This is a genomic window from Acetobacter cibinongensis (genome assembly GCF_000963925.1).
Taxonomy (GTDB): Bacteria; Pseudomonadota; Alphaproteobacteria; order Acetobacterales; family Acetobacteraceae; genus Acetobacter; species Acetobacter cibinongensis.
In genome coordinates, this window is record NZ_BAMV01000008.1 from 55,969 (window position 1) to 113,639 (window position 57,671).

Sequence of the window (57,671 nt, forward strand, 5' to 3'; positions counted from 1 at the left end):
TACGGGTTTGCAGCATGTAGAGCTTGTTGCTCTGCACGGTGAACTCAATATCCTGCATGTCCTTGTAGTGGCGTTCCAGCAGCTCACGGACACGCAGCAGTTCCTGATAGGCGCCGGGAAGGGTCTTTTCCATCGGGTTCTGGTCAGGGGTCGCACGGTCGGCGGACATAGGCTGCGGGGTACGGATACCCGCCACAACGTCTTCACCCTGCGCGTTAATCAGGTATTCACCGTAGAAAATGTTTTCGCCGGTTGATGGGTCACGGGTGAAGCAGACGCCGGTTGCACAGTCCGTACCCATGTTGCCGAACACCATGGACTGCACGTTAACGGCAGTGCCCCAGCTTGCAGGAATATCATGCAGTTTGCGGTACGTGTTGGCGCGTGGGTTCATCCAGGACCCGAACACGGCCCCAATAGCGCCCCAAAGCTGGTCTTTAGGTTCTTCAGGGAATGGCTTGCCGGTTTCGTTCTGAACAATGCTTTTGTAGTCTTTTACAACAAGCTGCCAGTCTTCGGCGGTCAGAGCTGTATCGTCTTCCTTGTCCAGTTCGCGCTTGGCCTGTTCCAGAATATCTTCAAAGCGGTGGTGCGGTACGTTCAGCACCACGGAGCCGTACATCTGGATGAAACGGCGGTAGCTGTCCCATGCAAACCGTGAGTCACCGGAGGACTTGACCAGCCCTTCCACAGTAACATCGTTCAGACCCAAGTTCAGGACGGTGTCCATCATGCCCGGCATGGAGACGCGCGCACCAGAGCGGACAGAGACAAGAAGGGGGGCGTTGGCATCGCCAAAACGCAGACCCATGGCGGACTCAACCTGTGCCATGGCAGCTTCAAGCTGCTCGGACAGGTCCTGAGGGTAAGCCCGGCCATTGTCATAAAAAGCGGAACAGACTTCCGTGGTAATGGTAAATCCGGGAGGCACAGGCAGGCCGATATTGGCCATTTCCGCCAGGTTGGCGCCTTTGCCACCGAGGAGATTGCGCATTCCGGCGTTGCCTTCGTTATGGCCTGCGCCGAAACTGTAGATCCACTTGGTCATGTTGCCGTTCACTTCATTAATGCGAACGCAGAATCCGGCCCCTACCCCGCGCGAGGGGATGGAAGAAGGACGGAGTAACGGGCCGATCTGCGAACGGATTTTATTTTTATTTTGAGACGACTAAATCCACCCCTTCGAGATAAACGAGAATGACGCGTTTTGGCTCCCTCGGCAATCACTCTTTTTAGAGCGTTAGCTATTCTGTTCAGGCAATACTCCGCCACTTGCACAAAATGCGGCCCAACCGGATTCATCGAGCGTTGGAATACCAAGCTCCACCGCTTTTTTGGCTTTTGAGCCAGCCTTCTCTCCCAAAACAACCAGATCCGTTTTCTTGGAAACCGAGTCTGAGACTTTAGCGCCCAGCCTTTCGGCCATGGCGCGGGCCTCCTGCCGGGTTAGGGTGGTCAGGCTACCGGTAAACACAACGGTCTTGCCGGTCAGGCTGCCGCCAGCACTTTGCTTTTCTTCCGTAATTGTCAGGAGCTGGTGCAGGTCCTGCAAGGTGGCGCGGTTATGGTCTTCACGCATGAAGGCCACGAGATCATCCGCAATCACGCTGCCGATACCCGTGATGGAGCCAAGCTCCAGCCGTTCATCAGACCCAACAACGGCGGCTTTGCGAAGCTGGTCCACCCAGTTGTCGTAAGTGCCATAGTGGCGGGCCAGCAGACGGGCATTGCTGATTCCTATGCGGCGGATGCCCAACGCAAATATAAACCGCGAGAGGCTGATCGTGCGGCGTGCGTCAATGGCGTGCAGCAGGTTGCTGACGGATTGCTTACCCCAACCCTCCCGTTTGGTGATGTGTTCTGCATGCTGTGCCAGCCTGAAAATATCTGCCGGAGTGCGGATCAGGCCTTCATCGTAAAATTCACGAATGGAGCGGTCGCCCAGTCCTTCAATGTCAAAGGCATTGCGTGACACAAAGTGGATGAGGCGCTCCACAATCTGCGCGGGGCAGGTGAGGCCACCCGTGCAGCGGCGCACGGCCTCGCCTTCATCCCGCACGGCCAAAGCCCCACAGGCCGGGCAGTGGTCCGGGAAATGAAATGGCTCAGACCGGGGTGGCGCATCTGGCGCAGGGGGGAAGACAGCCAGAATTTGCGGAATGACATCTCCCGCACGCTGGATCTGCACTTTGTCGCCTACGCGTATGTCCTTGCGGCAAATTTCGTCTTCATTATGCAGCGTGGCGCGCGCGACCAGCACACCACCGACATTAATTGGCTCCAGATGGGCCACAGGGGTTAGTGCGCCAGTACGACCCACCTGAATTTCAATGGCCTTAAGAGTAGTGATGGCCTGTTCTGCCGGGAATTTCCATGCCACTGCCCAACGGGGCGCACGGCCAGCAAAACCCAAGCGTTCCTGCAAGACGAGATTGTCTATTTTATAGACGACACCATCAATATCATAACTCAGTCCGGCGCGTTCACGCGCGACCTCTTCAAAAAAGGCTTCGGCACTGCTGGCGGCTTCCAGCTTGCGGGACAGAGGGTTAACGGGGAATCCCCACGCTTTAAGCTGCTCCAGGTAATCCCAGTGGCTTGAGGACGGTGGGGCAGAACTAAAGCCCATGGCGTAGGCAAAAAGAGAAAGCGGCCTGCGTGCGGTAACGCGGGCATCCAGTTGGCGTAGGGACCCGGCAGCAGCATTGCGGGGGTTGGCAAAAGGCTTGCGGCCCAGCGCTTCCTGAGACGCGTTGAGTGCCAGAAAATGCTCTTTGGAGAGAAAGACCTCGCCGCGAATTTCAATGATCTCAGGGGCGGAGCCACGCAGGGTCTTGGGAAGGTCCTTAAGGGTTAGCAGGTTGGCTGTAACATCTTCCCCTTCCAGGCTGTCACCGCGTGTTGTGCCCCGTACGAACCGGCCATTTTCATATGTCAGGCTGATGGAAAGGCCATCAATCTTGGGTTCAGCCACAAAAACCAGTTTGCGTGCGTCCTCGTCACTCAGGCCCAGAAAGCGGACGGCGCGTGTGATAAAGCTTTCAAATTCCTCTTGGTCAAACACGTTGTCGAGCGACAGCATGGGGACAAGGTGGCGATGTTTGCCAAAAGCTGTATCGGGTGCAGCACCTACGGCTTTGGCGGCACTTTCTGCCGGTTCGGCGTCCGGGTAGAGGGCCAGTATGGTGTCGTACCGCTTACGCAAGGCGTCATAAACAGCATCGTCTACCTCGGGGGCGTCCTGCGTGTAATAGGCGCTATTGTAGCGGCCTATCAGGTCGGCCAGTCGTGTCAGTTCCGTTTTGGCCTGTGCGGCGTCTAGCTCTTGCGGGGCGGTGTGTTCAGTCATTCTTCTGTCCAAGCAGGCTGGCAGCAGCAGCGCGGGCGGCATCAGTTATGGTGTCTCCGGCCAGCATACGCGCTATTTCTTCCTGTCGTTCCTCTGCGCTCAGGGGCGCGGCGTGGGTTGCTGTATTGCCGTTGCGAACAATTTTGCCAATACGCAGATGAGCATCTGCGCTAGCGGCAACCTGTGGGCTGTGGGTAACCGCCAGAACCTGTACGGACCGCGCCGCCAACCTGTGAAGGCGCTCACCAATGGCAGCGGCAGTAGCGCCGCCCACACCAGCATCAATCTCATCAAACACAATGGTGCCAATGGCGGATTGCTCGGCCAGAACCAGCTTGAGAGCCAGCATCAGGCGGGAGAGTTCACCGCCCGAGGCGACTTTAGCCAATGGGCCGGGGGGCTGGCCGGGGTTGGCGGCAATCAGGAAGGTAAGCTGCTCCATGCCCTGTGCGCTCCACTGTTCTGGTGGCAGGGGGGCAATATCAACAAGGAAACGCGCCCGTTCCAGCTTGATGGGTTTCAGTTCCTTCGTGACGGCCTGTTCCAGCTTGCGTGCGGCTTTTTCTCTGGCTGTGGACAAGCGTGCGCCAGCATCTTCATACGCAGTGCGGGCTTCCTGCACGGCATTTTGCAGGGCCTCCAGATGTGTGGCGCCGCTCTCCAGTGCCGTGAGGCGCGATGAGAGTTGCTCCAGTAGGCCGGGAAGATCATCCACGGTCACATCATGTTTACGGGCTGCGGCCCGCAGGGTGAAAAGTCGTTCCTCTGCGTCTTCCAGCAGGCGGGGGTTAGCCTCAGACTCATCTGCCAGGCGGGAGAGGAGGGTTTCTGCTTCTGCCAGAGCATTTTCGGCACTTTCCAGAGCCGCAAGGGCTTCTGTTGTGCGGGCCTCCAGCGGGTCTGGGCCACTGTCTGGTGAGGTAGGGGCCGGGAGCAGACGTTGCAGGGCGCGACTGGCGCCACGGAGGGCCGCGGCAGGCCCGCTATTGCGTCTGTCACGCGGGTTGAGTTCGGACAACGCTGCGGAAATAGCTTCTCCGCGCCGTTCTGCCTGCTGCAAGGCGTGGCGTTGCTGCGCCAGAAGGTCTTCTTCCCCCGGTTGCGGAGCAAGTGTGGTCAGTTCCGCCACGGTATGACGTAGCCAGTCTTCTTCTCGTGCCGCTTCCTGCAGGGCTTTGCGTGCAGCACTCAGTTCCGCGCTCAGTTTATGCCAGTTGGCGTAAGCGCGCGTTACGGCGGTGAGCAGTGAGGGAGAGACACCGTAAGCATCCAGCAGGCCACGATGCGTGCTGGAGTCTGCAAGGCCCATTTGTTCATGCTGGCCCTGAATTTCCACAAGGGTCACGGCAATGCGGCGCATTAATGTAATACCCACAGCCTGATCATTTATCCAGGCGCGGGATCGGCCTTCTTTGGAGATGATACGCCGCAGCATCAGGGGTTCACCGGGTTCGGTGGCTATGCCCTGTTCCGCAAGGAGTGGGTACGCTGGGTGCGCAAGGGGAACATCAAAACTGGCTGTAACGCGGGCTTCATCTGCGCCGGAGCGGACCAGCCCCGCACTGGCACGCTCGCCGAGTGCCAGCCCCAGACTATCCAGCAGGATGGATTTACCAGCCCCTGTTTCCCCAGTCAGGGCGGTAAAGCCTGTATGGAGGGAAAGGTCGAGTGCCTCAATCAGCACGACATCTCTAATGGAAAGGTTTGTCAGCATGATGGGTCCAGCCTGAAACTCTGGCGAAGGAAATGGGTCACCCTATCGCCCCCGGAGGGGAAAAGGCGTAGGTGTTTATAAAAAAGAAGGTAGAACGGAACAAGAACAAAAAAACCGCAGGCAACAAATAGCTGCACTGCGGTTTAAAAAAGAGAAGAGATATTTCTGGCCGCAAAACGACCAGAAACATTATTTGGACGGCGTGGCAGGCTTCTGACCTGCCGGAGCGGGCGGTACAGCCTGTGTTTGAACCGGCTGTACGGGTGCTGCTTTAATGTCCATAGGCTGATTAAGCGCTGCGGGAGCCGGGCCTGCACCTGCTGCTGTTGGCGGCGGCGCAGCAGCGGACTGCGGCTGAGGTGTGACAGCTTTGCCCGGCAGCGGGAAATTCTTGTTCAGCAGTTTGTAGCGCTTCAGGTTGCTGTAGGCGAAGCGGTACCATTTGCTGCCTGGGTAGTTATACCCCAGCACAATACCGGATTTGCGGGCCTGATCCGTCAAGCCAAGATCAAGATAGACTTCAACCATACGTTCCAGTGCTTCAGGAACATGGTTGGTCGTCTGGAAATCCTGCACAACGCGCTGGTAACGGTTAATGGCGGCTTCATAGTTCCGCTCACGCTGGTAGTAGCGACCAACCAGCATTTCCTTGCCAGCCAGATGGTCACGGCACAGGTCGATTTTCAGCTGGGCATCTCGTGCGTACTTAGACTGCGGGAAGCGGGTAATCACTTCTTCCAGTGCGTCCATGGACTCAACCGTGCCCTGTTGGTCTCGCTGCACGTCAGCAATCTGTTCATAGAAGCAGAGCGCGCGCAGGTAATAGGCATAGGCTGAATCGGCACTGGTCGGGTGCAGACCAATAAAGCGGTTAAGCTGCTGTACGGCCTCCGGGTACTTGCCCTTCAGGTAGTACGCATAGCCTTCCATAAGCTGTGCGTTGGCAATGTAGCCGGAATAGGGGTAATTCTGCTGCAAAACCTCAAATTCTGCGGCTGCCAGCGTATAACGGCGCGTGCGCAGTGCATCAATGCCGTTATTATAAAGCGTTTCTGCCGAAGCAAGCTTTGGGGGTGCCTGCTCCTTGTTGTGACCAAACAGGGCACAGCCCGAGAGGCCCAGAAGCAAACCAGCCGATGCCAGATGGCGAATACGGCAGCGAACGGAAAGGGTATTAATAACGCTCACAGGCATCCCGGTTCTTCAATGTGAAGCAAGCTTTATAACACGCATAGCCGCCAAGAAAAGGGAAGGAAAGGGACTGCGTGCGCTTTCTGGTATCTTGGGTCAGGCTGCTGAGCGTGCGGCCAAGGCTTTTGGCGGGACAAACCGCCATGCAGTGCGGTCAGCAAACAGGGCACGAAGCAATTGATTATTCAGGCCATGGCCTGAGCGGTGACCATAAAACCGAGCCCGAAGAGGAGCGCCAGCCAGATAAAGGTCTCCAACCGCGTCCATCATTTTGTGTCGAATGAATTCGTCAGGTGAGCGGAGGCCAGCAGGGTTGAGAATCTGGTCATCATCAACCACGATAGCGTTTTCAAGCGAGCCACCACGTGCCAGCCCAGCTTTGTGCAGGGCTTCAATTTCCTGACGTAGAGTAAAAGTGCGGCTGCGTGCCAGTTCATGGCGGAAGGTCTGGGGAGTGAGTTCCAGCGCAAAGTCCTGCTTGCCGATGGCTTTGGCAGAAAACTCAATACCCAGAGACAGTTGCAGGTGAGGGATGGGGGCGGGGCGGAGTTCGACAAAGGCCCCGTTCTGTTCAACCCGGACAGGGCGCAGAACTTCCACAAACTGGCGTGGTGCGTCCTGCGTCTTGCGGCCTGCACAATCTATCAGAAAAACGAAGTCCGCTGCAGAACCGTCAAACACCGGAATTTCCGGCCCATCGACCAGAATAAGGGCATTGTCTATGCCGCAACCGTGGAGAGCAGCCATAAGATGTTCGACAGTGGCAATGCGGTTCTGCGGGTTGCTGGCGTCGCCCAGAACCGTGCTCAAGCGCGTATCAACCACAGAGTCGAAACGGGCTGGAAGGGCTGGAGCACTTAAGTCCGTCCGTTGAAAAACAATGCCGTGATGAACAGGTGCAGGCATAAGTGTAAGCTGTATTTGCGCACCGGTATGCAAACCAACGCCCACGCCTGTTATGGATTTCCCGAGCGTGTGCTGGAAAGAAGAAGCCGCCTTTGGCCTCAGCGTGGCTGGAACGGACACCGCTTCCGGTAATGCGGAAAGAGCGAGAGGTTCCATCAGCAAACTGTCCATGGTTCAGGCGGTATCCTGCAAAAATGAGAAACTGTGCAGCATAACGCTAACGGCCGGAGGATGTTCTGGCGAGTCAATGATTATTGCCGTCTGTTACATAAAAAACGCGCTGCCAGAAGGCAGCGCGCAGATGTGCCGTGCTAAAAATATTAGCGGCGCAGGAAGGTTGGAATTTCCAGCCCTGCATCATCAGAGTCAGCCGGACGGATGCTCATGCTGCCATCAGACTGTTGGCCGGAAGAGCGAGCCTGCACAGCAGGTTCGGTCCGTTCGTCTGGAGCCGTGCTGCGGCGGAAAGCGCCGGTTACACGTCCGAACAGAGTGCGTGAGCCTGTCTGGGCGTTTTCTGGCAGGTAGGGGGAGCGCGGTGTTTCAGTGAACAGGCCAGCACGTGGCGATGCAGTGGGCTGTGGTGCTGGCTGCTGTGGCTGGTAAGCGGCAGAATGCGGTTGGCCGGGCGTGCTCTGTGCAGACGGGGGTACAGCATAGCCGCTCTGCTGGGGAGCAGAGGCATAAGCGGGCTGAACCGGCTGCGCAGGGCGAGGCTGTGCAGGCTGCTGCGCCGGGTTTTCAGTACGCTGTACGTGGGGTGCTGTAGCCTGCTGTGCCACGGTGTTTTCTGCGGCTTTAGGCGTTGCCGGTTTTTCAGAACCTGCATCGCTTTCCACAGACATCAGATGCAGACGGTCGCCTTTGGGGGGAGCGTTGGACGTATCAATACCGGTCGCCACAACAGAGACGCGTATCTTACCGTTCATGTTCTCATCAATGATGGAACCCCACTTCATATTGGCGTCAGCCGCAACTTCACGCTGAATGCGTTTTGCAGCTTCTTCAAATTCAAACAGGGTTATGTCTTCACCACCGGTAATATTCACCAGCAAGCCCTGTGCGCCAGACATGGATGAATCTTCAAGCAGCGGGTTTGATATTGCAGCTTCGGCGGCTTCAATGGCGCGGTTTTCGCCTTCAGCTTCCCCGGTACCCATCATGGCTTTGCCCATCTCAGCCATAACGCTGCGGATGTCAGCAAAGTCCAGATTGATGTAGCCAGGGGCCATCATAAGGTCGGTAACCCCGCGTACACCCATATACAGCACATGGTCAGCCAGTTTGTAGGCTTCCCGCAGAGTGGTGCGCTCGCTGGCAACACGGAACAAATTCTGGTTAGGAATGACAATCAGCGTATCAACATACTGCTGAAGTTCTTTGATGCCCTCATTGGCAAGACTGATGCGGCGCTTGCCTTCAAAGTCAAAAGGCTTGCTGACCACACCGACCGTCAGAATACCCCGTTCGCGGGCCAGACGGGCAATGACGGGCGCAGCCCCTGTACCTGTGCCGCCGCCCATGCCTGTGGTGATGAACACCATATGGGACCCATCAAGGTGCCGCGCTAATTCATCCGCTGCTTCTTCTGCTGCTCCGCGCCCTACTTCCGGCTTTGCGCCTGCACCCAGCCCGTGGGTGAGGTGTGGGCCAAGCTGCACGCGCCGGTCAGCGCGGCTTTTTGCCAGGCTTTGTGTGTCGGTGTTGGCAACAACAAACTCGACCCCCTGCAAGTTGGACGCAATCATGTTGTCGACTGCGTTGGTACCGCCGCCGCCAACACCAATCACCGTAATGCGGGGTGAAAAATCAGCGTGGGTCTGGGGTGGGACGGTCAGGTTGAGGGTCATTTAAAGTCTCCCGAAGAGCGGCAGCAGGCTTGCGTTGTTTTTCTTGATGGATACAAAGCAGACTATATTAGCAGTTGAGCAAGTGTATCAAACTTTTTCACGAATAAAAGCAACGAGTTTTTGTAAAAAACCAGAAGGTGGCGCTTCCCTAAACTCTACATCGCCAAAAGGTCGTTCAGCACTGGCCGCCCAGGAGAGCAGGCCTGCGGCGGTTGCAAACCCTGCGGCTGCGGCAGTTTTTTCCGGCAGGCCAATAATATGTTTGGGACGCCCAAGCCGGACCGTGCGTGTAAAGGAGGGGCCATGCCGCCCTTTTGTAGCCGGTGAGCCAAGAATACGCTCTGCCAGAGGGCGCATGCCATCAAGGAGAGAGGCCCCGCCGGTCAGCACAATGCGGCCACTTGCGGCATTACCCAAGCCTGCGCCATCCAGTTTTTCCCGCACCAGTTCAAGCGTTTCCTCCATGCGGGGGCGGATGATACGGCCTAGCTGCGCACGGGAGATCTGCTCAAAATGCGGTACATCGTTACCAAGCAGTTCCACGGTCAGCAGTTCATCTTCAACATCAGAAGAAAGATCAGCGCTGCCATAAACGGTTTTCAGGCGCTCGGCATTTTCAAGCGACGTGCTGAGACCGCGTGCGATATCACGCGTCACATGCAGGCCCCCCACGCCAATCTGTGCAGTATGCAGGATCTGGCCTTCTCCAAAAACCGCCAGAGAGGTTGTGCCACCGCCCATTTCAATCACCGTGGTGCCGAGCTCTCGCTCATCCGCATCCAGCACGGACAGGCCGGAGGCCATGGGGGAGGAGACCAGGGCTTCCAGTTTCAGTTCGGCCCGGCTCAGAACGGTCTGGAGGTTGAGGAGCGCTGTGGAAGCGGCATCAATAATATGCAGGCGGGCCTTCAGGGTTTCGCAGAGATGGCCGCGTGGGTCAGCAACGTTCTCCGTATCATCCACCGTGAAATCAATGGGCAGCGTGTGCACAACATCGCGGCCTTCCACGGTGGCCTGCACGCGGCCTTCCGTTACAACGCGGCGAATATCGGCTTCCGTCACCACGCGACCGCCAACGGGCCAGCGCACATTGAACAGACGGCTGGCCGGATGACCACAGGAGAGGTTCACCACAACCCGATCTATGGTACGCTCGGCCATCATCTCGGCCTGCCCCACGGTGGCACGAATGGCGGCTTCAGCCTTGTGCAGGTCAGTTATGGCGCCGTTCCGAATACCATCGGACCGCCGCCATCCACAGCCGACAACGCGCAGCATACCATTAGGCTCGCCCTTGCCGATCAGACAGGTAATCTTGGTCGACCCGATATCGAGCACCGCCGCATAACCGTTCCGCCATGTGCGCTGACGTTTGTTGGCTTCAGAGGGCGGGAGCGGGAGTGAGCCATCCCCACCACTCATCAGCAAACCCGAAGAGTTGGTGGTCTGGGGTGTTTTTTTTGCGGACCGACCCCCGAGAGAAAAAGTGGGAGAGGCAGAGCGTGTGCGGTCGGTCATTGTGGGCGTCCCGGTATGGGCGGTGAGGGGTGGCTGGGTTTGGTAGGGGCTGCTGCGTCTACGCCCGGTTTGGCCTGTGCGGCTTCTTCCGGGGTGACCTCAGGTGGTTTTTCACGAATGGTCAGGCGGTCTGGCAGGCGCATGTCAATCAGCACAACGGGTCTATCCAGAAGCTGGTCGCTGGCTTGGTAGCGTGCCAACCGGTGAATGGCAGGCACTTCCTCGCCCTCTGGTAAAAGCACGGTGGCACCCGCCTTGAGCGTCAGGTCCCACCGGCGGTTGCTCACCCGCACTGCGGCTGTAACGCGGTTCCGCACCTCTGGCTCTTGGGAGAGGGCATCAATAAGGGCGGATGCTGGCTCGTTCGCACCGTCTCCCACCACAAGGGGGAGTTTGGTGAAGGCTTCTGCATCCTTACCTGTCATGCCCTGATCCGGCACACGGTTACCCTGCCGATCTATCAGAACAAAATGGCCCTGATGCTGCCAAACGGCAAAAGGGGGACGCTCAGTAATATGAACATCAATTTCACCCGACAAATGCCGCTCAACCACCACATGGTCCACAAAAGGCAGGGCATTCAGGCGGTCACGGGCTTCTGCAACACTGAAATTCAGGACCGGGTCCCCAATGGAGACGCCGAGCGCTTTGTGAATGGCGTCATCACTCGTCAGTTGTACGCCATCCACCTTGATAGCCGTGATGCGTAACGGCATTTTGCCGACAATCTGTGCCCATAAGGGGGCCAGCCGTTCCTGTGTGCCGGGTTTTTGCAGGTAAACATAAGCGCCACCTCCCACAGCTGCCAGCACCAGCAGCCCGATGAACGGGCGCAGCAGGCGCTTCTGCCTACGGGCAAAAAGCCCGATGGATGACGGACGGTCTGGTGGGGTTGGGGTGGGTCTCATTCGCGGCAGGTTGCCTGATCAACCAGCCAGCCGCACAAGTCCGGATAGCTGATGCCACAATAGGCAGCCTGTTCTGGCAGCAGAGAGGTTGCTGTCATACCGGGCTGGGTGTTGACCTCAAGCAGAATAAGGCGGGCCGGGCCGGGGCCAGTATCATCCAACCGGAAGTCAGAGCGTGAGGCACCCGAGCAGCCCAGCGCCTGATGCGCCGCAACAGAAATGGCGCAGGCCTGTTCCGCAATCTCCGGGTCAATCTGGGCTGGCAGAACATGGGCAGACCCGCCTGCCGTGTATTTGGCGGCGTAGTCATAAAAATCATGCCCAGCGCCGGGCGTGGGCGTGATGTCTGTGACCGTCAGGGCGCGGTCTCCCATAACGCCAACAGTTATTTCGCGGCCCGGTATAAACTCCTCAACCAGCGCGTGTGGCCCATAATGCCAGTTCTCAACAATGCTGTGACGGGCGTTAGAGCCTTCACGCACAATGGATACGCCAACGGAAGAGCCCTCGCTAAGAGGTTTTACCACGTAAGGCATAGGCAGAGGGTCGGCTTTGGTCAGGTCTTCTATGCGAATAACCTTGCCCTCTGCTACCGGCAGCTTGGCGGCAAGGAAAACGGCGCGAGCCGCAGCTTTATCCATAGCGGTAGCGGAGGCCCGTACGCCGGAGTGCGTGTAAGGCAGGCCCATCCAGTCCAGAATGCCCTGAATACACCCGTCTTCCCCAAACTGACCGTGTAATGCGTTAAACACAACGTCCGGTTTCTGCTCTTTAAGCTGCGCCACAAGCACACCAAGGTCTGCCCCGGCGTCCAGAGCGGTCACGGTGTGGCCGAGGGAGCTAAGGGCTTCCACCACATTCCTGCCAGAAGAAAGACTGACCTCCCGCTCGGATGAAATGCCACCCATCAGGACAGTAACCCGTTTGCCGGTGCTCATGCGCTTACTCCGGTTTTGCCAATCCGCTTTATTTCCCAGTGCAACGTGACGCCGGAATGCTGGGCTACGCGCTTACGCACGTCTTCTCCCAAGGCTTCCAGATCAGCAGCTGTTGCCGTGCCGGTGTTAATGAGGAAGTTGCAGTGTTTTTCACTCACCTGTGCGCCGCCTAGGGTCAGGCCACGGCATCCTGCATCATCAATCAACTGCCAGGCCTTGCGTTGTGAGTCCTCGGGAGCAGGATTGCGGAAGGTGGAGCCGCCTGTTCTGGCCCGGACCGGCTGGGATTGCTCACGCGCGGCACGGACCTCGGCAATGCGGGCGGCCACATCGGAAGGCTGAGCCGGTGTGCCGCGCAGGCGTGCGCGTGTTACCAAGGCCCCTTCCGGCAGATTGGAGCGGCGATAGCCAAATTTCAGGGCGCTGGAGTCCAGTGTCATAATGCTGCCATCACGGGTCACAATTTCGGCCCAGTCCAGCACGGCAGCCATGTCGGACCCATAAGCTCCGGCATTCATGCGCACCGCCCCGCCAATGGAGCCGGGAATACCAGCCAGAAATTCCAGCCCTGCCAAACCGGCCTGCGCAGCATGTTCTGCTACCGTGGCATCAAGGCAGGCGGCGCCTACAACCAAACCATCGGCTTCCACTACAACATCAGCAAAACCACGCGCCAAGCGCACAACAATACCGTCTATGCCGCCGTCACGGACAATCACGTTGGAGCAGGCACCCAGTGCCATGACGGGCAGTTCTGGTGACAGTTTCTGCATGACCTCAGCAAGGTCCTGCGTATCTGCTGGCTGGAACAACCATTCCGCCGCCCCGCCAACACGGAACCATGTGCGCGGGCCAAGTGGTGCGTTGGCAGTTACACGCCCCCGTGTGCCAGCAAAGGCCTTTTCAACCAGAGCGCTCAGGTCTGGTGCTGTCATGCTGCGTGTCCGCCTTTGTTCTGGGCCTGCAGGGCAGCAAGCTGTTCCGGCAGGGCCTGCGCCCAATTGGTAATGGTGCCAGCCCCAAGGCACACAACATAATCACCCGGTTTGGCAATGGCATTCACCATTTCTGCCAGGTGGTCAGGGCTGGAGAGCGGCACAACGGACCGGTGGCCACGTTCACGCAGGCCCTCAATCAGCTTGTCACGGCTGATACCCTCAATGGGGTCTTCGCCCGCAGCATAAACATCAGACACAATGACCGTGTCTGCATCGTTCATGCAGGTGCAGAAGTCGTTAAACAGCATTTGCAGGCGGGAATAGCGGTGGGGCTGCATAACGGCAATGACGTTTCTGGCACCGGCCTGCCGGGCAGCTTTAAGCACAGCAGCAATTTCGACCGGGTGGTGGCCGTAATCGTCAATAACAGTAATGCCCCCGGTCTCACCCGTGCGGGTAAAGCGGCGTTTGACACCCCGGAAGGCTGCCAGCCCCGAGCGGATTACATCATCACTGATATCCATCTCCGTTGCCACGGCAATGGCGGCAAGCGCGTTCTGTACGTTGTGAGAACCCAGCATAGGCAGGCGGAACGGCCCAGCCTTACGGGTGCGGCGGGTGACGCGGTCTGTCAGCGTGACTTCAAACGTTGCCCCCATTTTATCCGTAATCAGCTTTTCTGCCCGTACATCCGCCTGCGGGGAGAACCCATAGGTAACAATGCGGTGGTCAGACAGGCGCGGGATCATCTGCTGCACGGCAGGGTGATCAATACACAGCACGGCAAAGCCATAGAACGGCACGTTGGAGACAAACTGATCATAGGCTGCTTCCATAGCCTCGGCAGTGCCCCAGTGGTCCAGATGTTCCGGGTCCATGTTGGTCACAACTGAGATGACCGCTGGCAGGCGCAGGAACGAGCCATCGCTCTCATCTGCCTCGGCAACCATCCAGTCCCCTTTGCCCATGCGCGTATTGGTGCCGTAGGCCTCAATAATACCGCCATTAATTACGGTCGGGTCGAGTTGTGCGGCTTCCAGCACAGCAGCAACAAGGCTGGTGGTTGTGGTTTTGCCATGTGTGCCGCCAATGGCTACGGACCAGCGCAGGCGCATAAGCTCGGCCAGCATTTCTGCGCGGCGTACAACCGGAATCAGGCGGCTGCGGGCGGCAACAACTTCCGGGTTGTTACGGCTGACAGCGGTGGAGATAACCACCACCTGTGCGTTGCCAAGGTTTTCTGCATCGTGACCGATAAAGATAGGAATACCAGCGGCCCGTAGGCGTTTGACGTTCGCGTTTTCAGCAATATCGGACCCCTGTACGGAATAGCCCAGCATGCACAGCACCTCAGCAATGCCAGACATGCCAATGCCCCCAATGCCCACAAAGTGAATGGTGCCAATGGAAAGGGGCAGGGCTCTCATGTTCTGGACTCCGTGTGGCTGGCTTGAGGTGTTGGGGCGGCGGGCGAGGGGGAAAGATGCAAACATTCTTCTACACAGTCGGCCAGACGGGTGGCGGCGTCAGGTTTGGCAAGGGCAGCGGCTGCTGCCGCAGCACGGGCCAGCTCGTCTGGCGAGGTGAACAGCTCTGTCAGGCGGCTGGCCAGAGCTGTAGGGGTAAAGTCGGGCTGGCGTATCATCCAGCCTGCACCGGCAGTGGTGATGGCGCGGGCGTTTTCGGTCTGCTCATCACTCGCGGCAATGGGAAGCGGCACCATGATGGACGGACGGCCAGCAGCGGTTAGCTCTGCCACGGAAGACCCTCCAGCACGGCCAATGACCAGATGGGCGGTGCGGAGCAGATCCGGCACATCGTTCAGGAATGGTTCAATACGGGCCTGAATGCCCATTTTGGCATAAGCGGCCCGTACTTCATCCAGATCTGCCTTGCGGGCCTGCTGCGTTACCCGAAGCCGGGTGCGTATGGCTTCCGGCAGGCGGCCCAAAGCGTCTGGCACAACCTGAGCAAACACCGTAGCCCCGAGAGACCCGCCCCATACCAACAGAGAAATGGTCTCAGCCGGAGGGGTGAAGCCTTCTCCGGCCAGAGCGGCAATGGGGGGGCGTACAGGCATACCGGTGAAAACGGTTTTGGCCCCGATCGGCAGCTTGGCAACCGATGCGTAGGACGTGGCAATAACATTGGCAAAGCGTGACAGCACAGCGTTGGCCTTGCCCAGTACAGCATTGCCTTCATGAATAATCAGGACCGGATGGTTCTGGCCCAGAAGCCGCGCACCCAGCAGGGGCGGAACAGACGGGTAGCCACCAAAACCAATGACCGCATCTGGCTTGAGTGTTGCCAGAATGGACCTGGCTTTCCAGGCACTTGCAAGCAGGGTAAGCCCAGCCTTAAGTGCACGCACCGGGCCACGCCCCGCAACACCTGCCCCGCGCAGTACATATTGCGGGCCGTTGGCAAATACGCCTTCTGTACGTGTGCCTGCGCGCTCATCGGTCATGAGAACGAGTGTGTGGCCGCGGGCAGCCAGTGCCTCAGCCAGAGCTTGTGCCGGAAAAAAATGTCCGCCCGTGCCGCCAGCGGCAATCACAATGGTCCGTGGGTTGCTCATGCTGCACGCCTTTTTGTGATGGTGGTCATGAAGCCGTTTCCAATCTGAGTGCGGCCGCCAGGCTGGTTGCGGGTAAGCGCCAGCACCATGCCAACCGCCAGAGCGACAGACATGGCGGAAGAGCCACCGTAAGAGATGAATGGCAGCGTCATGCCCTTGGTTGGAATAAGATGCAAGGTGGAAGCCATGTTCACAAAAGCCTGCAACCCGAAGCCAGTCACCAGCCCGGTGACGGAAATGACTACGAACGGATCATCCTCCCGGATCAGGCGCAGCAGGGTCCGCACCACAATAACCCCGAACACGGCGATGATGAGCATACAGACAATCATGCCGTATTCTTCACCCGCCACGGCAAAAACAAAGTCTGCGTGAGCATCTGGCAGCAGGTCTTTTACGCGGCCTTCGCCGGGGCCACGGCCTGTCAGGCCGCCATTACCAAAGGCACGCAAAGCGGTGTCAATCTGGTAATGGTCACCCACGCCGGGGTGCATGAACCGCTCAACGCGGGAGCGCACATGGGGGAACAGGAAGAAAGCAGAAACGCCCGCCCCGATCATGAGCGCGACGCCCACACCCACCAGCATAAGGCTGAGGCCGTCCACAAAAAGCTGCGTCATGAACACGGTGGTAATAACGGTGAGCATCCCAATGTCCGGCTGGGACTTCAGGAGCATTAAAATAACGCCAAACAGGGCCAGCGCCAGCAGCATGCCGGGGAAGTAACGGGACACTTTGCGCTGGGTCAGCAGCCAACCAGTGACAACGGCAAAGCAGGGTTTAAGGAACTCAGATGGCTGAAGAGACATAAGCGGCAATGCAATCCAGCGCCGTGCACCTTTAATTTCAATGCCATGCACAAGCGTAAGAGCCGTTGCCCCCAGCATGAGCACACCGCCAATCTGGGCCATGCGCAGCACAGCTTTGCGGGACATCATGGAAACTACTGTGACGATACCGCCCGCAATGGTCAGGAACATGACCTGTTTGAAAATGAACATGTTGCGGGAGGCGCCAATGCGCACAGCCACCGCAGGACTGGCCGCAAGCATAAGGATATAGCCAAACCCGATGAGGATGAACGCGCAGATAAGCGTGGTGCGGTCAACATTGCGCCACCAGCGCCCGAATACGGAATCATTACTTCGGGAATAAGCAGACATCAGCCGTTCTTTCCTGTCTGGGCGGCGTGTGGGTCTGCAAGGTCTGCGGCCAGCGCCTGAAAACGCTGCCCGCGAGCTTCAAACCCTGTAAACTGGTCAAAACTGGCGCAGGCGGGGGAGAGCAACACGACTGGCGTTGCGCTGGCTACAGCCTGGGCAAAGGCTGCGGGCACGGCGCGATCCAAAGTTTCCACAATAGTGTACGGCACACTGTGGGCGCTTAATGTTTCAGCCAGTTGCGGTGCATCCCGCCCTATCAGGAAGCTATGCTCAATGCGGGGGAAATAGGGCACCAGAGAGGCAATTCCACCTTCTTTGGCCATACCGCCAGCAATCCAGATAACTTTTTCGTAGCACCCAAGAGCGCGGGATGCTGCGTCGGCATTGGTGGCTTTGCTGTCATCCACAAAGGCAACGCCATTCTGTGTGGCAACAATTTTCTGCCTGTGTGGCAAGCCGGGGAAAGAGGCCAGACCCGATGCTATGGCTGCGGCCGGAACACCAAGAAACTCCGCCATGGCAAAAGCCGCGCCTGCATTTTGTGCGTTGTGGCTGCCGGGCAGGGCGGGGCCAATATCTGCCAGCTTCTGTCCGTGACGCCATAGGCTGCCATCCTGACCATACAGGTCTGCCGGTGGGTGTGTTGGCGCTCCGGCAATGGTTATGCAAGGGGTAACGGTGGTGCGGAGTGTGGAGGCAATGGCGCGGCAAAAATCGTCTTCCACACCAATCACAGCAAGGTCATCTGCCGTTTGGTGGGCAAATACCCGCAATTTGGCTTTGGCATAGCCCGCCATGCCAGCGTGCCGGTCGAGGTGATCTGGGGTCAGGTTAAGCAGGCATGCGGCCGTAAAATGCAGTGTGTCCAACCGCTCCAGCATGTAGGACGACATTTCCAGCACATATACGCCATTATCCGGCAGGAGCGGCAGAGCCAGCGCTGCGGGGCCAAGATTGCCCCCGGCAGCAACCGGCAGTCCGGCTTGCGCCAGAATATGGGCCAGCAGTGTGGTTGTGGTGCTTTTACCGTTTGTGCCGGTAATGCCCGCAAAACGGGCTTTGCTACCTGCGCGGCGTACAGCCTGAAACAGGAGTTCAGCATCAGACAGAACTGGCACACCAGCGTGTTGTGCCAACAATGCCACTGGGTGAGGCTTGGGTAAAACGTGCGGAATACCGGGTGAGAGGATCAGCCCGTCAAACCCGGTTAAGGTGTTGAAAGGGGCACAGTTGATACGGCGCTGAACCGCAGCAGGCAGGGCAGCCACCTGCTGGGCCAGAGTCGCCCGGGCAGCCTCTCCATCGTCCCACGCCTGTACGGTGGCACCCATCTGCGCCAGTGCCAGAACAGCAGGCAAGCCGTTGCGGCCAAGGCCCAGAACGGCATAACGTTGGCCGGCAAAAAGCGTGGGAGGAAAGGTGGTCATCGTAGTTTCAGTGTGGCGAGACCACACAGCCCCAGAATAACGGAGACAATCCAGAAGCGGATGACGATCTTGGGTTCGGCCCAGCCTTTTTTCTCAAAATGATGGTGGATGGGGGCCATGAGAAATACCCGCCGTCCTGTGCGTTTGTACCAGAAGACCTGAATAACAACGGACAGGGTTTCCACCACAAACAGGCCACCGACAATGCACAGCACCAGCTCGTGCTTGATGGCCACGGCAAGAGACCCAAGGGCACCCCCCAGAGAGAGGGAGCCTGTATCCCCCATGAACACACTGGCGGGAGGGGCATTGAACCAGAGAAAACCGAGGCCAGCCCCCACAAGAGCTGCACAGAAAACCGCAAGTTCCCCCGTGCCCGGTACGGCATGCACCTGAAGGTAGTCAGCAAAGACATGGTTGCCCACAATGTAGGACAGAATACCAAACACCATGGCGGCAATGACCACAGGCACAATGGCCAGACCGTCCAGCCCATCCGTAAAGTTCACGGCATTCCCGAACCCTGTGATGGTGACCATGGCAAAGATGGGGAAAGCATAACCCAAAGGCAGCAGCAGGTCTTTGACAAACGGGAAAGCAACCTGATTGGCTAGTTCTGGCGGTGTAATGTGCTGCAACCACCAGCCGCAGGCCAGAGACGCCGCAAATTCACACCCCAGACGGGCACGCTTTGACACACCATCCGTGTTGCGGCGGGAGAGCTTGAGGTAGTCATCTGCAAAGCCCACGCCGCCAAAGGCCAGCGTGGTCAGCAACACGGCCCAGACAAACCCGTTTTGCAGGTCTCCCCAGAGCAGCACGGACACAACAAGTGCCACCAGAATAAGCACACCACCCATGGTCGGGGTGCCGGTTTTTTCCAGCAGGTGCCGTTCTGGCCCCAAAGCGCGGATAGGCTGTCCGCCCCGCTGAATACGGCGCAGCAGCGCAATCAGGGGTTTGCCCAGCAGTAGTGCGATAACCAGCGCGGTTAAACAGGCACACCCTGCGCGGAACGTGATGTAACGCAGCAGGTTGAACAGCGGCATGTGTGTGTCATGCAGGTCGTAATTGGAGAGCAGGTACAGCATGGGTCAGGCAGGCTCCGCAGCAGTCAGGCCGTTCAGAGCCTCGATAATGATACGCATGCGGCTTCCCAGACTGCCCTTGACCAACACCGCATCTCCACGCCGCAACGCGGAGCAGACTAGAGGGGAGAGGGCGGCAGAGGTTTCTGCCCACGCACCCTGTCTGGCGGGGGGGAGGGCATCAAAAAGGGATTTCATATGGGGTCCGCAGCAAAAAACAAGGTCAGCACAGGCGGCAGCGGCAGGGGCCAGCGCCGTATGTTCGGAAACTGAGAATGCACCTAGCTCCCGAATATCACCCAATACGGCAATATGGCGGGTGGCTGGCACAAGGCGCAGCACATCCAGCGTAGCGCGGATGGAGGCTGCTGAGGCATTATAGCTCTCATCAAGCAAAGTGATGGTGCCATCTGCAATGGATGTCAGCGCACCCCGGCCCTTGCCGGGCTGGAATGTGCGTAACGCAGCGGCAGCGCGGGCAAGGTCTCCACCAATGGCAGCAACAGCCGCCAGCACAGTCACCGCGTTGCGGGCCAGATGCGCACCGGGTGCTGTCAGGTTGACGGGTACAGCAGTCTGCCCAATATGGACTGTGAACTGTGAGCCATCCGGCCCCATATGCAAATTGTCCAGCCGCGCGGTACTGTCTGCTTTGGTGCCACTATGCCAGAGCACGGCCTGCGCCTGCTGTGCAGCGGCAGTAAAAAAGCGCTGGCCTTCTGCATCATCCGGCACAATGGCAATGCCGCCTGCGGGCAAGGCGGTGATGAGCGTTGCTTTTTCCTGAGCAATAGCATCCAGACTGCCCATATGCCCCAGATGAGCAGACGCTATGGTGCTGATAAGGGCTACATCAGGCTTGACCATGTTCGCCAAAGGCAGGATTTCACCGGGGTGGTTCATGCCAATTTCGCTAACACAGAAAGCAGCGTCCTGCGGCAAGCGCGCTAGTGTGAGCGGCACACCCCAATGATTGTTGTAGGAGGCTTCAGCTGCGTGGGTTGGGCCAAGGGCACCCAAGGCAACGCGCAGCATCTCTTTGGTCGTGGTTTTGCCCACACTGCCGGTAACGGCAACCACCTTTCCACCAAAGCGGGCGCGAGCCGCATTGGCCAGAGCGTCAAGGCCAGCCAAGGTGTCTTTCACAACCAGCAGGCGGGGGTCCGTATTGCCGGTTGTGTCATGCACCAGCACAGCAGCAGCCCCTTTTTCCAGTGCAAGGCCAATATGGGCATGGCCATCACTGTTATCGCCCTTCAGGGCAATAAACAGGTCACCGGGAATAAGGGTGCGGGTATCTATGGAAATGCCGGTAACAGTTGGCGTGCATGCCCCCTGAAACTGGCCCCCGGTTGCGGCCTCCAGTTCTGCACGGGTCCAGAGGGCGCTCATGCCACACCTGCCAGATCACGCAGAACAGCCGCATCATCAAACGGGTGAACCTCTGTACCGATAATCTGGCCGAGTTCATGTCCTTTGCCCGCGACCACCAGAACATCCTGCGGGCCAAGCATGGCCAGACTTTCGGCAATGGCGGTCCGGCGGTCACCAATTTCCAGCGCATCCGGTGCGCCTGCCCGAACATCCGCCCGAATAGATGCGGCATTTTCCGTGCGGGGGTTATCATCAGTAATAATCACACAGTCCGCACCTTGCGCGGCGGCTTGTGCCATAAGCGGGCGTTTTCCGGTGTCACGGTCGCCGCCCGCACCAAACACCACAACCAGACGGCCCGCTGCATGAGGGCGGAGGGACGCCAGCAGGCGGATCAGGGCATCAGGGGTATGGGCATAATCTACGTACGCGCTTGCGCCGTTGGGGAGCACAACAGCCCGTTCCATCCGGCCTCTGACCCCTTGCAAAAGCGGCAGCAAGGCAAGGATATCCGGGAGGGCAGCGTCATGTTCGGTCGCAAGGGCTGCGGCAAGCAGGGCGTTATCCACCTGATAGCGACCGGGGAGCGCGAGTGTTATGACGTGCTGTGTCCCGCCCACATCCAGTGTGAGTTCTTGCCCGGCAGGCAGAGGCCGGTGGTGAAGGAGGCGAATATACGCGCCGCTTTCGCCAACCGTTCTGAGAGTGAAACCTCGTTTTTGGGCAAGGTTGTGCAGCACACGGAGGGTTTCAGCGTCCATATCTGCGTTGGCGGCGGCTATTTTTCCTGCTGGTAGCAGGTCTGCAAACAGGCGGCACTTAGCCTCACGGTAGGCATCGAGCGTGCCGTGATAATCCAGATGGTCGCGCGTCAGGTTGGTAAAACCGGCGGCAGAAAAATGGAGTCCGTCCAGCCGGTGTTGCGCCAGCCCGTGGGATGAGGCCTCAAGTGCGACATGCTGCACACCGGCCTTGGCCAGCCCTGCCAAGCCATTGGCAAGAGCCACCGGGTCAGGTGTGGTCAGGGCAGGAAGTGTAATGGCGGGCAGGTCAACGCCTGTCAGGCCTAGTGTGCCGACAGCAGCAGCTTTCTGGCCCTGTAGTGACCAGAGTTGCCGCAAGAAATCAGCCGTGCTGGTTTTACCATTGGTACCGGTAATTGCGACCAGACGCTCAGGCTGAGGCCCGGCCAGACAGGCGGCCATCAGGGCCAGTGTGTGACGGGGTTCATCACTGGTGACAAGAGGGCAGGCTGGTACCCCCACGGGCCATTGCGTGCCGGTAGGTGCCAGTATGGCCGCCGCCCCATGGGCAACCGCGTTGGCGATGAACTGGCGTCCGTCGTTACGAGTGCCGGGCAGGGCTGCAAACAGTGTGCCGGGCGCAACGGCCCGACTATCAGCCGTAATGGCGGAAATGGCAGGGTCTGTGCCCGCACTGGCGGCGGAGGCAGGCGCAGTTACACCAGCGGCATGGCATAATGAGGAAAGAAGAAGGCTCATTCGTCCATGACCTCTTTTGCGTGTTTTTTCATATCAGCCAGCATTTTTTTCTCGGCGTCTTTTTGTGCCTTGCGGGCTGCCTCGGCTTTGCGCGGGTCACCGGGGTCATTTCCTGGGCCAAGTGGCCTTACGCCACGGGGCACTGCCGGATGCATGGGCAGCGCCAGACTGGCGTCAATCTGCTGTGCATGGGCTACATCGGGAAAAATCTGCAACATGGGGCCAATGCGCGAGATCACTTTGGACACTGTGGGGGCGGCGTTCCACCCTGCCGTTGTCCAGCCGTGGGTCTGGGGAGTGGCTTTCGGGCTATCCAGCATGACATAGACGGCGTAGCGCGGCGCGTTCATGGGGAATACGCTGGTAAAAGCCGAGATATTGACATGTTTGAGGTAGCCGCCATGCGGACCAATTTTTTCAGCCGTGCCGGTTTTGCCCCCGACAAAATAACCGGGAGATTCAGCAGTTTTCCCGGTGCCGGCCGTCACGTCCAACCGCAGCAGCCGGCGCAGCAGGTCTGATACTTTTTCAGACATAACGCGGGTGCCTTGCGGGGTGGGTAAAGGCTCCTCTCCATTCAGGTCAGGGAGCGGTTTAGTGGCCGGGAGCGCATCAGCCTGCGCAGCAGCCTGCTCGAATGCTGTTTTTTGAACGTCCTGCTCAAGGTTTTCTGCGCCAGCCGGGCCGGTGTTGCCTGCAATGGCAGACGCAGCATCTTCCCGCTCAAGCAGAGTGGGTTTGATCAGGATGCCACCGTTCACAGTTGCGGCTGTGCCGCGCACAATAGCCAGCGGAGGCTCTGCAACACCGTGTCCAAAGCCGACAGTCATGGTTGTGGCAATGCTCCACTGGTGCGGGACCAGCGGGCGTGCGGCTTCAGGGAGTTCAACAGGAACAGGGGCAAAGAAGCCCATATTCTTGAGCCATTCAGCCTGTTTTTTTGCACCCACATCCAGCGCGATATGGGCCGCGGCAGGGTTGGAAGAGTGCGCCATAACTTCTGGCAGGGACAACCATTCGCTAAAATGGTCGCTTTTCATATCAGAGATCTTGAACCGGCCCACATGAATCGGCACGGATGAAAAGCGGTCCCAGATGTTGATGGTACCAGTGGCCAGACCCATGGCTGCGGTTTGCAGCTTAAAGGTTGAGCCGGGTTCGTACAGCCCCGTGACAGCACGGTTAAACCGGGAGTCATTGGTTGCGTGGGCAAATTCGTTCGCATCATAGTCAGGCAGGCTGACCATGGCGATAATTTCACCCGTCCGCACATCCATCACAATGGCGCAGGCCCCAATGGCCTGAAAGGTGCTCATGGCAGTTGCCAACTCGTCCCGCACAACTGATTGCACGCGCACGTCCAAAGACAAGCGGAGCGGCCTGCGGTCAGACATTAGACGTTTGTCAAAATACCGCTCAACACCTGCTACGCCGTGGTCATCAATATCCACGGTACCCATGATCTGAGCGGCCATGTGACCTAATGGATAATGGCGGCGTTCCCCGGGTTCAAAATACACGCCGGGAATACCAAGATTGTTGATGGCCAGTTCCTGCTGGGGCGTAATGTTACGCGCCACATACACAAACTGTTTGGGCAGAGAGAGGCGGCGGGCCGTTTCGGCCTCGTCCAGATCTTTCAGAACGCCCTTCAGTTTTTGAGCAACCTCTTTGGGGTCAATCAATTCCTGCGGGTTGGCATAAACCTGAGCTACCGGCAGAGACAGGGCAAGCGTCTGGCCGTTACGGTCCACAATAGATGCACGATGCACCTGCGGCAGGGAGAAATCTCCCGCCAGGCTGGCTTTCGGGTCAATTTTGGGAATTTGTGGAACCTGCGGCGCAATCTGCCGCTTTTCCGGTTCCATCGGGTTAAAGACCGTCGCGACGGAAAGTTTGACGGCTACAACACCAAACAGGGCACAGAACCCTGCTGCAACGGCCAGAAGCCTGACATGCATTGTATCCCGATGGGCCCGAGCCCGAAGATCATCCCCCGTAACGCGTACCGTGCGCCCCGGCGGAAGGAGAGGGTCATGATCTTGCGGCGGTAGGGCCATTGCGGGGAGTGAACACTTTCAATCTGGAGCACAAAGTTAGTTGGTCATGGGAACAGGGGGAGGAAGTGCGTCGTCCCCTCGGCCAAGAAGCGAGCCCCCCGAATAGGAGGAATTCGCTCGGGCTTCAACATACCCTGCATTCGTGGCAGGAGTATGCCGTGCGCGGGTTGCATGCCAACTTGCCACACTCACGGGTAACGGATGGCGGACCTGCTGTTCCCCTTCGCTCTCAGCGGACGCGGCGGGACGGGGTGTTACGGCAGCTACGCGTGTTACAGCGGGGGTGCGGTGAACGGGTGCCGGGGTTGCCGCAGCCAGAAAGGCAGGGACCGGACGTGGTGCCGCCTGTTTTACCGTATCAGCAGCTACCTGTACGGGGCGGCGGAGCGGGGCTGTGTGCGCAACGGGTGTTACGTCCGTGTCAGCCTCAGCCACAGCGGTCGGGGCAGCATCATGGTGCATAATGACAGCGCGCACGGCAGGGCGTGGTGCGGCAGGCTTTGCTGGAATGTTTTCTGCCACCAGTGCAGGCTGGGCAGGGGCCGCTTCTTCCGTACGAACATGCGCAGGAGCCGGAACGGCTGGGCGCGCAGGGCGTGTATCAGCAACAGCAGCAAGTGCGGGATGCGCAGGTGCGGGGGTTGCCGCATCCGCCATAACCGCAAGACTTGGCCGCGGGTTAACATCCGCGCCATGCGCCAGAGCCGGAAGGTGCTTTTCAAGGTCTGCCATGCGCACGAACTGGGTGGGTTCCATCGGGTGCAGACCGGTCAGGTGCTGTTCTGCCAGATGGGTCAGGCGTTCTGGCTGGTTTTCCAGCGCCCACTCGGTACGCAGCATAGCGGTTTGCGCCCGCACACGCTGGGTATCAGACACGATCTTGGAGATCTGCTGATCAAGCAACGTGGTCTGGTGCTTCTTTGTGTACAGAAAGAATCCAGATGCAATGGCCAGAACAGCACAGCAGCAGGTAAAGGGCCGAGGGATCATGGATTCAATCCTTTGTCGCAGGAAGAAGCGTCTGGGTTACGTTTGGCTATGGCGCGCAGGCGGGCACTCCGGGCGCGTGGATTGGTCAGGCATTCAGCCTCACCAGGACGGACAGGCTTGTGCGTCAGGGTCACAAAAGGGCTTTCATCGCCACGGGACATTGCGGCGCGCGGGTCGTATCGTGAAAAACTTTGTGTTGTCTTGCCTGTTGCGGCACCAAAGACGCGCTTGGCAATTCGGTCTTCCAGAGAATGGAAAGACACCACAACCAACCGCCCACCGGGTGCAAGAAGGTCAAGGGCCTGCTCAAGCCCCCGTTCAATTTCACCCAACTCATCATTCACAGCGATGCGCAGACCCTGAAAAGAGCGGGTTGCTGAATCAATGCCGGAGCGGTCAGCGCGCACAACGCGGCGGATCAGGCCCGCCAGTTGCAGGGTGCTGGTAAAGGGTGTTTCCACACGGTCAGCCACAATGGCGCGGGCAACACGGCGTGCCTGACGTTCTTCCCCATAGAAATGGAAAATATCAGCCAGTTCTGCTTCCGGCGCTTTATTTACGATATCCGCTGCCGTAGGGCCGCTTTTGGCCATACGCATGTCCAGCGGGCCGTCCTGCTTGAACGAGAAACCGCGCTCGGCTTCATCAAGCTGGAAGGATGACACGCCAAGGTCCAATACAATGCCGTTAAACGCTGGTGCCTCAGCCTCTTCTGCCAAACGCTGCATGGAGCCAAAGCCGCCGTGCAGCATGTGCAGACGGGGCTTGCCGCTCTGGGCCTCAAACGCCTTAGCCAGCGCTTCGCCACGCGCAATGGCATCGGGGTCGCGGTCTATGCCCCAGACTGTGCAGTCTGACGTGTTCAGAATGGCAGTGGTGTATCCGCCGCCGCCAAAGGTGCAGTCCAGAATGGCATCGCCTGCTTCGGGCTTTAGCGCTTCAAGCACTTCCGTGAGCATGACGGGCACATGGCCGGAGGTGCCAATAGCAGGAGTGGTGTGGGTCATGGCATTCATGCGCCACCGCCATTCTGCCCGGATGGCAGGCTGATGCGGCGGGAGCGCAGACGGGCTTCCGCACGGCGCTCCTCTGCTGCTTTTGGCTCCCAGATCTGGAAGGTACGCCCGACACCCATGAAGGCGGCTGTGGCGCAGCCTGTCAGGCCTGCATGGTCACGCAGAAAATCCGGAAGAATAATCCGGCCTTCGCGGTCGGGGTCTATGGGGTAGGCATCAGCATACAGGGCTGCTGCCAGGTCATCATGGGCATCGGAGAACATATCCAGCCGGTCCAGCGGCTGTGTCAGGTGAGCGAACACGGCAGCCGGCCACGCTTCAACACAGGGTAGTGTGTGTGAGGGCCGAAGAATCACCAGTGCGTCGCCTTCCATATGCTGTGCTTTGAGAACGGTACGGAACCCGGCCGGAATAGAAACGCGCCCTTTGGCGTCGAATCGATTTTCATGCGTGCCGAGAAACACCCCCACGAAACACGTTTTCCTTCCGAGTCAGACCCTTCCGTTCACGGGATAATGGGAACGGTACCGTCAACACCACTCTCATGGTGTGATTTGGGATAGCATGGGATTTTATGGGAAGCAAATCAAAACAACAGAAAAAGTAGCAGAAAACTGCGATTTATAAAGTAATATGCCAGAATAGTTTATGAGGCCAGAGACCCGAATACTGAATAGCGCAACAAGAGATTGTCACTATTTGTTCTCATTATGTTCTCGTTTTTGGTGTGAGCACCCCAGAACGGGACACAAAATCCCATGAAATGGCCAAAATGTGGAGAAATGCCAGACGGTCTGTAAGCCGGGTTCTGTCCGGCCCCGTAAGGGGCTTGGACGGTCATTCGTCTAGGGTGAGCCTTGCGGCACACCTCACGCAACCAACCCGAGCAACGGGGCGAGAGAACCCCTGAAACCTGCAAGCAGGTTTCTGTCGCTCCTATTCGGTTTTGCTCCCGGTGGGGTTTACCATGCCTCTTCCGTTACCGGCCGAGCGGTGCGCTCTTACCGCACCGTTTCACCCTTACCTTCAGTTCCATCCCATAGTCGCCCATGGTATAAACCCGGAAGGCGGTCTGTTTTCTGTGGCACTTTCCCTAAGGTCACCCTCGCCGGTCGTTAACCGGCACCGTTCTCCCGTGGAGCCCGGACTTTCCTCTCCCCTGCAAAACAGAGCAGCGACCGTCCGACCGTCTGGCGGGAGGCACCCTGCGTCGGCGCGCACGGCAGGTCAAGGGCTGTTAAGAAAACTCTTGTCTGTAAAATGCGGGTCGGCACTTTATTGCGTCGTGTCACACAGTCAGGGAAGGACAGGAAATCTGATGGCTGAGAGTGTAATGCACAGGGCCAAGAGAGTAGATCCGGTGCGTCCCAACATGGCCTCGCGCTTATTGCTGTTGGCATTGCGCATGCAGGCGGGCAAGGTGCGCAAAAAGAAAGCCGCGCACGCCCCGCGTCATGACGCTGTGCCTGAAACTCCTACCGCTGAACACGGTGAGGACGATATTACCGAGATCATGCGGGAGCAGGCTGCGGCGTCTCACCGCACCCAAGCAGGTTTTCTCAAAGCTCTGCGCAAGGCTATGGATGCCCCTTCGTTCCCGGTTGGCCTCTCCTCCCTGCAAGTGCGGCGCGTGGTGCGGGTGCAGGTACCTGGGGCTGCCGGGCCTATGGCGGCAAAGCTTTATCTGCCGCGGGGCCGCATAAAAGGCGCGGTGCTGTTTTTGCACGGGGGCGGCTTTGTGCATTGCGGCCTGAATTCGCACCACGGTATGTGCTGCCGCCTTGCCCGAATTTCCGGTGCCGCGGTTTTGTTGCCCAACTATCGGCTGGCTCCGGAACATCCTTTTCCTGCCGCGGCAGATGATGCCCTGAGTGCTCTACGTTGGGTATCAGACCTCTCACGCAGGTTCTGGGGCGGGGCTGTTGCGGTTGCCGGAGATAGTGCAGGCGGAAATCTTGCTGCTGTTGTCTCACAGGATGCCAAGGCAGGGTTGGCCCCTATGCCGCTGCTCCAGCTTTTATATTATCCCTCGCTTTACGGTGCGCGGGAGTTTCCGTCTCACCAACATTATGCGGAGGGGTATTTCCTCTCCCGCCGGACCATGCAGTGGTATGGAGAGTGTTACATTGCACAGCCACAAGACTGGTCAGCCCCGCGCTTCGTACCCGGTGAGAGCCCGGATCTACGCGGGTTACCTTCTGCGGTGATCATCACGGCGGAATGTGACCCAATGCGGGACGAAGGGGCGGCCTATGCCAAGGCACTCAGGCGTGCAGGCGTTGCTGTGCAGTATGACTGCTACAAGGGAGCCTTACATGGCTTCCTGAATTTTTATGCGTTTATGCCATACGGCAAAAAGGCCCTGCGGGAGGGTGGCAGAGCCTTGCGGGGGGCTTTTGCGGCGTCCCGTTAAGGGATGGGGTGAAACGTGCCCGGAGACCCCTGATCGGACGTGATCGTCCGGTTCAGGCGGTCAACCCGCAGAGTAAACAATTTTGGCAGGTCATCTTTCGGGCCGGGGCAGGTGCCTGAATGCTTCTGCATGACATCAATGCGGGACCCGGTTGAGGGGTCATTGCCGTTTACAACAAACAGCAGGCAGTCCGGGTTGTCGTGCGACATCCCGTTATGGGTCACCAGCACGCGCAGGTGCCGTACCAGTGCCGTATCATCAAACCAGCTTTCAGGCCGGAACGTGTAACGGTCTGCCATTGTGTCCAGCACCCCGCTTTTGGCAAGGCCAATGACCAGCACGGTAATGGGCAATACCAGCATAAGGCGGCGCACAATATGCTGCCGCAGGGTACGTTTTTTGAAGGGACCGCGTGGGGTCAGGGTCGGTTTTTTGCTCATGTCAGCATATCTTCGTGCCAGAGTGCACCATCACGCGCAAGCAGGGCGCGTGTGGAAGCGGGGCCCCAGCTACCCGCCGGGTAAGGCTCAAGCGGAGACTGCGCTTCCCGCCATGAGGTCAGGATAGGTTCAATCCAGCGCCAGGACGCCTCAACCTCATCCCGGCGGATGAACAGGGCCGGGTTACCACGTACCGCATCCAGCAGCAGACGCTCATACGAATCGTGGTACGCGATGTTGAACTGTTTTTCGTAAGACATGCTCAGGTCAGCATTGCGGACCCGGAACCCGCCAACGCCGGGGTCTTTTGTTGCCAGAACGAGCGACACACCCTCTTCCGGCCCAATACGAATAACCAGACGCCCCGGAGAGGGCGTGTTGGAGAAAATGGACCAGACTTGTGGGCGCAGTTGCAAAACAATCTCGGTTGTCTTGGCGGCCATGCGCTTGCCTGTGCGCAGATAGAAGGGGGTGTTGCCCCAGCGCGAGGTGCGAATTTTGGTCCGGATGGCCACAAACGTCTCGGTGTGGGAGGAGCGGGAACGCCCCAAGTCTTCTGTGTAGCCACATACCTTCTGCTCATCAATGCGACCAGCAACATACTGACCACGAATGACGTTGAGCCGCACCATATCGGGTGTCATGGGGCGCAGGGCGTTAAGAACTTTCAGCTTTTCGTTTCTGAGGTCATCAGCGCTGAGAGAGGCCGGAGCATCCATGGCCAACATGCACAGAACCTGAAGCAGATGGTTCTGGACCATGTCCCGCATCGCGCCAGATTCGTCATAATATGCGCCGCGTGTCCCCACACCAACTGTTTCTGCTGCCGTAATCTGCACGTGAGCAATAGCGTCAGAGTTCCACAGTTTTTCCAGCACAGGGTTGGCAAAACGGAGGGCCAGAAGATTTTGTACGCCTTCTTTGCCCAGATAGTGGTCGATCCGGTAAATGGCGTCTTCCGCAAAAAAGCGACCAACTCCGTCATTGATCTCGGTAGCCGTTTTCAGATCGACCCCAATGGGCTTTTCCAGCACGACACGAGTGAGGGGTGTTATCAGCCCATGCGTGGACAGGGCCGCACAGAGCGGCGCATAAAGCCCCGGTGCCGTGGCAAGGTAAAAGACGCGCGTCCGGCTTGGGTCCGCCAAAACGGCCTTCAGGTCTGTCCAGTCACTCTCCGGCTTGGTCGCGTCCAGCGCGACATACGTGACAAGCTCCAGAAAGCGCTCAAGCACGGCAGAGTCTTTTGCTGTCTCAGGCGCAAATTCCTTGAGAGTTGCCCGAACCTGCTGCCGAAATTTTTCCGGCGTGTGCGCTGAGCGTGCCACGCACACTATCCGGGCGTCTGCCGTAAATTCCTGCGCATGGAAACGGCGCAGAAACGCTGGCAACAGCTTACGCATGGTCAGATCGCCCGTTGCGCCAAATATGACGAAATCAAACGGATCAATCTGGTTGATGTGAGCCATGGTGTTTTACTTCCGCAAGATAGGGGACAAGCCTCTTGCCCCGGCAGCCGGAGGGCAGTGGTACAAAGCTGGCCACAAGCCAACTGCAACAGGGGGCGCGTGTTGCGAGAGGGTTTGTCTGCAAGGCCTCTGGCTGTCAAGGCAATTGACCGCGCGCGCTGTGCGCGATAAGCCCGCCGCTTTGGTGGTCTGGTCTAGCATGCAGGGGTGCTGCATGGTCAAGGCTCTGGCCACGGCAAGCGAACAGGGGAACAGACGCATGGATACCGAAGGTTTTTCCAGTGGGGAAGATGCCGCTGTAGGTGGTATTGCCGCAGACCGTCTGCGCAGCATTATCGAACGTGTTGAGCGGCTTGAGGAAGAGCGCAAGGCGCTGGCTGGCGACATTAAAGACATTTTTACCGAGGCAAAGTCCGCCGGGTTTGATGTCAAGGTGATCAAGCAGATCATCCGCCAGCGTAAGCAGGAACCGGCCGAGATTGAGGAGCAGGAAACCCTGCTTGATATCTATCGTCGTGCACTGGGTATGTAAGAATTAAGGTGTCTGGTTGCGTACCGTGCCGCGCATGTGCCAAGCGCGTGGCGGACCGGTATAAGACTAGGCCATAGATGATGGCGCGTGGGGTCTGTTAAACATGATGTCAGTGTCTTTTCCTGAATGGATGCCGCTTTGGGCACAGCTCCTGTTTCTGGCAGTGGCTGTGGTGTTCGGGCTGGGTTTCCTGATGATGCCCTTTGCCGTTTTTGGGGTAAAAGGGCGGCTGGCCCAGTTGGAATTGCAGGTGCAGGAACTGCATGCTGATGTGCGGGCAATTTCCATGCGGCTGGCATCAGCACAAGGCGTGGTAGAGACCGGCAATCTGTCACGTGACATGTTTGACCGGCCTGCAGACCCGCCGCAACTGCGGGCTGTGGTGGAGGAAATCCGGCCTCCTGAGCCACCCAAACCAGCCGTGGTGCCTCCAGCCCCGACAGTTCTGACACCCGTCAGAGCGCCACGTGTGTCAGATGCCTATGAACCGCGGCAGGATGCGCCTCCCGTACCCCATAGTGCACCAGAGCGCAGCAACGGGCCCACGGGCCGTCGTATGCCGTGGCACGAAGAGGCGAAGGGGCGCGATGAGTTTGGTCGTCAGGAACGGCGCGTGGATGAAGTCTGGCGTGACCGGGCACCAGATGCCAACCAGTTACCTTACCGGCCCGACTTTAGCCGTGAGCGTGAAAGCCTGCGCAAGCCGTATGCGGCGCAGCAGGAAATGGGACGGACAGAGCCTGTGTTAAACTGGCCACCGCGTACACCATCAGCATAAAGTGGCTGCATGATAAAAAGGCTCCTCTACAGGAGCCTTTTTTATGGGCAGAACTCAGACCATTACCAGATCATCACGATGGATCAATTCATCGCGGCCCTGCCAGCCGAGAATACTCATGAGTTCTGAGGACCGATGGCCTGCAATACGGCGGGCGTCGTCCGCATCATAAGAAGACAGGCCACGGGCCAGCAGGCGTCCGGTCTCGTCCGTAACGGTGACCAGATCCCCCTGTGTGAAGTTGCCTCGCACTCCTTTGACACCAGCCGGGAGCAGAGAGCCACCCTGCTGCAAGGCTTCTGCCGCGCCGGGATCGACCATAATTTCTCCCGCAGGGGTCAGGCTGCCAGCAATCCACTGTTTGCGGGCTGTCTGGCTGCATGTCTGTGGTAAAAACCATGAGCAACGCGCGCCCTCCAACAAGGCGCGGAGGGGGTGGTCCGTTTTGCCCAGAGCAATAGCCATGGCGCAACCGGAGCGTGTTGCCAGTTTGGCAGCCAGCAACTTTGTTCGCATACCGCCAGAAGAATAACCGGGTGGTGGCTCTCCTCCCATGGCTTCGATTTCTGCGGTCATGGCTTCAATAATCGGGAGGTGCTGGGCAGCGGGGTCTGTGCGCGGGTCTGCCGTATAAAGCCCATCAATGTCGGACAGGAGCACCAGTTGGTCTGCATCAATCATCTGGGCGACGCGGGCTGCCAAGCGGTCATTGTCACCAAAACGAATTTCCGCAGTGGCAATCGTATCGTTTTCGTTAATGACTGGTACACAGCCAAGGCCCAACAGGGTTTCCAGAGTGGCACGCGCATTCAGGTAACGTTTGCGGTCTTCCGTGTCGTCCGGTGTCAGGAGAAGTTGGGCGGCTGTCAGACCATGGGCGGAAAGGGCATCGCTCCAAGCTTGTGCCAGACTGATCTGGCCAACGGCTGCCGCAGCCTGTTTTTCTGCCAAACGGAGCGGGCCTGCTGTCAGGCCCAGCGTATGGCGGGCCAGCGCAATAGCGCCAGAGGACACAATAACCACATCCGTGCCTTGCTTACGTAATGACGCAATATCTGCCGCAACACTACGTAACCAGTCCTGTCGTGGCGCGGCCTTATCTGCATTCACAACAAGTGCGCTGCCAATTTTAACGACAAGGCGTCGTGCAGAAGCAAGGGAGGGGAGGGAGGCGCGTCCGATCATGTCAAATCCGTTTGTGCAGAAAGCTTAAAGGCTCAACTGGGAGCGCAGTAAAGCATAGTCTGGCCGCACGGTGTATCCGTTAGCGCAACAAGTAAACGCAAAAAATGAAAAGCTGGGGCAGCAGAAGTAAAACTTTGTTACCCCAGCGTGGTGTCAGGACGCGTTGTCGCGTTCTTCCTGGCGTATGGCTGTCACCTTGTTCTGAATAGTCCGCAGCAGCTCAGGCACGCCCTGATGGGTTGCTGCAGAAATAAGAACAACCGGCGCACCACTGGCTTTTTCCAAAGCACGGCGGCGAGCAGAGGCTTCCTGCGGGGTCATGGCATCGTTTTTATTCAACGCGATGATTTCTGGCTTTTCCGCAAGGCCACCACCATATTCTTCCAGCTCGTGGCGGATGGTGCGCCACGTATCAACCACGTTGCCCGCAGCTCCATCAACCAGATGCAGGAGCACGGCGCAGCGTTCAACATGCCCTAAAAAGCGTGTGCCAAGGCCTGTGCCTTCGTGCGCGCCTTCAATCAGGCCGGGAATATCCGCAATAACGAACTCTTCGGTCATGGAAAGGCGCACAACACCCAACTGCGGGTGTAGTGTTGTAAAGGGGTAATCAGCAATCTTGGGGCGGGCCGCAGACACAACAGACAGGAAGGTGGATTTGCCAGCATTAGGCATACCAACCAGACCCACATCTGCAATTAGTTTCAGGCGCAGCCATACCCAGCGTTCTTCACCCGGCCAGCCTTTATCAGACCGGCGTGGAGCCCGGTTGGTGCTGCTTTTATAGTTGGCATTGCCAAACCCACCGTCGCCACCGCGGCACAGGGTAATGCGCTTACCTGCCTCATCAAGGTCAGCCAGCAGGGTTTCGCGGTCATCATCCATAATCTGGGTGCCAATTGGCACCTTAATGACAACAGCCTGCGCCGCGGCCCCGGTACGGTCAGACCCCGCACCGTTTCCGCCTTTCCGTGCCCGAAAATGCTGGGTATACCGGAAGTCGATCAGGGTGTTCAGGTTGGGCACGGCTTCAAAAATAATATCGCCACCTCGGCCGCCATTCCCGCCATCCGGGCCGCCGAATTCGATATATTTTTCCCGGCGGAAGGCTGTAACACCATCTCCACCATCGCCCGAACGGACATAGATTTTTGCCTGATCAAGAAACTTCATGGGATACCTTCAGGGCGGCTGGATGCAAAAAAGGGCCGATCCTTGAGGACCGGCCCCTTCTGCTGTTCCAGCCACGGAAAAACGCGTGGTGGAAACGCTAATGCTTATTCAGCAGCAGCCGGCAGTGCGTCCACAGAAACGTGCACACGGCCTTCAGCGCGACGTTCAAAACGAACGCTGCCATCAATCAGGGCAAACAGGGTGTGGTCACGACCAACACCAACGTTAGCACCAGCTTTCATCTTCGTGCCGCGCTGGCGGATGATGATGTTGCCTGCGATAACGCCTTCGCCACCGAATTTTTTAACGCCAAGGCGGCGTCCGGCGCTGTCGCGCCCGTTGCGGGATGAACCGCCAGCTTTCTTTTGTGCCATGACCTAAGTCCTCTCCTGGTCTTGCCTGCTCTTAATACCCTGTGAAAGGGTGATTAGGCGGCGTTGATCTCTTGAATGCGCAGAACGGTAACCGGCTGACGGTGGCCATTCTTGCGGCGGCTGTTCTGCCGGCGGCGCTTCTTGAAGATGATGACCTTCTTGAGGCGGTCCTGAGCGACGACAGTTGCTGTAACCTTAGCGCCAGCCACGATAGGGGCACCAATGGTGGTGGAGCCTTCGCCACCAACAGCCAGAACTTCGTCAAACGTTACGGTTGCGCCAGCTTCAACTTCGAGCTTTTCAACCTTGAGCACCATGTTGGGCTCAACCCGGTACTGCTTGCCGCCTGTGCGGATAACTGCGAACATACTAAATGATCTCTCTTTCCGATCTCTCAACCTCCCGCGGCGGTGTGCAGGCGAGGGGTCTGGACGCTTTTTGTTCTTGTGCCGCGCATGCGACATGCCTCCATCTTTGTGGAGTGGTTGGGCCTTTTACGGGGTAGGCGCCGCATTCGTCAACAGGAAGTTGCGGCCAACCTGCTTGCGCAGCCTGAAAACCGTGCTTATAAGCCACACCTTACGGAGAGATGCCGGAGCGGTCGAACGGGGCGGTCTCGAAAACCGTTGTGCTAGCAATAGTACCTAGGGTTCGAATCCCTATCTCTCCGCCATTTGATGGATATAGCCATCCAGTACAGTTCTAAATATTCTATATTACGGTGCATTGAACTAAGTATTAGGTTTAAGCAATATACCGTGTACGAGGGTGTGGCTTGCGGCTTATTCCACGTTGATGTGTTGTTCATACCTGTCAACAACTGCGTAAGCAGATTATCCATTCGGAAATTTATTTAGCCGCCCACTAAGGTGGCGTGACGCATAGCTTTCTCTTTTCTATCTAATTACCAGACTGCTCGGATTATGCTCTGGCTTTGTTAGGCAATCGGTCTCTTTGTAGACAAACAGCAATACAAGGCTTTGCTGACACTTCCGGCTTTTCATTGGCTGGTTAAGTAAACGAAAAATTCACCAATTTTAAAAAATCGCTTGTGAAGGCACGGAGTATTGTTGGTCTGCGGCAAAGACTTTTTGTGGATACTGGTAGGAGTGGGTAGTCTGTTTTGACATAAATATGAAAAACTTCTCGGAAAAACCCTTGAATGCTTCAGGCTGTCTTGCGGGGAAAATGAAAGTAGGACGAATTATACCTGATTAATTCTTTCAAGGCTTTCACCTGAGGTTTTCATGATGCCCGCAGACCCATCTGCCACAACGCACGTAAAGTTGCCCGCGCCACGTAACCGCGGGCAGTTTGCAAAATTCATGAACAAATATGGCACGCCATTTACAACCGTTTTCTTTCTTATTTCTACGGTTACGGGTGTGGCGTTATTTTTCCATTGGGGGCCGATGGCGTTTCACCCCATGCATGAATGGCTTAGCATGGTTCTGCTGCTGGTCTTCGCACTTCATCTGATCAAAAACTGGACCCCCTTGGTCAATTATGGCCGTAGAGGATTATTATACGCTCCTATTTTTATTGGGGTTTTAGCAAGCGTCTATTTTTTCGTGCAGCCGTCTGGAAATCCGGCTGGGAATAAACAGGTTGCTTTTCGTTTAGCTGGTATGGTCACCAAAGCGCCTTTAGCCGATCTGGCGCCTTTGTTTGGCACAAATACGGATGGTGTAGTGGAGCGCTTGCGTGTTCAGAAAATTACAGTGGACGTACCAGATGAAACGGTCGAGCAGGTTGCTAAAGCTAATAATCGTACTGCCAATGAGGTAATTCTTGCCCTTATGCAAGGTAAGCAGCAGTCCTCAGGCCGTAATCACCGGGATAAAAATTAAGGAGGCAGTTCTGCGCTGCGTAGAAAGCTCGAAACACACTCTACGCATGAGTATGTCGGAAAGGGGTGGAGGGTGTGGACTGCCATGACGCGGCATGTCCACCGGATGATATTGGATTAAAGTGCTCTGACGCCAAAGCTTAACTGTCGTGCAGGCATAGGTATTGAAACGCAAAAAGCGCTTAAAATGCTAAGCAGTGGCGATTTTAGTTTTTAAGGAAAATGGTGGATGGGGTTGGATTCGAACCAACGTAGGCGTACGCCAGCGGATTTACAGTCCGCCCCCTTTAGCCACTCGGGCACCCATCCAGGCTGTTGAGGGGTGAATTAAAGGTCTGACGGTTTCTTGTCAACGCCCTCTGTCCAATATGAGGCAATATTCCTGAAAAAAAATGCGTGGCATGGAATAGAGCTGTCGTTGGTGGGTATGATGCCGGGAACCAGTGCTATTTTTTGATGAGGAGAACAGGTTTTGAGCAAACATACAGGCACCAGGCGGCATACCCCCCGTTCGCTGGGTATGTTGGACACGCCTATCGTCTCCCTCACAGCCTACACCACGCCAATGGCACGGCTGATGGACCCGCATTGTGACCTGTTGCTGGTAGGGGACTCCTTAGGAATGGTGGTGTACGGCATGGACTCCACTCTGGGTGTGACCACAGAGATGATGATTGCGCATGGGCAGGCTGTTGTGCGTGGCAGCCAGAATGCCTGTGTGGCTATTGACCTTCCGTTTGGCAGTTATCAGCAAAGCCCGCAGCAGGCGTTTCAGACTGCTGCGGAGGTTATGGCGCGCACAGGTGCGGGATGCGTGAAACTGGAAGGTGGGGTAGAAATGGCCGAAACCATTCAGTTTCTGACCCAGCGTGGCATTCCTGTTATTGGCCATATCGGGCTGAAACCGCAGGCCGTGCATACGCATGGCGGCTTCCGGACCGTAGGACGCGGAGAGGAGGCCGAACAGATTATGCAGGATGCACAGGCTGTGACAGATGCCGGTGCTTTTGCCGTAGTCATTGAAAGCACATTGGAGCCTCTGGCGCGTGCCATTACCGAGAAACTGCCTATTCCCACGATTGGGATTGGTGCTTCTCCCGCCTGTGGTGGGCAGGTTTTGGTGGGAGAAGACATGCTAGGGCTTTTTACGGACTTCACGCCCCGCTTTGTCAAACGGTTCGGGAATTTGGCGGAACAGGTTGATAAAGCTGTAGCGGACTACGCACATGCTGTCCGTCAGCGCCAGTTCCCCAGTGCTGAACAGTGTGTTGGCCTGCCAAAAGGGAAATAAAAAAGATCAGGGGCAGGGATGATACCTGCCCCTGTAAGAGGCCCGAGATTACTTATAGCGGCTGAGCCACCAGCCATAGGGTGAGGGGAGTACGAAGGCAGGGTCCGTCTTATGGACAGCTTTAGCGGCTTCAAAAGGCCAGTGTGGATTGGCCAACAGCGGGCGACCGAGGGAAACCATATCCAGGCCGCCTGTACGGATCAGGGCATCCGCCTGTCTGCCTTCACTAATATACCAGGATGTTGAAACGGGAAGTCCGGTCTCCTCCGCTGTGCGGCGTGCCCAAGGCCCCATGAAGGCTGGGCCCCACGGTATTTTGGCTTCAGGGGTGGAAAAACCTATGCTGACATCCAGAAAATCCAGACCGGAGGTACGCAGTTTTTTCAGAAGGCTCAGGGAATCCTGAAATGTTTCTTCATCCCGTCCGTCAAATTCAATCACACCAAAGCGGATGGAAAGCGGCAGATTTTCAGGCCAGACAGCTTTGACGGCCTGTAATGTTTCAATCAGGAAGCGAGCGCGGTTATCGGCAGAGCCACCATATTGGTCTGTTCGCTGGTTGGAGTGCGCCGAGAAAAAGCTCTGCGCGAGGTAACCATGGGCAAAATGCAGCATCAACCACTGGAAACCGGCATCCCGTGCGCGTTCTGCCGCTTTAACAAAATCCGCTTTTACGCGGGTGATATCATCAAGCGTCATTTCTTCTGGCGTGCGGTTTAGATCCCCACCAAACGCGATAGGGGAGGGCGCTATGGGCTGCCAGCTTTTGGGGTTTTGTGCGGGAATATGGTCATCGCCTTCCCACGGAACATTGGCGCTGGCTTTGCGTCCGGCATGTGCAAGCTGGATGCCCGGTACCGCGCCCGCTTTGCGAATGCCCTCAACGACGGGCGCAAATGCTGCGGCCTGTTCATCGTTCCACAATCCAAGGCAGGCGGGGGTGATGCGTCCTTCGGGGGAAACGGCAGTTGCTTCCACCACAACAAGTGCTGAACCACCGCGGGCGAGGGCGCTATAATGCACCGTATGCCAGTCATTGGGCAGGCCATCCTGCGCCTGATACTGGCACATGGGAGCAACAATAATACGGTTGCGGAGTGTTACGTCTTTAAGCGTGTAAGGGGTGAAAAGACCGGTCATGCTATGAACCTTTTCTGCTGGGCGAAGCCTGATGCAACAGGCTACGGGCAATAGTTCGAATATAGTCGAACTATTGAGTAAAGCAAGGGCATGGCGCTAAAAGGAGGGCATGAAGCAGTATGAGCACCCTTTGGTAGAGGCGTTTGACCTCACGGCCGTTTTGCATGCCTTGTCAGACCCGTACCGGTTGTCTGTTGTGCAAAAGCTGGCGGAAGCGCAGCCTCAGCCGTGTGGGCCACTGCAAGCCGGACGACCCAAGTCATCGGTATCGCATCATTTCATGGTGTTGCGCCGCGCAGGTGTTGTGCGCACGGAAGTGGTAGGTGCCCTGCATATGAACAGCCTGCGAGATACGGAACTGGAGCAGCGTTTTCCCGGCCTGCTTTCGGCGGTGTTAAAGGCTGCTCAGTCAGAGCAAGAGTGTCGGGCTGGTTAAGAGAACCTTTCGAAAATTAAGGTGTTTTTGTAGCCAGTAGCGGTACAGCATCTCCGCCCGCTCCTGCTGTGCGGGCTAGAACCTGAACGCCTATGACCTGCCATCCGTCTGCATTTTGCCGGAGTAGAGGGGCACCACTACTGCCGTGTGTGCCAGCGCAGTCATGGGCTAGCAACAGGTTGCCTTGCCCGTCCTGCGTAGTGCCGGTCAGGTGGCAGTGTGTATCTGCAGTGATAATATCTGGCTGATTTTGCTCATAGCCACCAAGGCTGACGGGCGTACCCGGTGTGACGTCCTGCGGTGTGGCGGTGACATGAAAAACGGCGTCAGGTTTCGCCACCGGGCTGTCCAGAATAAGAGTCGCGTGGTCCAACCCTGCCATCTGGCTTTCCTGGGCTGTGGTGTAGCCCGGTGGAATAACGAAGTGCGTCACACGCGCATGAGCACTGTAATGACCGCCACTGTAAGCGAGTAGAAAATGCACACTCTCCGGTTGCACAAACCGATGAGTGGCGGAAAGCCATAGGCAGTGGGCTGCGGTCTGCACCACAACAGGGCTTAGCAAAAAGCCTGTGCAGCGGCTGCCAAGTTCTGTTTGCACCCGCCCAATGGCAGCCCATGGCATTTGGCGTGTATCAACTTTCTGCCGAGGGTCCTGTGGGCCAACACCAGCAAGATGATCACGGTACGCTGGCCCTTGCGCATGGCTTGAGGGAGCCGGAAAAAGAGCCATCCACCCAAGACAGGTTGCAAGCACCATACGGCGTTTATGAAGCCATAAGGTCACGGGTCGAGCACCGGTCGAAGCCGTATTCTGGCGCATGGCAGGATGGTCTGGGTGATGGCGTGCGACCATGGCGTATGTCTCCCGCTATTCTTCTAGAAACAGGCGTCAGAACGGTTTGAGGAGCCTGTCCAGATAGTCCAGTTCCTGTTGCGGACGAGTACGGTCAGAGTCGCGGCGGCGCAGTTCCTGTTCAATATCCCGGGCACGTTGGCGGGCAACCGTATCTGGTACATGGGTGCCATCGTCCGGGGCCTGATCTCCACCTTCACCAAGGCGGCGGCCTAGTGGGTCCCGTTTGCCCTGCTGCTTTTGCTGGTCACCGTTTTCGTCACTTTCATCATCTGGAGTGGAGCCACCATCGCCGTGCTGGCTTTGGCCTTCCTGACCGCTACCATCGCCGCCGCTACCACCAAATGCGGGCAGGAAACTGGGCATGGCGTTTTTGCCGTTGCCCTTCAAGGCGTCCTGCATCTGCTGGCGGCCTTTGCGCAGGGCTTCAAGCACCTTTTCCTGCGCCGTGGCTGCCGCACTGTCCTCCCCATCCGCTAGCGCCTTGCGGGCATCCTTCATGCTTTTTTGAGCGTCTTCAAAAGCGGCAGGGGTTTTGCCGGTCAGGCTTTTGAATTCGTCTTTCAGCTCGTCCAACGCGTGGGTAAGTGCTTTCTGGTTTGCGCGGTCTGTACGGCGGGCGGCTGCCTGTTCTTCCGCTTTGGCGGGGTCCAGCATGGGGGAGGGTGGCGGTGCGGCAGTGCCAGCATCGGGCGGGACAGGTAGGCCAAGCCTGCGTAACAGTTCGCCGGTGGGCATGCTGCCATAGTCTTGGTCACCGTCTCCACCATCATCGGCCAACGCATTCTGTTCACGGCTCTGGGCACGCAAAACTTCATCCAGTCTGGACTGGGCATGGTCCAGTAGGCTGGCCTGTTTGCTGGTCAGGTCACGCAAGGCCGCCGTTTGCTCCCGCACTTTGGCCCGCGCCATCGTCTGCTGGGCCATGGCCGCCATATCCTGCGGGGTGGCGTTCCGCATGCGCTCAGTGGCGTCTTCCATTTGTTGCAAGCGCTCAAGAGCCTCACCGGACTGACCGTTGGTGGCATCACGCTCAAGCTGCTGCATCAGCTTGGAAAACGCTTTGTCCCCAGCGCGGGAGAAGCCCGGCAGGTCTGGAATGGCAGTATGCTCACGCATGGCTTGTGCCGCCAGAGCTTGCATTTTGCGGGCAATGGCGTCTTTCAGCGTTTGCATCCGGCGCTCCAGCTCCTCCCGCGCCTGCTGGCTCTTGTTGTCATCCTCACGCATGTGCCGGAGTTGCTGGGCCACAGCAGCCTGAGCTGCTCTTACATCCAAGGATGCCAGCGCAGAGGCATCATCACCCTTGCGTCTGTCCTCTATGTCTAGCGCCAGATCCCACAGCATGTTGACAGCACCCGTGCGTGCCGCTTCTGGCTCAATGCGTGTATTTTCCAGCATGGAGACAATGCTGGTCAGGTTCAGGAACATACCTGTGTGATCATAAATTGGGCCTGGAGTCTCGCCTAAAGCCTCAAGATCAGTTGCGGTGCCATTGCGGCTTTCGCGGCCCAGAGCATAGCGTTTACGGAGTTCCAGCACGGCGCGCGCTACAGGGGAATGGAAGGCGCGTGCCCCAAGATGGAACGTGGCGGAGGCACTTTTGCCTTCGTGACCGCTGATGGAGCGGGCAACAATCTGGCCTGTGACCTCTTCCCCCGCCCACGGATCTTCTGAAAGATCAGGTGTTATGGCCCCTTTGGTGGATTTGGGTTGCCCCGATAGGGGGAGGGGAATGGTCAGGGTACGGGGCGGAGTGTTTTTACCCGGATGCGTCAGGTGTAGCTCGACAGACAAAGCACTCAGGCCATAGGCGTGGGCGGCTTCAAAGGGCAGGCGTGTCCGCCACTCACCTTTGCCAGCACCCGGTTTGTCTCCCCATTTGGCAGAAGGTTGGGCATCCGGCAGAACGGTAACAGGCCATTGGGCCAGAACACGCCCACGCCCTGCCAGTGTGATAAGCCCCGTATGCTTAACAGAGACCTCCAGCTTCCAGCTTTGTGCATCCAGCGTTTGCGTGGCTTCATCTGTTAGCACCATACCCTTGGCCGCACGGACCGTGGGGTGGGTTTTTAACCCGGTGACAATAACCGTCAGTCTTGCTCCCTCAGGCACGCTGGGGCTGGTTTTTGAAGAGCCAAGAAAAACCGGGGCATCTGGCGTATAAGCCGGGGGGGTTATCCATGCTTCAATGTGGGGTAACGGGACGTCTGCATCATCACGGCCAGGAATGAAACCGGCGGCGATGCGGCTAAGGGCATGAGGTCCGGCGATAAACGCCGTACCCGCCACAGCAACCAGCACGGCGGCAGCCAGAGCCTGATGCACGCGCGTGCGCGGGAGCAGGGCAGGCCACCCCGCCCGGAGCGTGCCGAGTTTTGACAGAACACGGTGCTGATGCTCGGCCCAGAGTGCAGATGTCTTGGCATCCGCAGGGCCAGCAGGTTTGTCTGTCAGGGTAGCGAGGGGACGGTTGGTAAGCCCGGACGCACTTTCAATGCGCCGGTCAATAGCGCTGGGGCTTGGTGGTTTAAGGTTGGTCAGGTCACGGTATAACCGCCAGCCACACAGGCCTAACCATCCGGTAATTGCGACAAGCCGAAGACCATCTGGCAGATGTTGCGGTAGGCGCAGAAGGCTTGCCACCGTATACACACCCAGCAACCCGACTGTGGGTTGAAGGGCAGGCCAAAGCGTTTCAAGGCGCAAAACCAGTGCCGCGTTGCGGCGTGCTGTTGCAAGCCGTGCGGCAAGGGAGCCATTCTGCGCCGAGCTTGAGGCCAGACTGTTTTTCAGGTCACCTGCTGTCATCTTTTTCCGGCAAGGTGGGAGGGAACGGTTTCTGTCTGCCACAAGCTGGCGAGCGGCTGCCGGTCACGGATAACGTGCCATGTGCCGTTATCAATCAACACTTCGGCAGCCAGAGGCCTGCTATTATATGTTGAGCTCATGACAGCACCATAAGCGCCTGTATCCAGAATGGCTACGCGGGACCCACGGTGCAGCGGTGGGAGCAGGCGGTCACGGGCAAAGGTGTCTCCCGTTTCGCAAACTGGGCCGACCACATGCGCCAGAGCGGTGGGGCTTGCAGCATCATGCGCACTCAGGGGAACGATGCCGTGCCACGCGTCATACATGCTCGGGCGGAGCAGATCGTTCATGGCGGTATCCAGCACAACAAACGGGGCATCCTCCCCGCGCGCCTTGTGCAGTATAACTTCCCCAAGCAGTACGCCAGCAGGGCCTACCGGCCAGCGCCCGGGTTCAATGGCAAGCTTTAGCCCCAAATGGCCCAATTCTGCTTTTATGGCTCCGGCCAAAGCTTCGGGTTGGCCTTCCGGTTCCGTGCGGTAGGAAATGCCAAGGCCGCCGCCACAATCCATGATTGTTACCGGCAGGCCTTGCGCACGGACTGATTCGATAAGTGTTGCCATGCGGGCATAAGCAGCCCGATAGGGTGCAACAGACAAAATCTGGCTACCAATATGGGTTGCAAACCCGACAGGCTTTATACCGGGTAATTGCGCTGCATGAGCATAAAGGGCTGCTGCGTCTTCAAACGGAATACCAAACTTGTTGGCTGCCAGACCGGTTGTAATCTTGGCGTGGGTTTTGGCATCCACATCCGGGTTGATCCGCAAGGTGATGGTGGCCGTACGCCCATGTTTCTGGGCGAGGGCTGACAGAATCTCAAGTTCCTCAGCGCTTTCTACATTAATCTGGCCCACGCCAACGCGTAGGGCTTCCTCCAGTTCGGCATCCGTTTTTCCCACCCCGGAAAAAACGATGTCATGGGCCGGGATACCCGCTGTAAGGGCACGCGCCAGTTCGCCACCACTGACAATATCGGCACCATAGCCCTCTGCTCTTAAAAGCGAGAGAACGGCCAGATGATCATTGGCTTTAACGGCAAAATGGATGGAGACATCCAGTTCTGCCTGCTGCATGGCTGCGCGTAGACGCCCCATGCGTGCGCGGATTGTGTCGGCACTGATCACCCAGCAGGGTGTGCCCACGGCATTGGCTATGGCGTTAAGGGGCACCCCATCCATCAGCAAGCCGCTTATGCCATCCATCTTCAGGTGTGGATGCGTTGCCAGAAGCTCAGCAACGGATGGGTCGGCATCGGTATAGGGAAGGGCGTCGGCCATAGGGGGTCTGCAACCTTGAAGTCAGAAAGAAACAGTGAGCACGGGCGGAGTATCCGGCAATAAATGGTCGATTTACCCCACCCTACACGCACGAAGTCTTACCCGTGCAGGGGCAAAAAGACCACACCCCGCACAGCAGGCTGGCTATGCCGTGCGGGGGCGTGCTTAGTCGTTTGCCGGGTAGGAGCGAGGGTAAATAACCTTGTCCGCAGGCCCGGGCGCATGAGGGGAACCCTTTTTGCCACAGCCAGCCAGAGGCAGTGCCAGCATGGTCAGGGCCAGAATACCAAGGGTGAAGCGCATCATGCGTTTAGGCCTTGTCTGTTGGGGTGTTGAGCAGATCAAGCCATTTGCGGGCTTCACGCTGCACATTGCTGCCTGCTGTTCCGCCCTCGCTGGTGCGGGAGGCAATGGAGGCTTCAACGGTGAGAACAGAATAAATATCCTGCGTAATGCCGGGTTCTTCTTCCTGCATTTCTGCCAGCGTCAGTTCTGCCAGATCAACGCCCTTGGCTTCAGCCTTGGCAACCAGACGGCCAGTAACGTGATGGGCCGTGCGGAAGGGGGTTTTGAGTACCCGCACCAGCCAGTCCGCAATATCTGTGGCTGTGGAATAGCCTGACCCAGCTAGGGCGCGCATCTGGGCGGTATTGGCGGTCATGTCCCGGATCATGCCGTCACAGGCGGCCAGAGACAGGGCGGCTGCGTCTGTTGCTGCAAAAACCGGTTCTTTATCTTCCTGCATGTCCTTGGCGTAGGCCAATGGCAGGCCTTTCATGACCGTAAGCAGGCTGACAAGGCTGCCGGTTATGCGGCCAGTCTTGGCGCGTACCAGTTCAGCAGCATCCGGGTTGCGCTTTTGCGGCATGATGGATGAGCCGGTGGTGAAGGCATCCGACAGCCGGATAAAAGAGAAAGGGGACGAGCACCAGATGACAATTTCTTCCGCCAGACGGGAGAGGTGCATGGCCATGATGGACAGGGCGGACAGATATTCCAGAGCAAAATCCCGGTCAGAGACGGAATCGAGAGAATTGGCGGTAGGCCGGTCAAAACCCAGCAGGCCAGCGGTCATTTTGCGATCAATGGGGAAGGATGTTCCGGCGAGGGCTGCGGACCCAAGGGGGCACTCGTTCAGGCGTTTACGGGTGTCCGCCAGACGGCCCCGGTCACGGGCCAGCATTTCTACATAGGCCATCAGATGGTGGCCGAACGTCACAGGCTGGGCTGTTTGCAGGTGCGTGAAGCCGGGCATGGGGTCGGATGCATGGGTTTCCGCCCGCTGTGCCAGCGCCCGCATAAGGGAGGCCACCTGCTGGTCCAGCCCGTCAATGGCATCCCGCACCCACAGGCGGAAGTCTGTTGCAACCTGATCGTTACGGGAGCGGGCGGTGTGCAGGCGTTTGCCTGCTTCTCCAATCCGGTCAGACAGGCGGGCTTCGATATTCATGTGAATATCTTCCAGCGCCTCTGAGAATTCAAAGTTGCCAGCCTCAATATCCTGCCCGATGCTGTTCAGGCCGTTGCGGATGGTTGCTTCATCTTCTTTCGAGATAATGCCGGTATGGGCCAGCATGGCAGCGTGGGCCAGAGACCCGGCAATATCCTGCCGCCACATGGCTTTATCAAACCCGATTGACGCATTGATAGCCTGCATGATCTGGGATGGCCCGCCTGCAAACCGGCCACCCCACTGCATGTTGGCGTCTGCCTTTGATGGCGTTTCTGTTGTGTTGTCGCTACCCGCAGCCATATCCAGCCCTTACCCGTGTCCTTAGAAAAACCTGATGGGAGAAACCCCGCACCCTACTGATGCAACGCCGCTGGCGCAAACGGCAGTTGCACACGGCAGCATAATTCCCATCTGTTTTGGTAGCGGGGCAGCCTTGTTACGCCAACCGCTTTTGGCCTAGCCGCAGAGAAGTTATCCTGACAGAGTAGGATTAACGCGTTATTTTAGGAGTTTGTTTTTATGAGCACGACCCAGAAACTTGAGACATTCGGCGTGATTGACCCCGGCCCCAACGTCCTGCTGGAAGTGATCCGCGCACCCAATGCCATTGAAGCCGTGAAGCGCCTTGAAACCAAAATGCGGGGTGCTGACTACGTGAGCGGTCGCGTTTACGCAGAAGGCGGTGAAAACTCGCTGGAAGGGAAAGGCCCGGCCTACCTGGTTTATAACCTGACCGACTCCGGGCTGGATGAAGAAGGTCTGGCTGGCGGTGATGCCGGTCTGGTGCGGGACCGCGCCGAGGAAGTTGGCGTCTTTACCTCCACCCCCAAAAACTAAAACTATCTGGCTGGAGCGCCTTTAAGCGTGGGCGTTCCATCCACGGCTGTGCAAGTGCACGCGGCCAGTAAGATGCGCCCACCAGCGCAAGGCGTGAGAGAGAACGGAGCAGATAAGGTTATGGCGGCATTAGAAGCGGATTATCCCCCATGCGTTGCAGTTTTTGGCACGGATGGAGGGAGCCCGTTCGTGCTGGTCAGTGACCATGCGGGGCAGGCTGTTCCTCCAGAGATGGACGGTTTGGGGCTGAGTGCTGCTGAGCGTGCCCGGCACATCGGCTGGGATATCGGGATTGACGGGGTAGGGCGTGCCCTGTCCCGTAAATTACATTGTGTGCTGATAGAGCAGGTTTATTCCCGTCTGGTGATTGACTGTAACCGGGCACCGGGGCACCCCACCTCCATCGTGACCGTCAGTGATGGGACACAGGTTCCGGCCAATCAGGACCTGACAGCCGCGCAGCGTGCAGCGCGGGAAAATGCCATTCTTCACCCCTACCATGACCGGATTACGCAGGAGCTGGATGCACGGTTGGGCAGGCCCACCGTTGTTGTGGCGCTGCACAGCTTTACGCCGAGCATGAACGCTGTTGCACGGCCTTGGCAGGTAGGCTTGCTGCATAACCGGGACCCGCGCCTTGCTCATATTATGATTGACCTTCTGGCACAGGAAGGCCTGACAGTTGGGGATAATCAGCCCTACGCGCTCACGGAAACATCGGACTACACTATTCCCAAACATGGTGAGCAACGCGGCCTGCCGCATATGGAAATTGAGATCAGGCAAGACCTGATTACTGAGCCGGAGGGGCAGGAAGAATGGGCTGAGCGCCTTGCCCGCCTGCTTCCAAAAGCGTGGGCGCTGTTTTGCGCGCAGTACCCGGCACACCAGCCCACAGCCCAGATGCAGGATGCAACGGTATGAGTACCAGGCAGCCAGACCTCACCGACCTTCCGCGCCAGAGAGTAACAGGTAAGGCGCGTCTTGCCGGTGTGCTGGGATGGCCGGTTTCCCACTCCCGCTCGCCACGCCTGCATAATTACTGGTTGGCCCGCTATGGGATTGATGGAGCCTATGTGCCACTGCCCGTAAAGCCGGAACAGTTTGCTCTAGCTGTCAAAGGTTTGCAGGCGGCCGGGTTCAGGGGGGCAAACGTCACCATACCGCATAAAGAGGCTGCTTATGCTCTGGCGGATGAGCTTGACCATTCTGCCCGGCGCGCAGGCGCTGTAAACACGCTTATTTTTGAAGAAAACGGATCCATTCGTGGGCTTTCAACGGATGGGGACGGCTTTGTGGCCAGTCTGGAAAGTGCAGGCCATACCCCCAAAGGTAGGGCTTTGCTGCTTGGGGCGGGCGGGGCCGCGCGCTCTGTTGCTGCGGCCTTGCAGGACCACGGGGTTCAGGTTGCTGTCAGTAACCGGACGCAGGACCGCGCAGAGGCACTGGCACACGCATTGTCCGGTCTGGACGTTGTGCCGTGGGATGTGTGGGAGGAGCGGTTGGGAGCCTATGACCTGCTGGTCAACACCACGTCCCTCGGGATGGAAGGCGGCCCGGACCCGATGTTCCGCCCGAGTTTACAGCATGCCGCACCCCATCTGGTTGTGGCGGACATTGTCTATGTCCCGCGCTTGACCCCACTTTTGGCAGAGGCTGAGCAAAAAGGCCTGAAAACCGTTGGTGGGCTGGGTATGCTCCTGCATCAGGCCCGGTTGGGTTTCAGGGAATGGTACGGGCATGACCCGGAAGTAGATGCGGAACTTGAGGCTTATGTGCGTGCCAGTCTGTAACCAGCGCAGATTTGGTTAGTAGAGGCTATGGCAGGAGGGCAGGTGATCCAGCGCAGGCAGTGTCATGGTGGTTTGCACATTCTCGGCCTGACTGGCGGCATGGGGATGGGCAAAAGCACGGTTGCAACCATGCTGGCCAAAGCTGGCCTGCCTGTTTTTGATGCCGATGCAACAGTGCGTGCGCTTCAGGCTGATGGCGGAGCAGCATTGCCTGCCATCAAGGCGCTTGTGCCTGGGGCTGTACAGCATGATCATCTGGACCGTGGGGTATTACGCCGTGCCGTTGTTGCGCAGCCCGGTTTGCTCCGGCAGCTTGAGCGGGTGATGCACCCACTGGTATGGGCAGCGCGCAACCGTTTTCTGGCCTATCATCGGCGCATTGGCACAGCATGGGTTGTGCTGGATGTTCCTTTGTTGTTTGAAACCGGGAGCAACCGGATCTGTGACCATGTTCTGGTTGTGTCTGCGCCCGCGTTGATACAGGCCGCTCGTATTGCCCGCAGGCGTGGCGTGCCGGTGGCAGAGGCCCGAAAGCTGATTGCCCGCCAGATGCCGGATGCCCGTAAAAGGCTGCTGGCCGATACAGTTATAGAAACCGGCGTAGCCTTGCCAGAAACACGGCGGCAGGTGCGCTCTTTCCTGAAAGTTCTGACGTCATGAAACGCTCTATCCTGTTTGATACGGAAACCACGGGGCTGGACCCGGCGACCGGCGATAGAGTGATTGAAATTGCAGCGCTTGAACTGGTGGGGGATCTGCCAACCGGCAACACTTTCCATGTGCTGCTCGACCCTGAGCGGGATGTGCCCGAGGAAGCCAGCCGCGTGCATGGTTTTACGCGGGCCGACCTTGAAGGTAAGCCAAAGTTTGCAGAGGTGGTGCAGGACTTCATGGCGTTCATCGGGGATGATGCGCTGATTGCCCATAATGCCCGGTTTGACTTTGGTTTTCTGAATGCGGAACTGAAACTGGCGGGGCATAAGCCGCTGGATATGGGGCGCATGGTGGATACACTGGATATGGCGCGTGAGCGTTTTCCCGGTATGCCCAACAGCCTGGATGCCCTGTGCCGCCGTTTTGGGGTCGATCTGTCTGCCCGTACAACCCACAACGCCTTGCTTGACTGTAAATTGCTGGCGGAAGTGTATGTTGAACTGATGGGCGGCCGCCAGCACGGGTTGGGTCTGGTGGCGGAGGGCGGTCAGGCCCCCAGTGTTATTTATGATGCGCCAACCCGCCGTCAGGTCGTGCGCGTTGTTCCCACCCCTCAGGAAATGGCGGCGCACAGCGCCTTTGTTGAAAAACTGAGTGATGCTGTCTGGAATACGTAATGGTTCCAACGAGTACTATTTTTTTTGTGAGTGGTATTTGTGAGTGGCGTTGTGTTTCCTCTTCTTCTAAAACATGGCACAACAGTATGACGTCAGTTTTTCAGGCCTCTGCCGGGCAAGGATATGGTCCGCCAGTCGTAATGTAAGGAGCCTCTTGATGCGTTCTGCATCTGTTCGCGTGTTTGCTGCTATGGCTTTGGCCAGCATGTGGTCCCTTACCGCATGCGCTCAGTCGCCATTAGGGCCGGAAACAGGCAAGGTTTCTTTCCACACGCGGTCAGCAGACCTGGGTGTAGGGTACACGTGGGGACAAGGGATTTTGACCTACGGTGACCGTACTTATCCGTTCACCATCAAAGGTGCCTCCGCTGCGGCTATCGGCTATTCAAGTGGCGTCAGCGTTGGCAAGGTGTATAACCTGAACCGCGTAGAAGATTTTGCCGGTACGTTCTGGGCCTTAACCGGGGAAGCGACCGTAGGTCGCGGTGTCAGCGGTGTGCTGATGGAAAACGACAACGGCGTGCGCATCCGTCTTGATTACACCCGGAGTGGTGCCCGGTTGGCTGCGTCGCCCGAACGCCTGACCATCCGTTTGGTGAAAGGTGCTGCCTCAGCCAAAGAGGCATCCAAACCAGCGTCGTCTTCCACTAAATAAAGCAGCCTCTTCGCAGTTTCTCTGACAGTCCGGCAGGGTCAAGGCCCGTGCCGGACAAGAGAGTTTCCTGTTTTTTGTAGGTGGGTTTACCGCCGCATCAAGTGTTGCACCGTGTTACGCAACACGGTGCTTTCTTCAAAATAAAGCAAGGCTCTCTGGCGACCGGCAGCACCCATTCTGTGCCGTAAGGCCGGGTTGAGCGCCAAAGTCCGCAGGGCCGAAGCCAGTGGGGCTACTTTTGCCGGTGGCACAAGCAGGCCTGTCTCGTTTTGCACGACCTGCTCTCTCGGGCCACGAATATCGGTGCTGACCACTGGCAGACCTGTCAGCATGGCCTCGATAATGGACATTGGCAGGCCTTCAAAATGGCTCGGCAGGGTGAAAATATCAGCCGCAGCCAAAAGTGCCGGAATGTCGGTGCGATACCCCAGGCATTTCAGGCGTGACCCTAAAGCAGCCCGCGCCTTGGTAAAGCTGGCATTCAGCACTGACCCGTGGTCAGAGTCCAGACGGTCTCCCACAACCCAGAGCTGGGCCTGTGGCACGCTCTCCATAGCCTCAAGCAGTTCCGGGTAGCCTTTGTGACGCACAAGGCGTGACACCGCGATAATGACCGGCGTGCCGTCATCCGCGCCAAGCTCCTGACGGATGCGGGTGCGTGCAATTGGGTCGGGCTTAAAGCGTGTACCATCCCGGCCATTGCCAATGGCAATGGGCCTGCGGTGAATGTGAAGGCGGCGGGCGTCTGCTGCTTCCTCTTTTGAAACAGTCAGGTAGGTGTTGGTCAGCGACCCACATAGCTTTTCGAGTACAAGAGAAAGCAGGCGTCTGCCTTTGGAGCCGGGCTGGTTGAACAAAAAGCCGTGGCATGTGTAGGCAATGTGCGGCACGCCGCATAGTTTGGCTGCAACACGCGCCAGAATGCCTGAAATAGGCATATGGGCGTGTACCATATCCGGTTTTTCACGGCGGATAAGGCGCACCAATGCCAGAAACGCCTTAGCCTGACCGAGTGGGGAAAAAGACCGGACAAAAGGCAATGTCTCAACCCGGAACCCCTCGGCTCTGGGTTGTTTGAGAAATGGTCCATCCGCACACACGCCAATGACCTCATGCCCCTCATCCCGAAGGCTCCGCATGAGGGGGAGAATAAATTGCGTGAGGGCGAAATCGACATTGGTAATTTCGAGAATTTTCACGAAAGGCTCATTCGCTCACAAGAGACAGCGCCCAGCGAATAGGCGGGCAGGGAAGTGGCTGGGGTTGTGTGGGGTGTGCAAAAGGCAGCGGGGAGGACACATCTTCTGCTGCGGCAGCCCTGGCTTCTTCCACGCGGCGTGCCTGACGGGCTGCGGCTTCCTCTGCACGGGCCTGTTCTGCAAACAGGGTTTCCGCCATGCTGGCTGTCCGGGCGTGGGAGGTGGAATAATGCAGGTGCGTCACCCCTGCCAGTAGGGTTGGGATGCTGTCGGCTGGGGGCGGATCACGCGGGATAGGTGCGTAATCATCTTCCTCCGCTTCGGCTTGCTGGAATGTTGTGTGCTGGTCCTCTGCAGCCGGTTCAAAATGCTGCGGTTCTTCAGGGTAGGCGGGGTAGGGGTCGTGGTCGGGAGTGTCATGATGCACGAACTGTGACACATCCTGATAGTCTGATACCGGGTGTTCCTGTTCTGCATCACAGGGAGCCTCATTATAGGCTGTTTCATCCTGTGCGCTGACGTGCTCTTCACTATCGGCCACGGGGTCAGCTTCCTCCGCTACGGGCGGGAGAAGGGGAGTAAGAACAATCTGGTAGGTCGAGGCACGATGCGTGCCACCCAGATAGACACTTTCTTCTATTGTTGCGTGGGCATCTGACTGAAAGAGCCAGCTTTCTTCTTCCGTATAAAGGAGGAAGCCGTTTTCCGTCTGTTCAATCGTGACATCGGGGTGCAGGTGAAACCGCACGCAGAAGTCTGTGCGGGTGCCGCCCGGTAGAGTTTCCTCCCCACGCAGGGTCTGGCCTTCGCGGCCCAGATAAATCTGGCGCGTGTAGGTGCCGCCGCCTTGTTTGGAATACCCGTCATGGGTCATGTACAGCCAGTGTGCACCATCAAGGCTGGCATTGTTGCGGGTCACTTTTGGCCGACGCGCCACACCGCCTGCGGCTGTTAGATCAAGTGGCGAGAGGTCTTTAAATTCCAGAACGGAGTGAGCGGCCGCATGGCGCAGAGCTTGTGACCAGCCCGGCTGGCTGCTGGAGCCGCAATTGACAATAATACGTTGCTTGCCAGACGAAAATTCAAAAGACAGCATACCCGCGTGGGCTGTGGTGTCATGCCCTGCCGGGGGGGCTGTCCCGGCATCGGCCAAGAGTAAAGTGCGGCCACTTGCCAGCCGGACATATCCGCTTTCGGGCTGGCTGGCAGCCATGACACGGCTGCGGGAGGCTCGGCTTAAAACATGCTCAACCCAGTTTGGGTCCCGCTCGGTGCTGCCATTAAACACCATCAGGCCGCCATCGCTATGGCGCATGGCGCGGAGCACGGGGGCAGCGCGGTTGGCCGTTTCCATCAACGCTGTGGGGAGTGGTAAGCGGGAGGTCTGAAGAATACTCAGCATCTCGGCCATTTCACGCACGGCCTGAAGCTGATTTTCCGGGTTGCGGGTGATGTGGCTGCCATCTGGTAGAAACTGCTGCGTAATGGCCGCATCAATCAGTTTGAGGTAGCGGTGCAGAAAGTCCTGCTGTTCGGGCAGGGCTACTGCTACGGCAAGCAGTCCTTTCAGGGCGGTCAGGGCGTGCCAGTTGTCCGCACCCTCGGGCATGAGCGCCATGATGGAGCGCCCTTCCATAATAAGGGCAGCCATAAGGGACTGTCGGAAATGCTCATCTGCCGCAGCGGCAAAAAATTCGTAATAGGACAGCCAGGAGGCAAGCCGCGCACCCGTAATGGCGGGATCAGACACAGGGCGTTCTGGCCCCGGAATGCTCACCCATGTTGCTACAAGACTGCGGGCTTTAATGCGGGCTGATTCAGCCCCCAGTTCACGCAGGTCACGGAGCCATTCAAAACTTTGTAGCCAACGGCGGTAAGCCTCAGGCCAGCTTGGATTGTCCCATTGGCCATGCTGGAGATGACGCGTAGTGCCATCAAACAGCGTCTGGTTGCGCACAAACCGCTCCCCGACCGTGGGGTTGCCGGGCCACGGGTCGCGCAATGTCTGAGCCGGGGTAGACGGAACACGGCCAAAGCCCCCCAGCGGGTTACGCATGGCAAGGGTCAGGCGGGCATCACGGGTCCAGCGGCGCAACGACATTGGAAATTTTCTGCTCCGGAGCAAGAGGGCGGGAAAGGCGAAGCCGGTTTTATTCGGCACTCTGCGGTTTAAGGGCGGCTATGGCGGCAGCATAGTCAGCATGGGCGTAAATGGCGCTGCCTGCAATCAGCACATCTGCACCAGCTTTTACGGCAAGCGGGGCTGTTGTGGCGTCTATGCCCCCATCAACCGCAAGGCGGATGTCCCGCCCGCTTCTGGTAATCATGTCCCGCAGGCGACTGATTTTGGAAAGTTGGCTGGTCAGAAATTTCTGCCCCCCAAAACCGGGGTTCACGGTCATGACCAGAATAATATCCACCACATCCATAAGCTCGCTCACGGCTTCAGGTGGGGTGGCGGGGCAGAGCACAATACCGGGTTTGGCCCCAAGAGCACGAATGTGCTGCAAGGAGCGGTGGGCATGTGGGCCTGCTTCAATATGGATAAGGATGTTGTCAGCTCCGGCCTTTGCAAAAGCCTCAAGGTACGGGTCTGCTGGCTCAATCATCAAATGCACGTCAAACGGCAAGGTTGTGTGCGGGCGCAGAGCTTTGACAACCTGCGGGCCAAACGAAATGTTGGGCACAAAATGCCCGTCCATGACGTCTAGATGAATCCAGTCCGCGCCAGCTTTGGCAACGGCGGCAACCTCTTCTCCCAAACGGGAGAAGTCGGCGGCGAGAATGCTTGGCGCAATAAGGGGGCGTGCTACGGATGTCATGGTTTGGTTATCCGCAATACCGCAGCACGGCGCAACTGTGTTGTGTAATAAAAACCTTAGTCGGCAGGGCGAATAAAGCGGGCGGCGAAGAACCCATCCATGCTGCCTTTGTCAGCCCACATGCCGGGGTGGGTCCGTAACCAGCCTTCTGGCGTAATGGCTTCTGGCAGGAAAGGGAGCTCTTCGGGCGTGAAAGGGGAGGCCTGCCAACCCATTGCAAGTGCTGCACGGGCGCGGGCCGGTCCTTCCTCTTCCTGTAAGGAGCACACGGCATAGACCAGACGTCCGCCCGGTTTAAGCATGGCTTTAGCGGCTTCCAGCATGGCGTCCTGCCCGGCGACAAGGGCGGTCAGATCCCGCGGGCGTTTGACCCACAGTACATCTGGGTGACGGCGGGCCGTGCCGGTAGCGGAGCAGGGGGCATCCAGCAGGATGGCATCCTGCAACACATTGGGCTTCCAGGTTGTGGCATCGGCTTCCACCACCTCTACCGGATAATTCAGGCGGGCAATGTTCTCGCGCAGGCGTGTCAGGCGGTTGGGGTTCTGTTCAACTGCCGTTACCTGTGCGCCAGTCGCGGCCAACTGGGCTGTTTTACCCCCCGGTGCGGCGCAGAGGTCTGCTACATGTTCTCCCGGTTGGGCGTTCAGCAAACGGGCAGGCAGGGTAGCGGCGGCATCCTGCACCCAGAATGCGCCCTCTTCATAACCCGGTAATTCTGTAACACGGGTGCCTGCGGGCAGGCGGACAGAGCCATTTGGCAGCAGTTCGCCGCCTTCAGGTGCGATGGCACCGGGGCGGAGTGTAATGTCGAGCGGGGCTTCATGGCTGATACCACGCGCAATGGCACGGGGCACACCACGGCCCAGACCGTTCCATGAACTCCAAAGCCACTGGGGAATATTCAGGCGGCTCTGGTCCAACCCTTCCAGCAGAGCTGGGCCCTGGTCAGCCACTTTTCGTAAAACAGCGTTGGCTAGGCCGGCAAACGGCGCCAGCTTGCGCCGGCGCAAGAGAGATACTGTAGTGCCTACCGCTGCATGGGGGGGCGTTTCAAGAAAGAGCAGTTGTGCACAGCCCATCATCAACGCAACGCGTACTGGTTCTGGTGGCTCTTTGCGCAAAAATGGTTCCAGCAGAGTCCGCAATGTTCCCATATGGCGCAGTGTCGCTGCGGCAAGGCGATGGGCCGCAGCGCGGTCACGCGGGGGAGCATGATGGTCTGTGGCGGCGCGGGAGAGGCTATTTTCCAGCATACGCCGGTTTTCAACCACGCCACACAGGATATCAAAGGCCACATCCCGCGTTGGATCAGCAGGCTGGGGGGCATTCCCTGAACGGGACGTGCTGCGCTGTCTGGGTTTGCGGGGGCGGGATTCTGCTGTCATCAACTCTCTATCGGGTCTGGCAAAAATAAAATGGCTGGGCCGTGTTGGTGGTCAGCCCACCAGCAATGCGGCTTCGGCTTGGCAGGAAGCGGCTGATTTGTCCAGAAAATGCCGCAGCACGGTCGGGTAAAGCTGGTGTTCCTGGCGTAGAACACGCGCCCCAAGGATTTCTGGTGTATCCGTAGGCAGCACGGGTACAGCCGCCTGACCAAGAATTGGGCCTTCATCCATGCCTTCAGTCACCAGATGCACGGTGCATCCGTGAAGTCGTACGCCAGCCTCCAAAGCCCGCTCATGTGTATGCAGGCCCGGGAAGGAGGGAAGCAGGCTTGGGTGGATATTCAGCATTTTCCCAGCCCATGCCTGCGTAAGGAATGGCGTGAGCAGGCGCATATACCCGGCAAGGCATACTGCTTCAGCTCCACTTTCCCGCAGGCAGGTATCTATCGCTCGCTCATGAGCTTCGCGGTCTTTTTTAAAAAGCCTGTGGTCAATGGCTTTCACCGGCAGGCCAGCCGAGCGTGCCATATCCAGCCCCGGTGCATCCGGATTGTTGCTGATGACAAGGCAGATGCGGGCTGGAAAATCCGGGTCTTCACACGCCCGGATCAGGGCCGTGGCATTGCTGCCCCGGCCACTGAGCAGCAGGGCGACAGGTGTTTGGTGAGCCGTCATGCTGCGTGGAAGTCCGGGCAGGCTTCCATGTGCAGGGCCGGTTTGGCAGCGCTGTCCGCACCTTTGGCAATATGGCCGATAAGTGTTGCGGGCTCACCCATGTCTTTTAGCAGCGCCAGAACCTCATCAGGTTTTGGCGTGACAAGCACCATGCCTACACCGCAGTTGAACACACGCAGCATTTCCTCATTCGCTACGTTGCCGGTGCGGGCCAGCCATTTGAACACGGGGGGTACAGGCCACTCAGCCGTAATAACGGCGTCCAGCCCGTTGGGCAGAACGCGTGGCAGGTTGCCGGGCAGGCCGCCGCCGGTAATGTGTGCGGCTGCATGGAGCAGCCCGGCCCGGTGCAGCGCCAGAACGGAATTGACATAAAGCCGTGTTGGGGTGAGTAGCGCTTCCCCTAACTGCTGGTTGGGGGCAAACCCTGCGGGGTCTGTCCAAGCCAGATGCGCGTCTGCCACAATCCGGCGGACCAGAGAAAAGCCGTTGGAATGCACGCCGGAGGACGGCAGGGCAATCAGGGCATCCCCCGCTGCAATGGCACCGGGCAGAAGAGCACCGCGTTCTGCCGCACCGACTGAAAAACCAGCAAGGTCATAATGCCCATCGGCGTACATGCCGGGCATCTCTGCCGTCTCTCCCCCCACAAGGGCACAGCCGGACTGTTCACAGCCTTGCGCAATGCCCCGCACAACCTTGGTAGCGCTTTCTACAGATAGGCGGCCCGTGGCAAAGTAATCCAGAAAGAACAGTGGCTCAGCGCCCTGCACAATCAGGTCGTTGACGCACATGGCCACAAGGTCAATGCCCACGGTTTCGTGCAGGTCTGTATCAATAGCCAGATTCAGTTTGGTCCCGACACCATCCGTGCAGGAAACGAGTACGGGGTCTTTGAATCCGGCGGCTTTCAGGTCAAAC

Annotated in this window: 51 protein-coding genes, 2 tRNA genes and 1 other RNA gene (2 of these 54 only partly in view); 13 read left to right on the plus strand and 41 right to left on the minus strand. The window is 58.0% G+C overall.

The window, feature by feature from the left end:
- The 22 genes from ppdK to rnpB all read right to left on the minus strand — a co-directional run.
- Positions 1-1,048: the 5' portion of a pyruvate, phosphate dikinase gene (gene ppdK / locus Abci_RS04720; RefSeq protein ID WP_048838003.1), read on the minus strand. 1,628 nt of this gene lie to the left of the window's left edge; the window shows 1,048 of its 2,676 coding nt (coding positions 1-1,048); the start codon lies at positions 1,046-1,048; its stop codon lies beyond the left edge, outside the window.
- A 192-nt stretch (positions 1,049-1,240) separates the two neighbouring features.
- Positions 1,241-3,349, minus strand: coding sequence for an NAD-dependent DNA ligase LigA (ligA, locus tag Abci_RS04725; protein ID WP_048838004.1), 2,109 nt, complete (start codon positions 3,347-3,349; stop codon positions 1,241-1,243).
- Positions 3,342-5,063 (minus strand): DNA repair protein RecN, encoded by a 1,722-nt coding sequence (gene recN, locus Abci_RS04730; RefSeq protein WP_048838005.1) that lies wholly within the window; start codon positions 5,061-5,063, stop codon positions 3,342-3,344. The genes ligA and recN overlap by 8 nt, the downstream gene beginning before the upstream one ends.
- 189 nt (positions 5,064-5,252) lie before the next feature.
- Positions 5,253-6,257, minus strand: coding sequence for an outer membrane protein assembly factor BamD (locus tag Abci_RS04735; RefSeq protein WP_048838006.1), 1,005 nt, complete (start codon positions 6,255-6,257; stop codon positions 5,253-5,255).
- A gap of 93 nt (positions 6,258-6,350) precedes the next feature.
- Complete coding sequence (lpxC, locus tag Abci_RS04740) at positions 6,351-7,331, minus strand: UDP-3-O-acyl-N-acetylglucosamine deacetylase (protein ID WP_048838007.1); 981 nt, start codon at positions 7,329-7,331, stop codon at positions 6,351-6,353.
- Between the two features lie 149 nt (positions 7,332-7,480).
- Entirely contained in the window at positions 7,481-9,010 is a 1,530-nt protein-coding gene (gene ftsZ / locus Abci_RS04745) for a cell division protein FtsZ (protein ID WP_048838008.1), read from the minus strand.
- Between the two features lie 87 nt (positions 9,011-9,097).
- Positions 9,098-10,528: a cell division protein FtsA gene (gene ftsA / locus Abci_RS04750; protein ID WP_048838009.1), complete on the minus strand. Its 1,431-nt coding sequence runs from the start codon at positions 10,526-10,528 to the stop codon at positions 9,098-9,100.
- Entirely contained in the window at positions 10,525-11,436 is a 912-nt protein-coding gene (locus Abci_RS04755) for a cell division protein FtsQ/DivIB (RefSeq protein WP_048838010.1), read from the minus strand. The genes ftsA and Abci_RS04755 overlap by 4 nt, the downstream gene beginning before the upstream one ends.
- Complete coding sequence (locus Abci_RS04760; RefSeq protein WP_048838011.1) at positions 11,433-12,374, minus strand: D-alanine--D-alanine ligase; 942 nt, start codon at positions 12,372-12,374, stop codon at positions 11,433-11,435. Before Abci_RS04760 ends, Abci_RS04755 begins: the two co-directional genes overlap by 4 nt.
- A complete protein-coding gene (gene murB / locus Abci_RS04765; protein WP_048838012.1) occupies positions 12,371-13,309 on the minus strand; it encodes a UDP-N-acetylmuramate dehydrogenase in 939 nt (312 codons plus the stop codon). The genes Abci_RS04760 and murB overlap by 4 nt, the downstream gene beginning before the upstream one ends.
- Positions 13,306-14,739: a UDP-N-acetylmuramate--L-alanine ligase gene (gene murC, locus Abci_RS04770; RefSeq protein WP_048838013.1), complete on the minus strand. Its 1,434-nt coding sequence runs from the start codon at positions 14,737-14,739 to the stop codon at positions 13,306-13,308. The genes murB and murC overlap by 4 nt, the downstream gene beginning before the upstream one ends.
- On the minus strand, positions 14,736-15,890 hold the full coding sequence (gene murG / locus Abci_RS04775) for an undecaprenyldiphospho-muramoylpentapeptide beta-N-acetylglucosaminyltransferase (RefSeq protein ID WP_048838014.1): 1,155 nt from the start codon (positions 15,888-15,890) through the stop codon (positions 14,736-14,738). Before murG ends, murC begins: the two co-directional genes overlap by 4 nt.
- A complete protein-coding gene (locus Abci_RS04780; protein WP_048838015.1) occupies positions 15,887-17,053 on the minus strand; it encodes an FtsW/RodA/SpoVE family cell cycle protein in 1,167 nt (388 codons plus the stop codon). The genes murG and Abci_RS04780 overlap by 4 nt, the downstream gene beginning before the upstream one ends.
- Positions 17,053-18,480, minus strand: a complete 1,428-nt coding sequence (gene murD / locus Abci_RS04785) for a UDP-N-acetylmuramoyl-L-alanine--D-glutamate ligase (RefSeq protein WP_048838016.1) — start codon at positions 18,478-18,480, stop codon at positions 17,053-17,055. The genes Abci_RS04780 and murD overlap by 1 nt, the downstream gene beginning before the upstream one ends.
- Positions 18,477-19,571 (minus strand): phospho-N-acetylmuramoyl-pentapeptide-transferase, encoded by a 1,095-nt coding sequence (mraY, locus tag Abci_RS04790; protein WP_048838017.1) that lies wholly within the window; start codon positions 19,569-19,571, stop codon positions 18,477-18,479. Before mraY ends, murD begins: the two co-directional genes overlap by 4 nt.
- Positions 19,572-19,574: 3 nt before the next feature.
- Entirely contained in the window at positions 19,575-20,960 is a 1,386-nt protein-coding gene (locus Abci_RS04795; RefSeq protein WP_048838018.1) for a UDP-N-acetylmuramoyl-tripeptide--D-alanyl-D-alanine ligase, read from the minus strand.
- A complete protein-coding gene (locus tag Abci_RS04800) occupies positions 20,957-22,444 on the minus strand; it encodes a UDP-N-acetylmuramoyl-L-alanyl-D-glutamate--2,6-diaminopimelate ligase (protein ID WP_048838019.1) in 1,488 nt (495 codons plus the stop codon). The genes Abci_RS04795 and Abci_RS04800 overlap by 4 nt, the downstream gene beginning before the upstream one ends.
- The gene (locus Abci_RS04805) at positions 22,441-24,504 is read right to left on the minus strand and encodes a peptidoglycan D,D-transpeptidase FtsI family protein (protein ID WP_048838020.1); all 2,064 of its coding nucleotides are present in this window, start codon (positions 24,502-24,504) and stop codon (positions 22,441-22,443) included. Before Abci_RS04805 ends, Abci_RS04800 begins: the two co-directional genes overlap by 4 nt.
- Positions 24,505-24,540: 36 nt before the next feature.
- Positions 24,541-25,494, minus strand: a complete 954-nt coding sequence (gene ftsL, locus Abci_RS04810; protein WP_052944772.1) for a cell division protein FtsL — start codon at positions 25,492-25,494, stop codon at positions 24,541-24,543.
- Positions 25,491-26,510, minus strand: a complete 1,020-nt coding sequence (gene rsmH / locus Abci_RS04815) for a 16S rRNA (cytosine(1402)-N(4))-methyltransferase RsmH (RefSeq protein WP_048838021.1) — start codon at positions 26,508-26,510, stop codon at positions 25,491-25,493. The genes ftsL and rsmH overlap by 4 nt, the downstream gene beginning before the upstream one ends.
- A complete protein-coding gene (gene mraZ, locus Abci_RS04820; protein ID WP_048838022.1) occupies positions 26,507-26,980 on the minus strand; it encodes a division/cell wall cluster transcriptional repressor MraZ in 474 nt (157 codons plus the stop codon). The genes rsmH and mraZ overlap by 4 nt, the downstream gene beginning before the upstream one ends.
- 311 nt (positions 26,981-27,291) lie before the next feature.
- Positions 27,292-27,704: RNase P RNA component class A (rnpB, locus tag Abci_RS04825), an RNA gene on the minus strand.
- A gap of 124 nt (positions 27,705-27,828) precedes the next feature.
- On the opposite strand from rnpB, the gene Abci_RS04830 reads away from it, so the two are divergent.
- Positions 27,829-28,923, plus strand: a complete 1,095-nt coding sequence (locus Abci_RS04830) for an alpha/beta hydrolase (protein WP_084597527.1) — start codon at positions 27,829-27,831, stop codon at positions 28,921-28,923.
- Here Abci_RS04830 and Abci_RS04835 read toward each other — a convergent pair.
- Both Abci_RS04835 and zwf read right to left on the minus strand, forming a co-directional pair.
- On the minus strand, positions 28,920-29,363 hold the full coding sequence (locus tag Abci_RS04835) for a hypothetical protein (protein WP_048838023.1): 444 nt from the start codon (positions 29,361-29,363) through the stop codon (positions 28,920-28,922). The genes Abci_RS04830 and Abci_RS04835 overlap by 4 nt on opposite strands.
- The gene (zwf, locus tag Abci_RS04840; protein WP_048838024.1) at positions 29,360-30,832 is read right to left on the minus strand and encodes a glucose-6-phosphate dehydrogenase; all 1,473 of its coding nucleotides are present in this window, start codon (positions 30,830-30,832) and stop codon (positions 29,360-29,362) included. Before zwf ends, Abci_RS04835 begins: the two co-directional genes overlap by 4 nt.
- Positions 30,833-31,091: 259 nt before the next feature.
- Here zwf and Abci_RS04845 point away from each other — a divergent pair, with 259 nt between their 5' ends.
- Positions 31,092-31,364, plus strand: a complete 273-nt coding sequence (locus Abci_RS04845; RefSeq protein ID WP_048838162.1) for a DUF2312 domain-containing protein — start codon at positions 31,092-31,094, stop codon at positions 31,362-31,364.
- A 103-nt stretch (positions 31,365-31,467) separates the two neighbouring features.
- Positions 31,468-32,142 carry a hypothetical protein gene (locus Abci_RS04850; protein ID WP_084597528.1) on the plus strand — a complete coding sequence of 225 codons (675 nt, stop codon included), beginning with the start codon at positions 31,468-31,470 and terminating at the stop codon, positions 32,140-32,142.
- A gap of 54 nt (positions 32,143-32,196) precedes the next feature.
- On the opposite strand, the gene proB is transcribed toward Abci_RS04850, so the two are convergent.
- The 4 genes from proB to rplU all read right to left on the minus strand — a co-directional run bounded on the left by proB (position 32,197) and on the right by rplU (position 35,242).
- Entirely contained in the window at positions 32,197-33,327 is a 1,131-nt protein-coding gene (proB, locus tag Abci_RS04855) for a glutamate 5-kinase (protein ID WP_048838026.1), read from the minus strand.
- Positions 33,328-33,480: 153 nt separating this feature from the next.
- Entirely contained in the window at positions 33,481-34,500 is a 1,020-nt protein-coding gene (gene obgE / locus Abci_RS04860; RefSeq protein WP_048838027.1) for a GTPase ObgE, read from the minus strand.
- A 104-nt stretch (positions 34,501-34,604) separates the two neighbouring features.
- Positions 34,605-34,874, minus strand: a complete 270-nt coding sequence (gene rpmA, locus Abci_RS04865; protein ID WP_048838028.1) for a 50S ribosomal protein L27 — start codon at positions 34,872-34,874, stop codon at positions 34,605-34,607.
- 53 nt (positions 34,875-34,927) lie between these two features.
- Complete coding sequence (gene rplU / locus Abci_RS04870) at positions 34,928-35,242, minus strand: 50S ribosomal protein L21 (RefSeq protein WP_048838029.1); 315 nt, start codon at positions 35,240-35,242, stop codon at positions 34,928-34,930.
- Positions 35,243-35,457: 215 nt separating this feature from the next.
- On the opposite strand from rplU, the gene Abci_RS04875 reads away from it, so the two are divergent.
- A tRNA-Ser gene (locus tag Abci_RS04875) sits at positions 35,458-35,547 on the plus strand.
- Positions 35,548-36,199: 652 nt separating this feature from the next.
- On the plus strand, positions 36,200-36,724 hold the full coding sequence (locus Abci_RS04880; RefSeq protein WP_146806730.1) for a DUF4405 domain-containing protein: 525 nt from the start codon (positions 36,200-36,202) through the stop codon (positions 36,722-36,724).
- 222 nt (positions 36,725-36,946) lie between these two features.
- On the opposite strand, the gene Abci_RS04885 is transcribed toward Abci_RS04880, so the two are convergent.
- Positions 36,947-37,032 (minus strand) — tRNA-Tyr (locus Abci_RS04885).
- Positions 37,033-37,243: 211 nt separating this feature from the next.
- Here Abci_RS04885 and panB point away from each other — a divergent pair.
- Entirely contained in the window at positions 37,244-38,014 is a 771-nt protein-coding gene (gene panB, locus Abci_RS04890) for a 3-methyl-2-oxobutanoate hydroxymethyltransferase (protein WP_181015819.1), read from the plus strand.
- Positions 38,015-38,062: 48 nt separating this feature from the next.
- Here the strand turns inward: panB and Abci_RS04895 are convergent, their stop codons facing one another.
- The gene (locus Abci_RS04895; RefSeq protein WP_048838032.1) at positions 38,063-39,154 is read right to left on the minus strand and encodes an NADH:flavin oxidoreductase/NADH oxidase; all 1,092 of its coding nucleotides are present in this window, start codon (positions 39,152-39,154) and stop codon (positions 38,063-38,065) included.
- A gap of 109 nt (positions 39,155-39,263) precedes the next feature.
- On the opposite strand from Abci_RS04895, the gene Abci_RS04900 reads away from it, so the two are divergent.
- A complete protein-coding gene (locus Abci_RS04900) occupies positions 39,264-39,590 on the plus strand; it encodes an ArsR/SmtB family transcription factor (RefSeq protein WP_048838033.1) in 327 nt (108 codons plus the stop codon).
- A gap of 16 nt (positions 39,591-39,606) precedes the next feature.
- Here the strand turns inward: Abci_RS04900 and Abci_RS04905 are convergent, their stop codons facing one another.
- The 5 genes from Abci_RS04905 to argH form a co-directional block, all read right to left on the minus strand.
- On the minus strand, positions 39,607-40,446 hold the full coding sequence (locus tag Abci_RS04905; protein WP_244877586.1) for a trypsin-like serine peptidase: 840 nt from the start codon (positions 40,444-40,446) through the stop codon (positions 39,607-39,609).
- A 36-nt stretch (positions 40,447-40,482) separates the two neighbouring features.
- Positions 40,483-43,257: a DUF4175 domain-containing protein gene (locus Abci_RS04910; protein ID WP_048838034.1), complete on the minus strand. Its 2,775-nt coding sequence runs from the start codon at positions 43,255-43,257 to the stop codon at positions 40,483-40,485.
- Positions 43,254-44,597 carry a diaminopimelate decarboxylase gene (lysA, locus tag Abci_RS04915; protein ID WP_048838035.1) on the minus strand — a complete coding sequence of 448 codons (1,344 nt, stop codon included), beginning with the start codon at positions 44,595-44,597 and terminating at the stop codon, positions 43,254-43,256. Before lysA ends, Abci_RS04910 begins: the two co-directional genes overlap by 4 nt.
- A gap of 165 nt (positions 44,598-44,762) precedes the next feature.
- Positions 44,763-44,903 carry a hypothetical protein gene (locus Abci_RS04920; protein WP_181015816.1) on the minus strand — a complete coding sequence of 47 codons (141 nt, stop codon included), beginning with the start codon at positions 44,901-44,903 and terminating at the stop codon, positions 44,763-44,765.
- Between the two features lie 4 nt (positions 44,904-44,907).
- Positions 44,908-46,350 carry an argininosuccinate lyase gene (argH, locus tag Abci_RS04925; RefSeq protein WP_048838036.1) on the minus strand — a complete coding sequence of 481 codons (1,443 nt, stop codon included), beginning with the start codon at positions 46,348-46,350 and terminating at the stop codon, positions 44,908-44,910.
- A 219-nt stretch (positions 46,351-46,569) separates the two neighbouring features.
- On the opposite strand from argH, the gene Abci_RS04930 reads away from it, so the two are divergent.
- The 6 genes from Abci_RS04930 to Abci_RS04955 all read left to right on the plus strand — a co-directional run bounded on the left by Abci_RS04930 (position 46,570) and on the right by Abci_RS04955 (position 50,666).
- Positions 46,570-46,887 (plus strand): hypothetical protein, encoded by a 318-nt coding sequence (locus Abci_RS04930; protein WP_048838037.1) that lies wholly within the window; start codon positions 46,570-46,572, stop codon positions 46,885-46,887.
- A 120-nt stretch (positions 46,888-47,007) separates the two neighbouring features.
- On the plus strand, positions 47,008-47,811 hold the full coding sequence (locus Abci_RS04935; protein WP_048838038.1) for an N-formylglutamate amidohydrolase: 804 nt from the start codon (positions 47,008-47,010) through the stop codon (positions 47,809-47,811).
- Entirely contained in the window at positions 47,808-48,680 is an 873-nt protein-coding gene (locus Abci_RS04940; protein ID WP_048838039.1) for a shikimate dehydrogenase, read from the plus strand. The genes Abci_RS04935 and Abci_RS04940 overlap by 4 nt, the downstream gene beginning before the upstream one ends.
- A 72-nt stretch (positions 48,681-48,752) precedes the next feature.
- Positions 48,753-49,340 carry a dephospho-CoA kinase gene (coaE, locus tag Abci_RS04945; RefSeq protein ID WP_048838164.1) on the plus strand — a complete coding sequence of 196 codons (588 nt, stop codon included), beginning with the start codon at positions 48,753-48,755 and terminating at the stop codon, positions 49,338-49,340.
- Positions 49,337-50,011, plus strand: a complete 675-nt coding sequence (dnaQ, locus tag Abci_RS04950) for a DNA polymerase III subunit epsilon (protein ID WP_048838040.1) — start codon at positions 49,337-49,339, stop codon at positions 50,009-50,011. Before coaE ends, dnaQ begins: the two co-directional genes overlap by 4 nt.
- Before the next feature lie 157 nt (positions 50,012-50,168).
- Positions 50,169-50,666, plus strand: a complete 498-nt coding sequence (locus Abci_RS04955) for a hypothetical protein (protein ID WP_048838041.1) — start codon at positions 50,169-50,171, stop codon at positions 50,664-50,666.
- 86 nt (positions 50,667-50,752) lie between these two features.
- On the opposite strand, the gene Abci_RS04960 is transcribed toward Abci_RS04955, so the two are convergent.
- The 6 genes in view from Abci_RS04960 to purM are tightly spaced (at most 56 nt apart) and all read right to left on the minus strand, a layout consistent with a single transcriptional unit that may run on beyond the window.
- Positions 50,753-51,865 (minus strand): glycosyltransferase family 4 protein, encoded by a 1,113-nt coding sequence (locus Abci_RS04960; RefSeq protein ID WP_048838042.1) that lies wholly within the window; start codon positions 51,863-51,865, stop codon positions 50,753-50,755.
- 7 nt (positions 51,866-51,872) lie between these two features.
- Positions 51,873-53,966, minus strand: a complete 2,094-nt coding sequence (locus Abci_RS04965; protein WP_048838043.1) for a heparinase II/III family protein — start codon at positions 53,964-53,966, stop codon at positions 51,873-51,875.
- A gap of 49 nt (positions 53,967-54,015) precedes the next feature.
- Positions 54,016-54,687, minus strand: a complete 672-nt coding sequence (gene rpe, locus Abci_RS04970) for a ribulose-phosphate 3-epimerase (RefSeq protein WP_048838044.1) — start codon at positions 54,685-54,687, stop codon at positions 54,016-54,018.
- A gap of 56 nt (positions 54,688-54,743) precedes the next feature.
- A complete protein-coding gene (locus Abci_RS04975; protein WP_048838045.1) occupies positions 54,744-56,075 on the minus strand; it encodes an RsmB/NOP family class I SAM-dependent RNA methyltransferase in 1,332 nt (443 codons plus the stop codon).
- 51 nt (positions 56,076-56,126) lie between these two features.
- A complete protein-coding gene (purN, locus tag Abci_RS04980) occupies positions 56,127-56,750 on the minus strand; it encodes a phosphoribosylglycinamide formyltransferase (protein ID WP_048838046.1) in 624 nt (207 codons plus the stop codon).
- Positions 56,747-57,671 carry the 3' portion of a phosphoribosylformylglycinamidine cyclo-ligase gene (gene purM / locus Abci_RS04985; RefSeq protein ID WP_048838047.1) on the minus strand. Its footprint extends 158 nt past the window's final position, so 925 of the gene's 1,083 nt are visible here — the last part of the coding sequence; its start codon lies off the right edge, out of view; it ends in the stop codon at positions 56,747-56,749. Before purM ends, purN begins: the two co-directional genes overlap by 4 nt.

Coding starts and splice junctions, on each gene's coding strand:
- Abci_RS04805 (WP_048838020.1), bottom strand. CDS start 24,504: ATGGCCCTACCGCCGCAAGATCATGACCCTCTCCTTCCGCCGGGGCGC.
- Abci_RS04880 (WP_146806730.1), top strand. CDS start 36,200: ATGAACAAATATGGCACGCCATTTACAACCGTTTTCTTTCTTATTTCT.
- Abci_RS04955 (WP_048838041.1), top strand. CDS start 50,169: ATGCGTTCTGCATCTGTTCGCGTGTTTGCTGCTATGGCTTTGGCCAGC.
- recN (WP_048838005.1), bottom strand. CDS start 5,063: ATGCTGACAAACCTTTCCATTAGAGATGTCGTGCTGATTGAGGCACTC.
- mraY (WP_048838017.1), bottom strand. CDS start 19,571: ATGCTGTACCTGCTCTCCAATTACGACCTGCATGACACACACATGCCG.
- murG (WP_048838014.1), bottom strand. CDS start 15,890: ATGAGCAACCCACGGACCATTGTGATTGCCGCTGGCGGCACGGGCGGA.
- Abci_RS04905 (WP_244877586.1), bottom strand. CDS start 40,446: ATGGTCGCACGCCATCACCCAGACCATCCTGCCATGCGCCAGAATACG.
- murB (WP_048838012.1), bottom strand. CDS start 13,309: ATGACAGCACCAGACCTGAGCGCTCTGGTTGAAAAGGCCTTTGCTGGC.
- Abci_RS04895 (WP_048838032.1), bottom strand. CDS start 39,154: ATGACCGGTCTTTTCACCCCTTACACGCTTAAAGACGTAACACTCCGC.
- Abci_RS04940 (WP_048838039.1), top strand. CDS start 47,808: ATGAGTACCAGGCAGCCAGACCTCACCGACCTTCCGCGCCAGAGAGTA.
- argH (WP_048838036.1), bottom strand. CDS start 46,350: ATGGCTGCGGGTAGCGACAACACAACAGAAACGCCATCAAAGGCAGAC.
- ftsL (WP_052944772.1), bottom strand. CDS start 25,494: ATGATCCCTCGGCCCTTTACCTGCTGCTGTGCTGTTCTGGCCATTGCA.
- murD (WP_048838016.1), bottom strand. CDS start 18,480: ATGACCACCTTTCCTCCCACGCTTTTTGCCGGCCAACGTTATGCCGTT.
- Abci_RS04755 (WP_048838010.1), bottom strand. CDS start 11,436: ATGAGACCCACCCCAACCCCACCAGACCGTCCGTCATCCATCGGGCTT.
- Abci_RS04780 (WP_048838015.1), bottom strand. CDS start 17,053: ATGTCTGCTTATTCCCGAAGTAATGATTCCGTATTCGGGCGCTGGTGG.
- Abci_RS04920 (WP_181015816.1), bottom strand. CDS start 44,903: ATGATGCGCTTCACCCTTGGTATTCTGGCCCTGACCATGCTGGCACTG.
- rpmA (WP_048838028.1), bottom strand. CDS start 34,874: ATGGCACAAAAGAAAGCTGGCGGTTCATCCCGCAACGGGCGCGACAGC.
- ligA (WP_048838004.1), bottom strand. CDS start 3,349: ATGACTGAACACACCGCCCCGCAAGAGCTAGACGCCGCACAGGCCAAA.
- Abci_RS04830 (WP_084597527.1), top strand. CDS start 27,829: ATGGCTGAGAGTGTAATGCACAGGGCCAAGAGAGTAGATCCGGTGCGT.
- zwf (WP_048838024.1), bottom strand. CDS start 30,832: ATGGCTCACATCAACCAGATTGATCCGTTTGATTTCGTCATATTTGGC.
- Abci_RS04910 (WP_048838034.1), bottom strand. CDS start 43,257: ATGACAGCAGGTGACCTGAAAAACAGTCTGGCCTCAAGCTCGGCGCAG.
- Abci_RS04850 (WP_084597528.1), top strand. CDS start 31,468: ATGATGTCAGTGTCTTTTCCTGAATGGATGCCGCTTTGGGCACAGCTC.
- ftsZ (WP_048838008.1), bottom strand. CDS start 9,010: ATGACCCTCAACCTGACCGTCCCACCCCAGACCCACGCTGATTTTTCA.
- Abci_RS04760 (WP_048838011.1), bottom strand. CDS start 12,374: ATGAGCACCGGCAAACGGGTTACTGTCCTGATGGGTGGCATTTCATCC.
- obgE (WP_048838027.1), bottom strand. CDS start 34,500: ATGAAGTTTCTTGATCAGGCAAAAATCTATGTCCGTTCGGGCGATGGT.
- Abci_RS04900 (WP_048838033.1), top strand. CDS start 39,264: ATGAAGCAGTATGAGCACCCTTTGGTAGAGGCGTTTGACCTCACGGCC.
- rsmH (WP_048838021.1), bottom strand. CDS start 26,510: ATGAATGCCATGACCCACACCACTCCTGCTATTGGCACCTCCGGCCAT.
- lpxC (WP_048838007.1), bottom strand. CDS start 7,331: ATGGACAGTTTGCTGATGGAACCTCTCGCTCTTTCCGCATTACCGGAA.
- panB (WP_181015819.1), top strand. CDS start 37,244: ATGTTGGACACGCCTATCGTCTCCCTCACAGCCTACACCACGCCAATG.
- Abci_RS04845 (WP_048838162.1), top strand. CDS start 31,092: ATGGATACCGAAGGTTTTTCCAGTGGGGAAGATGCCGCTGTAGGTGGT.
- rpe (WP_048838044.1), bottom strand. CDS start 54,687: ATGACATCCGTAGCACGCCCCCTTATTGCGCCAAGCATTCTCGCCGCC.
- Abci_RS04835 (WP_048838023.1), bottom strand. CDS start 29,363: ATGAGCAAAAAACCGACCCTGACCCCACGCGGTCCCTTCAAAAAACGT.
- Abci_RS04800 (WP_048838019.1), bottom strand. CDS start 22,444: ATGAGCCTTCTTCTTTCCTCATTATGCCATGCCGCTGGTGTAACTGCG.
- ftsA (WP_048838009.1), bottom strand. CDS start 10,528: ATGACCGACCGCACACGCTCTGCCTCTCCCACTTTTTCTCTCGGGGGT.
- Abci_RS04935 (WP_048838038.1), top strand. CDS start 47,008: ATGGCGGCATTAGAAGCGGATTATCCCCCATGCGTTGCAGTTTTTGGC.
- murC (WP_048838013.1), bottom strand. CDS start 14,739: ATGAGAGCCCTGCCCCTTTCCATTGGCACCATTCACTTTGTGGGCATT.
- Abci_RS04965 (WP_048838043.1), bottom strand. CDS start 53,966: ATGTCGTTGCGCCGCTGGACCCGTGATGCCCGCCTGACCCTTGCCATG.
- purN (WP_048838046.1), bottom strand. CDS start 56,750: ATGACGGCTCACCAAACACCTGTCGCCCTGCTGCTCAGTGGCCGGGGC.
- proB (WP_048838026.1), bottom strand. CDS start 33,327: ATGATCGGACGCGCCTCCCTCCCCTCCCTTGCTTCTGCACGACGCCTT.
- dnaQ (WP_048838040.1), top strand. CDS start 49,337: ATGAAACGCTCTATCCTGTTTGATACGGAAACCACGGGGCTGGACCCG.
- rplU (WP_048838029.1), bottom strand. CDS start 35,242: ATGTTCGCAGTTATCCGCACAGGCGGCAAGCAGTACCGGGTTGAGCCC.
- Abci_RS04975 (WP_048838045.1), bottom strand. CDS start 56,075: ATGACAGCAGAATCCCGCCCCCGCAAACCCAGACAGCGCAGCACGTCC.
- lysA (WP_048838035.1), bottom strand. CDS start 44,597: ATGGCCGACGCCCTTCCCTATACCGATGCCGACCCATCCGTTGCTGAG.
- Abci_RS04795 (WP_048838018.1), bottom strand. CDS start 20,960: ATGAGCGCCCTCTGGACCCGTGCAGAACTGGAGGCCGCAACCGGGGGC.
- Abci_RS04735 (WP_048838006.1), bottom strand. CDS start 6,257: ATGCCTGTGAGCGTTATTAATACCCTTTCCGTTCGCTGCCGTATTCGC.
- Abci_RS04930 (WP_048838037.1), top strand. CDS start 46,570: ATGAGCACGACCCAGAAACTTGAGACATTCGGCGTGATTGACCCCGGC.